Here is a 57,671-nt window from a genome sequence, read left to right as displayed (position 1 = left end):
TGCGTCGACGTCCGCTCCGCCGAGGTGTCCCCGTTCACCGCCTGCGTCACCAGCGACGGTGTGCTCGGCAGTTTCACCGGCGCGGTCGACGGCAAGCCGACCGAGCTGGCGCTGAGCAGCATCCGCGACTCCGTCGACGGCGCCGCCTTCGACCTGCCGCCCGGCGCGGGCGTGGTCGACCGCCGCCCCGCCAAGAGCTGACCCCGCGCCGCCAAGAGCCGACGCCGTCCCGCCGGGGCTCGATGTCGGGTGGCTGCAGGGGACCCCTGTTCGACAAAAAGCGGTAGGAAGGGCCCCCTGCAACCACCTCGGCGGTACGGCGTGCGCCTCACACCCCGAGCAGGGTGCGCAGGTGGCGCGGGGGCGGGCAGTCGTGGGCGAGCATCGCGTCGTGCCACCGCCGTACCGGCCCCTGCGCCGGACGGGCCGCGCCGATCTCCGCGATCTCGGCGTAGCCGACGAAGTACGTCGAGAGCTGCGTCGAGGTGAGCAGCGCCCGCCGCCACTTGCCGGCCGCCTCCCCTTCCTCCTGGAAGCCCCGGCCGGTCATCAGCGCCATCGCCTCGGCCTCGGGCAGTTCCTCGCAGTGTGTCAACTGGTCGAGCAGCGCGTTGATGGTCATCCGCAGCTGCATCTTGAGCTGCTGCAGGCGCACCGGCAGGCCACCGAAGCCGGCGGTGGCCATCAGCTCCTCGGCGTAGACCGCCCAGCCCTCGACGAACGGCCCGGAGCGGGCCAGTGCCCTTACCCGGGTGGTGCCGGCGTACCGCCGCGCGTGGGCGAGCTGGAGGAAGTGTCCGGGCATCGCCTCGTGCACGGTCAGGTTGCGGATCATGTGGTCGTTGTACTCGCGGTAGAACGACGCCACCCGGTGCGCCGGCCAGTCCGCCGGGGTCGGCGCGATGCAGTAGAACGTGGGCAGGTCCGCTGTCTCCAGCCCGCCGGGCGAGTCGCAGTACGCCACCGCCACGCCCCGGGCGAACTCGGGCATCTCCTGGATCACGCACGGGTCGTCGACCAGGGAGACCAGGTCGTGCGCCCGGACGAAGTCGGTGGCCTCGTCGAGGGTGACCGAGGCCAGGTCGACGATGGTGTGGTCGTCCGGGTGCTCGGCGGCGAGCAGGTCCAGCGCCCGGCGTACCGTCTCGTCGTCGGCCGGACCGCCGACCAGCTCGACGGCCGCCGCGCGGATCTCCTCGGTCACCCGCTCCAGGTTGGCCCAGGCACGGCGCAGCACCTCGGCGGCGGGCAGCTCGGTGTCCAGGGTGTGCCAGAGCCGGGCCTCCCAGCGACGGCGGCCGAGCCGGGGGTCCGGGCCGGGTCCGTCGTCGGCGGCCAGCCCGGCCCGCAGCCAGTCGGCGAACTCCTCCAGCGCGGCGACCGCCGCCCGCGCCGCCGGCTCCACCCGGTCGCCGAGCGCCGGGGCCTGCGCCAGCAGCGCGGGCACCTCGTGGCGCACCAGCGCCGCCGTACCGGTGAACTGCCCGACCGCCGTCTCGGCGTGGATGCGCGGCATGTCGCGCAGCGTGGCGCGCGCGGTAGCCAGGGCGTCGGGTACGGCCGCCAGCCGCCCGGCCAGGTGGGTCAGCCGCACCTCGACCGGGGCGTACGGGCGGGACAGCAGGGCGTGCAGCAGCAGGCCGGGGTTGTGCCGCAGCGGGTCCCACTCGTGCGTCCGGATCTCGGTCGACTCGAAGAGTTCCCGGTCGACCAGGGCGGTGAGCAGGGCGTGGTCGACCGACTCCTCGACCGGGAGGGAGTCCGCGTCCACCTCGGCGAGCGCGTGCGCCGCCTCCCGCAGCATCGCCCGGTCGGCGGCGACGGCGTCGGCGGACCAGTCGGGCAGCCGGTCGTCGTAGCGGTGGTCCCCCGCTGCGGAGGCCAGCTCCGGACGACTCTCCAGCAACGCGTCGACGATCCGTTCGGCCCGCTCGGTGAACATCCCCCGACCCTAGCCGCCCCACCACCCGGCCGCTGCCGCACGTGGTGTCGCCCGGGGGCCTCGGGGATGGTGCCGGTCAGGAAGCGGGGGGTTCGGCGGCGCGGATGGTGGCGGCGTGGGCGAGGGTGGCGCGGCGGAGGGCGGCCTCCGGGTCCAGGCCGGCGGCGCGGGCCTCGGCGACGATCCGCAGCAGCTCCGCGCCGAGGCGGGTCTCCGGGTCGGCGTTCTCGGCCGGCTCGCCGGGCGGCACGGCCAGGCCGATCCGGCCGGCGCGCTCCAGGATCTTGGCGGCCAGGGCGAGGGCCGGCTGGCTCATGGCGATGCCGTCCAGCACCGAGTCCCGGGCCTTCTCGGCCCGCTTGATCCGCTCCCAGCTGGCGGTGATCTCCTCCAGGGTGCCCGCCTCGGCCCCGGCGAAGACGTGCGGGTTGCGGCGGATCATCTTGTCGACCAGGCCACCGGCCACGTCGTCGATGCTCCACCGCTCGCCGTCGGGCAGTTCCTCCGCGAGCCGGGCGTGCAGCACCACCTGGAGCAGCACGTCACCCAGTTCCTCGCGGAGCGCGTCGGTGTCCCCCGCGACGATCGCGTCGTACGCCTCGTAGCACTCCTCCAGCAGGAAGCCGGAGAGGCTGCGGTGGGTCTGCGCCCGCTTCCACGGGTCCCCGCCGGGCGAGGCGAGCCGGTCCATCACCTCGACCGCGTCCAGCAGCCGCGCGCCCGGCGGGTCCCACGAGCCGTACATCAGCTCCAACTCGGCCAGGCCCGGCTCCCGGGCCAGGCGCAGGCCCAACTCGCGGGCGAGCGTCTCGTCGCCGGCCGGGCCGGCCAGCCAGACCACCGTGCCGTGCCGGGCCGCCGCGTCGAGCAGCGCCGGGGTGGCCGCCGCGTCGACCACGGTGACCTCGGCGCCCGCCGTCCGCAGCGCCGTGGTCGCCTCGCTCTCCGCCCCGGTCAGGACCGGATGCGCGCGTACGACGTCCCAGGCCGCGGCGGTCAACAGCCCGGCCGGCAGCCGGGGCGAGGTGACCAGCAGCACGATCCGCCCGGTCATCGGCTGCTCCGGGCGGTCGAGCGCGTTACGGCGGTCGTGCGCGTTACGGCGGTCGTGCGCGTTACGGCGGTCGTGCGCGTTGCGACGGTCATGCTCAGGCGTCGTCGGTCACCGCGTCGGAGCCGGCCTCACCCAGCGGCACGCTGACCGCCGCCACGTTGCCGGCGAAGCTGAGCACCGGGAAGGCGAGCGGACGGTAACGCGGGTTGACCGTGACGTCGTACCCCTCGACCGCCTCGGCGAGCGCGTTGCGGGTGGCCAGCGCGCTGCGCAGCTGCTGCCCGTCGAGCTGGGTCGCCGCCTGCTCGACGGTCACCTCCTCGGGGATGGCACCGGCCTTCTTGCCCGCCTTGACCAGGTCGACCATCTCCTGCTCGGTCGGCGCGACCGGCTGCCCGCTCGGCACCCCGGAGAGGCAGGTGTACAGCTCCGCCACCCGCTGCGGGTACGTCGTGTCCGTCGGGTAGCCGAGCTGCTGGCTGACCTGCTCGACCGGCACCTGGTTCTGCGGGCGGTAGCCCTTGTCGGCGGAGAGCCGCTGGCAGACCTGGCCGAGGACCAGGGTGCTGACCACCTCGCTCCGGCCGGGCAGGCGCTGCTCGGGGGCACCCGGCTGACCAGCGGGCTGGTCCGTGGCCGGCCGCTGCGGGGTCGACGCGGCGGCGTCGTCCCGCAGCTCGTCCAGGATGCGGGTCACCGCGTCCTCGGTGATCCGCTGGTCGCCGACATAGGCGGCGACCCCGGGCTCGGAACGACAACCGGAGAGGGCGACGAGGCCGACCGCCACGCTGGCGACGGCGACAAGACGGCGAGCACGCATGACGGTCACTCTCTCACGCCCCGACGCCCTGCCGCGTCCACCCCCGCCCCCACCGGGCTGGCGGAGGCGCCGGCCGGGGGGCCGAGGACGTCAGCGAGGAGCTGGGCGCACCACTCCAGGAGGGCCTGGTCGCGCAGCGGCTCGCCACCAACCCGGCGGGTGCTGGGCCTCGGGACGCTGACCTGGTCGAGGGCGGACTTGTAGACCGAGTCCGGGTGGTACCGCTTGAGCCGCAGCTGCTTGGAGTCGGGCAGCGGCAGCGGGCCGAACCGGATGTGCTTGCCCTGCATGCTGACGTCGGTCAGGCCGTAGCGGCGGGCCAGCAGCCGGAACCTCGCCACCGCGATCAGGTTCTGCACCGGGGCCGGCGGCTCGCCGTACCGGTCGGTCATCTCGGCGGCCACCTCACGCAGCCGCTCGGAGTCGCGCGCCTCGGCGAGCTTGCGGTACATCTCCAGGCGCAACCGCTCCACGCCGACGTAGTCGTGCGGCAGGTGCGCGTCGACCGGCAGGTCGATCTTGACGTCGGTCTCCTCCTCGGGACGCTCGCCCTTGAACGCCTGCACCGCCTCGCCGACCATCCGGACGTACAGGTCGAAGCCGACCCCCTCGATGTGGCCGGACTGCTCGCCGCCGAGCAGGTTGCCCGCGCCCCGGATCTCCAGGTCCTTCATCGCCACGTACATGCCCGCGCCCAGTTCGGTGTGCTGGGCGATGGTGGCCAGCCGCTCGTGGGCGTGCTCGGTCAGCGGCTTGTCCGGCGGGTAGAGGAAGTACGCGTACGCCCGCTCCCGGCCCCGGCCGACCCGGCCCCGGATCTGGTGCAGCTGGGCCAGGCCGAGCAGGTCGGCCCGCTCCACGATCAGCGTGTTCGCGTTCGGGATGTCGATGCCGGACTCCACGATCGTGGTGCAGACCAGGACGTCGAACTCCTTCTCCCAGAAGCCGACCATGACCTTCTCCAGGGCGTCCTCGCCCATCTGGCCGTGTGCCACCGCGACCCGGGCCTCGGGCACCATCTCCCGGATCCGCCGGGCCGCCTTGTCGATCGACTCAACCCGGTTGTGCAGGTAGAACACCTGACCGTCGCGGAGCAGCTCGCGGTGGATGGAGGCGGCCACCTGCCGCTCGTCGAACGCCCCGACGAAGGTGAGCACCGGGTGCCGCTCCTCCGGGGGCGTGGCGATGGTGGACATCTCCCGGATACCGGTGATCGCCATCTCCAGGGTCCGCGGGATCGGGGTGGCCGACATGCTGAGCACGTCCACCGAGGCGCGCAGCGACTTCAGGTGCTCCTTGTGCTCGACGCCGAACCGCTGCTCCTCGTCGACGATCACCAGGCCGAGGGACTTGAACCGGGTCGACGCGGAGAGCAGCCGGTGGGTGCCGATCACGATGTCGGCGCTGCCGGCGGTGACCATCTCCATGGTCCGTTCGGCCTCCTTCGGCGTCTGGAAGCGGGAGAGCTGCCGGATCTCGACCGGGAACTGGCTCATCCGCTCGGCGAAGGTGTTGTAGTGCTGCTGGGCCAGGAGCGTGGTCGGCACCAGTACGGCCACCTGCTTGCCGTCCTGCACCGCCTTGAACGCCGCCCGTACCGCGATCTCGGTCTTGCCGTAGCCGACGTCGCCGCAGATCAGCCGGTCCATCGGGACGGTCTGCTCCATGTCCCGCTTGACCTCCTCGATGGCGGCGAGCTGGTCGGGGGTCTCCTGCCAGGGGAAGGCGTCCTCCAGCTCCCGCTGCCACGGGGTGTCCGGCCCGAACGCGTGCCCCCTGGACGCCTTACGGGCGGCGTAGAGCTGGATGAGCTGCGCGGCGATCTCCTTGACCGCCTTGCGGGCGCGGGCCTTGGACTTCTGCCAGTCCGCGCCACCCATCTTGTGCAGGGCCGGCTGCTCGCCGCCGACGTACCGGGAGAGCTGGTCGAGCTGGTCGGTGGGGACGAAGAGCCGGTCGCCGGGCTGTCCGCGCTTGCTCGGGGCGTACTCGATGACGAGGTACTCCCGGCTCGCGCCGTTGACCGTCCGCTGCACCAGCTCGACGTAGCGGCCGATGCCGTGCTGCTCGTGCACGACGTGGTCGCCGGCCTTCAACTCCAGCGGGTCGATGGTGTTGCGCCGCCTACTGGGCAGCTTGCGCATGTCCCGGGTGGAGGTGCCCCGGCCACCGGTGACGTCGTCGCCGGTGAGCAGGACGAAGCGGGACGCCTCGTCGACGAAGCCCTGGCTGAGCGAGCCGCAGGTGACCAGCAGCTCGCCCGGGGCGGGGGCGGTCGGCACCTCCTCGGTGAGCCGGGCACCCAGGCCGGCGTCGCGGAGCACCTCGACGGCCCGCTGGGCGGGGCCGTGCCCTTCGAAGACCAGCGCGATCGACCAGCCCTCGCCGGCCCAGCGCTTCAGGTCGTCGACCAGCCGGGGCGTCTCGCCGTGGTAGAGCGGGGCCGGCTGCGCGGCCAGGGTCACCGCGATGGCGTCGTCGGGGGTGACGTCGGCCTCGGCCGGCTCGTCCTCCCAGGGCTGGCGCGCCGGGGCGCCGTCGGACTCGACCAGGCCGAACGGCGACAGCGTCCACCAGGGCTGGCCCAGCGCGGCGGCGGCCGAGCGTACCTCGGCCAGGGTCTTGAAGGCGGCGGCGCCGAGGTCGACCGGGGCCCGGCCCCCGACGGCGGCCGCGGCCCAGCTGGCCTGGAGGAACTCGTCGGAGGTACGCACCAGGTCGTGCGCGCGGGTGCGGATCCGCTCCGGGTCGCAGAGCAGGACGTGCGTGCCGGCCGGCATGCAGTGCAGCAGCAGTTCCATCGAGTCGGACCCGACCAGCTCCGGCGCGAGCGACTCCATCCCCTCGACCGGCATGCCCTCGGCCAGCTTGTCGAGGATCTCGGCCAGCTCGGGATGCTCGACCGCCAGGGCGGCGGCCCGCTTCCGCACCGCCGGGGTGAGCAGCAGCTCCCGGCAGGGCGGGGCCCACAGTCGCGGGGACGCCTCGATGGTGCGCTGGTCGGCGACGGCGAAGGTACGGATCTCCTCCACCTCGTCGCCCCAGAACTCGACCCGGGACGGGTGCTCGTCGGTGGGTGGGAAGACGTCGAGGATGCCACCGCGTACGGCGAACTCGCCCCGCTTGGTGACCAGGTCGACCCGCGCGTACGCCATGTCGGCGAGCCGCCGGGCGACGCCCTCCAGGTCGGCCTCCCCGCCGGGGGCGAGCTGCACCGGTTCCAGGTCGCCGAGGCCCTTGAGCTGCGGTTGCAGCAGCGACCGGACGGGCGCGACGACCACCCGCAACGGCCCGCTGCGACCGTGCGCGTCGACGGCGTCCGGGTGGGCGAGCCGGCGCAGCACCGCCAGCCGCCGGCCGACCGTGTCGGAACGGGGCGAGAGCCGCTCGTGCGGCAGCGTCTCCCAGGAGGGGAAGACCGCCACCTGGGCGGACGGGAGGAGGCTGCCCAGCGCGGCGGCCAGGTCGTCGGCCTCCCGGGTGGTGGCGGTGACGGCGAGCACCGGGCGCCCGGCCCCACCCTGCGGCCCGGCCGCGTCGGCGGCCACCGCGGCCACCGCGAACGGGCGCAGGGCCGGCGGGGCGGTGAGGTCGAGTCCGTCGGCCTGCGCGGCCCCGGAGCGCGCCAGGTCACGTGCCCGGGCCAGTCCGGGGTCGGCCAGGGCGGCGGAGAAGAGACCGGTGAGCATGTGAACCACTTCCAGTGAGTGTCGCCGGAGGAGCACGCCCGGTGGGGCTGCTGGCACACGAACAGGTACCCCGCGCCCGGCCGGACGGGGGGTGTACGGATGTCAGCCTATCTCGCGGGGACGGACAATCCGACCGGTGCCAGCGGTACCGGGTCACGGGGAGGATCGATGCCGCAGACGTTCGACGACGACCCGCGCCAGCGGACGTCACACAGCCGTTGGCGCGGGCTGGGCCTGCCGGACGGCATGACGATGTACGAGGTCGAGTGCCTCCTGGACGCGCCCGGCTGGATCGGGCCGGTGCCGGACCTCGGCTACCGTGTGTACCTGCAACGTTCCGGCGCGTTCCTCCGCCGGGTCAACGGCCGGGTCACCTTCGTCGACCCCACGTCGGTGCTGCTCACCCGCCCCGGCGACGAGATGTCCGTGGCCCACCCGCTCGGCTGCGGTGACGTCTACACCTGCCTGGAGATCCCGGCCGAGGTGCTCGGGGAACGCCCGGACGCGCGGATGTGGTTCGACCGGCTCGGCTGGGACGGCCTCCTGGACGGCCGGCTCGACCTGGAGCACCGGCAGTTGGTCGCCCGCGCCCGTCGGGGCGTCGACCGCTTCGAACTCACCGAACGGGTGCACCGGTTCCTGGCCGGCGTGCTGACCGCGAGCCCGCTGCGGACCGGCGACCCGGGCGCGGATCTGGACCGGGCCGTCGCCCAGCGGCCGGCCACCCTGGCCGCGCACCGCCGCCTGGCCGACCAGGCCCGGCAGGTGCTCGCCGCGTCCGGGTTCGCCCTGGGGCTCACCGACGTGGCCCGGCAGGTCGGCTGCTCGCCGCACCACCTGAGCCGGGTGTTCCAGCGGGTCACCGGCCGCAGCCTCACCAGCTACCGCAACGACCTGCGGGTGCGGGCGGTGCTGCACACGCTGGCCAGCGGGGACGCACCGCCGCTGCGGGAGATGGCCGCCGAGTACGGCTTCGCCGACCAGGCCCATCTGACCCGGACGGTCCGCGCCCAGGTGGGTGAGCCGCCGGCCCGACTGCGCCGGCTCCTCGCCCCCGACCCGGCCCGGACCACCTCGGGCATGCCCTCCCGCGGCTCACCCCCGGCGGGCTGACCGACTGCGGGTGGGGCCTCCGCCGCCGGCCGACCGACTCCGGGCTGCCGGCCGGTCAACCGAGCAACGATGTTCAAGAGTCCGCATCCGCCGTCGACGGAGGATGACATCCGGGTCCGGTCGCCGGTCGGCCGGGGCCGGTCGGCAGGGCCATCGGGACCGGTCGTGACCGGCCGAGGCTGGCCGTGCGGGGTGCGCGGACCTGTTCGGGGAGGCCCGCAGCCCCGGCCCGACCGCCGCCGGCCCGTACCAGGCCGGCGGCAGCGTCGGACGGAGGTGCCGTGCGTGCGTACGGCGCCCCGTCCGGCGCCCGTCTCCCGTACGCGTGGTCGCGCCGCCCCCGGCGGGCGGACCCGTCGTACGCTGGGCGCCCGTGTCCTGCCGAAACGTTGGAGTACCCCGTTGACCACCCCTCCTCCGCCCGGCCACCCGCCGCAGCCCCCGTACGGCCACCCGCCGTACGGCAACGTGCCACAACCGCCGTACGGCAACGTGCCGCCGGGATACCCGCAGCCCGGGGCTCCGGTGCCCGGTTTCCCGGCGGGTCATCCGGGCTATCCGCCCCCGCCGGCCCCGACGGCCAAGCGCATCCCGGAGGACCAACCCTTCGTGGTACGCCCGAGCGCCGCCAAACGGGGCCTGACCATGGGCGCGGTGGTGCTGGTCCTGCTCAGCCCGATCGTCTGCCTCGCCGGCATCGGCATGGCGAACTCCACCGACCCGGACACCCGGGCCAACGCCGTCCTCGGCATCGCCGGCATCCTGGTCTGCCTGCTCATGGCGATCGCCCTGCCGCTCGGGATCCAACTGTGGATGATCGCCTCGGGTGGCCCGGTGCTGGCCCTGAGCCCTGCCGGGCTGTGGATCCGGACCCGGCCGACCCGTGGTCAGGCGGTCTGGGTGCCCTGGGAGGCGGTCGCGCAGGTCCGTCGCCGCCGGTGGAGCCTGGAGAAGATGCTGGTCGTCCAGCTCCGCGATCCGCGCATGTTGCAGAACCTCGGGGCGTACACCGCCCTGGACAGCAGCATGCTGAACGCCTTCTACGGCTCCGGTCTGGTGTCGACGCTGAACTTCGCGGACCGCTCCGAGCAGGAGATCGTGGCGGCGGTGACCCACTACAGCGCCGGCCGCTGCCCCATCGCCCTCTGACCCGCCCGCGACCGGGGTGCTCTCAGTAGCGGACCGTGATCCGACGGGTCACACCGTCGACCCGGACCGTGCCGCCGTACGGGACGATCAGCTGCGGGTCGGTGTGGCCGAGGTCGACGTCGAAGACCACCACCGCCTCCGGGGCGTACTCGCGCAACGCCCGGCTGACCGCGTCCCGCTGTGCGTCGGCGTACTCGCGGCGCTGCGCCTCGGTGTGCGGCCGGGCGAAGTCCCAGGCCTTGGCCCGGCCGACCAGGACGGCGGGGAAGCCGGCGAGCAGCCCCCGCTCCCCCAGGTTGCGCAGCATCCGGTACACCTCGACGGCCGACGGCAGCTCCTCCGAGGTCTCCGCCAGGAACACCGAGCCGGCCAGTTCGGCGGCCGGGGCGATCCGGTCGGCGGCGGCCAACCAGTGCAGGATCTCCAGGTTGCCGCCCCAGGCCGGCCCCTCGACGGTGCGCTGCGGCCCGCCCCACGTCCAGCCGGTGCCCGGGAGCATCGGCGGCTCGGTGTCCAGCGTCGACGGGTCGTTCCAGTCGCCCGGCTGGTCACCCCACTGCCGGGCCGGACGCAGCTCGTACCAGTCGCTGGTGAACAGCGCGGCACGCAGCGACTCCATGGTCAGCGGGTGCGCCGCGCCGGGCCGGCCGAGGTGCACCAGCACCGACCCGCCGTGGTACGCGACGATGCCGAGCCGGTGCAGGTGGTTGAGCAGGTTGGTGTTGTCCGAGTAGCCGAAGTACGGCTTCGGGTTGGCCCGCAGCACCGCGTCGTCCAGGTGCGGGACGACGGTGATCTGGTCGTCGCCGCCGACGGTGGCGAGCACCGCCGTGACCGACGGGTCGGCGAAGGCGGCGGTGAGGTCCCGGGCCCGGTCCCGGGGGTCGGCGTCCATGACCCGGGTGGTCGGGTACTCGACCGGTTCCAGCCCGAGATCCTCCCGGAGCCGGCGCAGACCGAGTTCGTACACGTGCGGGAAGACCGCCGGCAGGCCGGCGGACGGGGAGACCACCGCGACCCGGTCCCCGGGGCGTGGTTTGGGCGGGTACGTGTGGCTGACCATGGTCCGACGCTATCGGGGCGTCCCAACCGGTTTTCCGTCGTCGTCCCCGCACACCTGGGGATTCCCACGCAATGAGCCACATCTCAGGGCCGCACCCCCCGCGCGGGGACGACGCGGATACGATCCAGGGAGTCGGACAGCGCTGTCCTTCGTCCTCACGTAAGGAGCGCATCCCGTGACCGACCAGCACGACCACGACGGGCCGGACGCCGCGCTGCGCGCCGACATCCGCCGACTGGGGACCCTGCTCGGGCAGACCCTGGCCCGGCAGGAGGGGCGCCCGCTGCTCGACCTGGTCGAGGAGATCCGCGCCCTGGTCCGCACCGACGCGGAGGCCGCCGCGCACCGCCTCGGCGGCCTCGACGTGACCACCGGCACCAAGCTGGCGCGGGCCTTCTCCACCTACTTCCACCTGGCCAACATCACCGAGCAGGTGCACCGGGCGCGGGACCTGCGCCGTCGCCGCGCCGTGCAGGGCGGCTGGCTGGACCAGGCCGCCACGATGATCTCCGAGCGGGGCGTGCCGGCGGAGGAGATCGCCGGGGCGGCCCGCCGCCTCGCGGTCCGGCCGGTCTTCACCGCCCACCCGACCGAGGCGGCCCGCCGCTCGATCCTGTCCAAGCTCCGGGCCATCGCCGACGAACTGGACACCGAGACGGCCAACGCGATCCTCTACGGCGCGAGCGACGAGGGGCCGGCGAACCGCCGCCTCGCCGAACTGCTCGACCTGATGTGGCAGACCGACGAGCTGCGGCTGGACCGGCCGGATCCGACCGACGAGGCGCGTAACGCCATCTACTACCTGCGCGACCTCTACGCCGAGGCCGCGCCGCAGGTCCTCGACGACCTGGCCGACACGCTGCGCACCCTCGGGGTGGAGACCTCGCCGACCGCCCGGCCGCTGACCTTCGGCACGTGGATCGGCGGCGACCGGGACGGCAACCCGTTCGTCACCGCGGCGGTGACCCGCGAGGTGCTGGTCATCCAGCACGAGCACGGCATCGCCGCCACCGAGCGGGCGATGGACCACCTGATCAACGAGGTGTCGGTCTCCCGCCGGCTGCGTGGCGTCTCGCTCGACCTGTCGGCGAGCCTCGCCACCGACCTCGACGCGCTGCCCGAGGTGGCCCCCCGGTTCCGCCGGGTCAACGCCGAGGAGCCGTACCGGCTCAAGGCCCGGTGTGTGAAGGCGAAGCTGGCCAACACCCGGCAGCGGCTGCGCCAGGGCACTCCGCACGTGCCGGGGCGGGACTACCGGGGCTCCGCCGAGCTGGTCGCCGACCTGGAGCTGCTGCGCGCCTCACTGGCCCGCAACTCCGGGCAGCTCACCGCCGTGGGGCGGCTCGCCTCGACGATCCGGACCGTCTCGGCGTTCGGCCTGCACCTGGCGACGATGGACATCCGCGAGCACGCCGAGGCGCACCACGCCGTGCTCGCCCAGCTCTACAAGGCCGTCGGCGAGGTGGACGACTACCCGTCGCTGACCCGGCTGGAGCGGACGAAGCTCCTCGCCGACGAGCTGACCGGCCGCCGGCCGCTCTCCACGGCGGACACCCCGCTGACCGAGGCGGCCCGGAAGACCTTCGACGTCTTCGGCGCGGTCCGGGAGGCACAGGACCGGTTCGGCACCGAGGTCATCGAGTCGTACATCGTCTCGATGACCCTCGGCGTGGACGACGTGCTCGCCGCCGTGGTGCTGGCCCGCGAGGCGGGTCTGGTCGACGTGCACAGCGGGCGGGCGCGGATCGGCTTCGTACCGCTGCTGGAGACCCCGGCCGAGCTGAACGCCGGCGGTGAACTGCTCGACGAGCTGCTGTCGCTGCCCGCGTACCGGCAGCTGGTGGCGGCCCGCGACGACGTGCAGGAGGTGATGCTCGGCTACTCCGACTCCAACAAGGAGGCCGGCATCACCACCAGCCAGTGGTCGATCCACCGGGCGCAGCGGGCGCTGCGGGACGTGGCCGCCCGGCACGGCGTGCACCTGCGGCTGTTCCACGGCCGGGGCGGCACGGTCGGCCGGGGCGGCGGCCCCACCCACGAGGCGATCCTGGCCCAGCCGTACGGCACGCTGGACGGCGCGATCAAGGTCACCGAGCAGGGCGAGGTCATCTCCGACAAGTACACCCTGCCCTCGCTGGCCCGGGAGAACCTGGAGCTGACCCTGGCCGCCGTGCTCCAGGCGACGCTGCTGCACACCGCTCCCCGGCAGCCGGCCGAGATGCTGGAACGCTGGGACGCGGCGATGGACGTGGTCTCCGGGTCGGCCTACCGCCGCTACCGGTCCCTCGTGGAGGACCCGGACCTGCCGGCGTACTTCTGGGCGTCGACCCCGACCGAGCTGCTCGGGGCGTTGAACATCGGCTCCCGGCCAGCGAAGCGGCCGAACACCGGCGCGGGCCTGGCCGGACTGCGGGCGATCCCCTGGGTGTTCGGCTGGACGCAGACCCGGCAGATCGTTCCCGGCTGGTTCGGGGTCGGCTCCGGGCTGGCCGCCGCCCGCGAGGCGGGGCTGTCCGACGTGCTCGCCGAGATGCACCGCAACTGGCACTTCTTCCGCACGTTCCTGTCGAACGTCGAGATGATGCTGACCAAGACCGACCTGACCATCGCCCGCCGGTACGTGGAGACCCTGGTCCCGGAGCCACTGCACCCGATCTTCCACAAGATCGAGCAGGAGTACGAGTTGACCCGGCAGGAGGTGCTGGGGGTGACCGGCTCGCCCGCCCTGCTGGAGAACTCCCCGGTGCTCCAGCGCACCCTGGCGGTTCGGGACACCTACCTCGAACCGCTGCACCACCTCCAGGTGGCGCTGCTGCGGCAGTACCGCGACTCCGGGGCGGCCGGTCGGGCGGTGGCCACCGCGCCGGGCGGGCGGCGGGCACCCAGCGACGGTACGGCCCTGGAGCGCGCCCTGCTCACCACGGTGAACGGCATCGCCGCCGGGATGCGCAACACCGGCTGACGGGTGGTCGTACCAGCACGGCCGGGTTGGTAGCAGGGGACCCTTCCTACCGCTTTTTGGTGAGGAGGGGTCCCCTGCTACCACTGCCGCGCACCGTCGGCGGCCTGCCCCGGTCCGGGGTCGAGGCCGAGCGCCGTCCGCGCGGCCCGGACGTGGGCGAGCCCTTCCAGGGCGGTCTCCCGGGCGAGCTGGTACTGCCGGACCGTACGGGCCTGCTCCAACTGACCGCCGGCCGCGTTGTACCGCTCGGCGGCGTCGACCAGCGCCTGACGGACCACCGGAACGTCGCCGTGCAGGTTCATCACCTGGGCGCCGAGGCGCTCGTACCACACACGCGCCTCGGCGCGGGCGTCGCCGATCTCCCGGGCCCGGTTCCGGGCGCTGTTCCACTGCCACCAGACGAACCCGGCCACGTGCAGCGCGGCGAGGACGCCGAGAAAGACCAGCGTGTCCATGGCCCGAACGTACCCCTGCTCGTCACGCCGTACCCGTTTTGGCAAGCTCGGGGGATGGACTTCTCGACGCTGGCCGTGGTGGTGGTCTGCCTCGGTGCCGGCGGCGCGGTCGGCTGGTTCGCGGCGCGGGCCCGCGCGGCGGCGGAGATCGCCCGACTGGACGCCACCCTGACCGCCGCCCGGGAGGGCGAGGGCCGGCTGGAGCAGTCGATGCGGGCGTTGAACTACGAGGCGACCGCCCAGTCGCAGGAGGCGGTGGCCCGGGCGGTCGCGCCGCTGCACGAGACCCTGCGCCGCTACGAGTCCCGGGTGACCGAACTGGAACGGGACCGGGTCGACGCCTACGCCGAGCTGCGCGAGCAGGTGCGCGCCATGGGCGTGGTCTCCGGTGAGCTGCGTACCGAGACCAAGCAGCTGGTGGCGGCGCTGCGCGCGCCCCAGGTGCGCGGGCGGTGGGGCGAGCACCAGCTCCGCCGGATCGTCGAGGCCGCCGGCATGCTGGAGCACTGCGACTTCGCCGAACAGGTCACCACCACCAGTGACGACCGGCAGGTCCGCCCCGACCTGGTGGTCCGGTTGCACGGTGGGCGGTCGGTGGTGGTGGACGCCAAGGCCCCCTTCGACGCGTACCTGACCGCGATGGAGGCACGGGACGACCGGGAGCGCAACGCGCGTCTGCGGGCGCACGCGAAGCACCTCCGGGCGCACGTGGACGCGTTGGCGGCCAAGTCCTACTGGACGGCGTTCGACGACACTCCGGAGTTCGTGGTGCTGTTCGTGCCGGCCGATCCGTTCCTGGACGTGGCGTTGCAGCACGACCCGACGCTGCTGGAGCACGCGTTCGGGCGCAACGTGGTGCTGGCGACCCCGGCCACCCTGGTGGCGCTGCTGCGGACGGTGGCGTACTCGTGGCGGCAGGAGGCGTTGGCCCGCAACGCGGTGGCGGTGCACGCCCTGGCCCGGGAGCTGTACGGCCGGCTGTCCACGCTGGGCGACCACGTCGGCCGGCTCGGCAATTCGCTGGGCGCGGCGGTGACCGCGTACAACCGGGCGGTCGGCTCGCTGGAGGCGCGGGTGCTGGTCAGTGCCCGCAAGCTGGCCGAGCTGGGGGTCTCCGACCGGGAGATACCGACGCCCGCCCAGGTGGAGCTGGCACCCCGCCAGCCGCAGGCCCCGGAGCTGGTCGAATCCGCCGGTTCGGCGTCCACTTCGCCCGTTCGGCCCACCACCATCGACGACTAGCACTTTTCCCGTGACGGGGTGGACCGAATCACGTCACGAGGTGGTCACAACCTACTTCGGAGTAGTGACATCGACTCCAACCACCACGAAAGATCACGCTCACGAGTGCTCTGCATCGCAGAGCCCTGTTCTCTGGAGGAAAGAGAACGTGAGTAAACCCCGCAACCTGAGCCGGCGTACCTCCGCCGCGCTCTTCGCGTCCGTCGTGGCGGCCGGCGCCATGACCGGGGCGGGTGGTGCAGCCACCGCGAGTGCCACTCCCTCCGCGCCCGACGCCGCTCCGGCTACCGCCACCGAGACGCTGGGCTCGCACGACGCCAAGCTCCTGGCCGAGGCCGAGGCCAAGAAGGCCCCCACCGTCACCATGATCGTCGCCACCGACAAGGGTGAGGCGAAGAAGGTCGCCGACGGCGTGGAGAAGCTGGGCGGCGCGGTCAGCCAGCGCTTCGACAGCATCGGCTACGTCCTGGCCAAGGTCCCCACCGACAAGGCGCTCAAGGCGGCCCGGCTGCCCGGTGTCGCCGCGGTGGATCTCGACGAGACCATCCCGCTGCCCGACCCGACCCCCGAGGCGGCCCCGGCCGGCAGCCGATCCGCCGTCCAGGGGACGACCCTCAGCGGCCCCGGCGCGGGCACCGGCGCGGTCAACCCGTACATGCCGACCAACGAGACCGGCGCCGAGAACTTCAAGGCCAGCAACCCGCAGTGGGACGGCCGTGGCGTCACCATCGGCATCATGGACTCCGGTGTGGACCTCGACCACCCGGCGCTCCAGCAGACCACCACCGGCGAGCGCAAGATCGTCGACTGGGTGACCGCGACCGACCCGCTGGAGGACGCCAGCTGGCGGGCCATGCTCACCGAGGTGACCGGCCCGACGTTCACCGTCGGCACCGCCACCTTCAAGGCCCCGGCCGGCACCTACCGGTTCAACCGGTTCAGCGAGTCGATCACCCGGACCAGCGACCCGGCGGGTGACATCAACCGCGACGGCGACACCACCGACACCTTCGGCATCCTGTACGACCCGGTGACCCACAACATCTGGGTGGACGCCGACCAGGACAACGACTTCACCGACGAGGCCCTGATGCGGCCGTACAAGGAGAAGTTCGACGTCGGCCGCTTCGGCACCGACAACCCGGCGACCCCGGTCCGCGAGCAGATCCCGTTCGTGGTCGAGTACCGCGAGGACGTCGACACCACTCCGGTGGGCGGCCCCGGCCTGGTCGACTACGTCAGCATCGGCATCGTCGAGAGCACCCACGGCACGCACGTCGCCGGCATCACCGCCGCCAACGACATGCTCGGCAACACCGCCTTCGACGGCGCGGCCCCCGGCGCCAAGCTGGTCTCCGCCCGCGCCTGCTCGTGGGGTGGCGGCTGCACCTTCGCCGCCCTGACCACCGGCATGGCCGACCTGGTGATCAACCGCAAGGTCGACGTGGTCAACATGTCGATCGGTGGCCTGCCGGCCCTGAACGACGGCTCGAACGCCCGCGCGGTGCTCTACAACCAGCTGATCGAGGTCTACGGCGTCCAGCTCGTCATCTCGGCCGGCAACTCCGGACCGGGCGTGAACACGGTCGGCGACCCGTCGGTGGCCACCAACGTGATCAGCACCGCGGCCAGCATCAGCAAGGACACCTGGCTGGCCAACTACGGCTCGGTGGTGCGGAAGAAGAACGCCCTGTTCAACTTCTCGTCCCGTGGCCCGCGTGAGGACGGCGGCCTCAAGCCGCAGGTCGCCGCGCCGGGCTCGGCCATCTCCACCGCGCCGACCTGGCAGGCCGGCAGCCCGGTCGCCGAGGCCGGCTACCCGCTGCCCCCGGGCTACGCGATGCTGAACGGCACCTCGATGGCGGCCCCGCAGGCCGCCGGTGCCACCGCGCTGCTGCTGTCCGCCGCCAAGGCGACCGGCACCGGTGTCACTCCGGCCGCGCTGCGCCGCGCGCTGTACACCTCGGCCAAGCCGATCGCGGACGTCCCGACGTACGCGCAGGGCTACGGCATGGTCAACGTGCCGGGTGCGTGGAGCCTGCTCCGCAAGGGTGTGGAGACCCGCTCCTACACCTCCGAGGCGGCGGTCTGCACCGAGCTGTCGGACTTCCTGACGAAGTACGACGCCGCGCTGGGCCAGTTCGTGCCGAACCCGGACCAGGGCGTCGGTGTCTTCAACCGGTGCGCCTCGAACCAGGGCGGTCAGAAGGTCGGGCAGAGCCGGACCTACCCGGTCAAGATCACCCGTGCCAGCGGCCCGGCCGGTTCGATCCGGCACACCATCGAGCTGCGCGGTAACGACGGCACCTTCAAGGCGCCGACGTCCGTCTCGCTGCCGCTGAACAAGACCGTCACGGTCAACGTCACCGCCAAGGCGACCACCGCCGGGGCGCACGGCGCGATCATGACGATCGACGACCCGGCGACCAGTGTCGTCGACTTCGAGGTCTCCACCGTGGTGGTCGCCTCGAACGACGTGACGGCCCCGGACTTCGCCTACTCGGCCGAGGGCTCCGTGGACCGGAACGGCTTCACCTCGTACTTCGTGACCGTTCCCCCGGGCACGGGTGCGCTCCAGGTGAACCTCTCCGGTATCGCCACCGGTTCGCAGACCCGGTTCATCGCCTTCAACCCGTACGGTGTGCCGGTCGACAGCACCTCCAGCCTCGGCTGCTACACCAACTTCTCCGACGCCGCCGCCTGCAAGCCGCAGGAGCGGGACTACCAGAACCCGATCGCCGGGGTCTGGGAGATCGAGGTGGAGTCGCGGCGGACCTCGCCGACCCTGAACAACCCGTTCAAGCTCGACGTGCGGGTCCAGGGCGTCAAGGTGGAGCCGGCCGTCGTCGAGCTGCCGTCGGTCACCGCCGGCCAGCCGACCCAGGTGACCTGGTCGCTGACCAACACCTTCGGCCCGGTCTCGGTCTCCGGCCGGGGTGGCCCGCTCTCCAGCGTCAACGCCGCGCGGCCGACGATCGGTGAGGGTGCCGCGCAGGAGTACACCGTCGAGGTGCCGGCCGGTGCGACCACCTTCACCGCCCGGATCGGCAACACGGCCGAGGTCGGCGCCGACCTCGACCTGTACGTCTTCCGTGGGGCCACCGAGGTCGGCCGGGCGGCCGACGGTGACTCCGAGGAGGCGGTGACCATCGCCAACCCGCCGGCGGGCACCTACCGGGTGGTCGTCGAGGGCTACGCGGTGAACGGCCCCGACTCCAGCACCGCGTACGACTACCGGGACTCGTTCTCGGCGGCGGCGCTGGGCACCCTGTCCGCCCCGACCACGGCGACCCCGATGCCGCACGGTGCCACCGCCAGCCTCACCGGCACGGTGACCGCGGCGTCGACCCCGCAGGCGGGCCGGTCGCTCTTCGGTGAGCTGGCCGTGGTGACCAGTGAGGGCGCGGTCGTCGGCCGTGGCTCGGTCTCCATCGGCGCGGTGAACTGATCCGTCCCTGAGCACCACCGGAGCCCGTCCCCGCCTCGCGGGGACGGGCTCCACCCGTTGTGGCGTTCCGTCCGACCGGCCGCTGCGGGCGACCCGGCGCTGCATGCCACCCGGCGGGTCAGGCCCGCCTGACGCTGTCCACCAGGAACGGCGTGCCCTGCTGACAGGTGGTCATCAGGTCGGGCTGGACCCGGCCGGTGACGGTGAGCTTGGCACCCGACTTGATCATGTCGCGCGGGCCACCGACGAGGAGGTACTCGCCGAGCAGCAGGCACCCCGGCTCGACCCCGGAGGTGACGGTTCCGGTGATGGTCGCGCCGCCCGGAGCGGAGGACGCGCCGGGGCCACCCGGCGGCCACTCGGTCGGCTGGCGCTCGGTCGGCGGTTTGCCCGCGGGCGGGGGCACGACCGGATCGGCAGTCCCGTCGGGTGGAGTGGTCACCGGCGCTCCCGTCTGGCTCGGGCTGGCGGTGGTGCCGCCATCCTGGTTACCGCTGCCGTCCTGGCCGGCGCAGGCGCCCAGCGCCAGGCAGGCGACCAGGACCGGCAGCGCGATCCGATACGTCTTCATACCGCCTCAGACGCAGCGGGCCCCGGATCCGTTCCGACCCGGTCCGCCACCGGCGCGTCAGCCGCGGGCACCCGCCGCGGCGGCGCGCATGTCCCGCTTCAGCTCCTGCGGGAGGGAGAAGGTCAGCCGCTCGTTGGCGGTGACGACCTCCTCCACCTCGCCGAAACCCCGGACGGCGAGGTGGGCCAGCACGTCCTGCACCAGCTCGTCCGGGACGCTCGCGCCGGAGGTGAGGCCGACCGTACGGGCCTCGGCCAGCCAGGCGTCGTCGATCTCGGAGGCGAAGTCGACGAGGTACCCGGCGCGGGCCCCCGCGTCCACCGCGACCTCGACCAGACGGACCGAGTTCGAGGAGTTGCGCGAGCCGACGACGATCACCACGTCGCACTGCGGCGCGATCTCCTTGACCACCTGCTGGCGGTTGGAGGTGGCGTAGCAGATGTCGTCGCTCGGCGGGGACTGGAGCATCGGCAGCCGCTTGCGCAGGCGGGCCACCGTCTCCATCGTCTCGTCCACCGACAGCGTGGTCTGGGAGAGCCAGACGACCTTGTTCGGGTCGCGCACGGTCACCCGGTCGGCGTCCTCGGGGCCGTCCACGAGCTGGATGTGGGCGGGCGCCTCACCGGTGGTGCCGACGACCTCCTCGTGCCCCTCGTGCCCGATCAGCAGGATGTCGTAGTCCTCGGCGGCGAACCGCTTCGCCTCGTGGTGGACCTTGGTGACCAGGGGGCAGGTCGCGTCGATGGCCTTGAGCGACCGGGCCCGGGCCTGCTCGTGCACCTCGGGGGCGACGCCGTGCGCGGAGAAGATGACGGTCGCCCCCTCGGGGACCTCCTCGTTCTCCTCCACGAAGATCGCGCCCTTGGCCTCCAACGTCCGGACCACGTGCTTGTTGTGCACGATCTGCTTGCGTACGTAGATCGGCGCACCGTAGAGCTTGAGCGCCTCCTCGACGGTCTGCACCGCGCGGTCGACGCCGGCGCAGTAGCCACGGGGCTTCGCCAGGAGCACGCGCTTGCCGGTCTGGGGGGTCGCCTGAGCCTCGGTCACCCGCCCATCGTACGTGCCCCCGGCAGGGGCGCACCCCGTGCGGCGGCCGTCGCGGGCACACCCGGCCGGCGTGGGCGCCGACGGTGGGTGGGGTGGGGCTTAGGGTGGGTGCGTGAGTGGTGGGAGTGCCGGGAACGGGAGCGGCGAGGGTGGCGGGCCGCCCCGGAGCACCGCCGAGGAGCCGTGGCCGGTCCGGGTGGTCAGCCAGAAGGTCGGGGCCTGGATCGCGCGGCTCGGCTGGGTCTGGGTCGACGGACAGGTGGCGCAGATCAGCCGACGGCCGGGGGCCTCCACCGTCTTCCTCACCCTGCGTGACCCGTCGGCCGACCTGAGCCTCACCGTCACCACAAACCGGGACGTGCTCGACGCGGGTGCGCCGGAGCTGCGCGAGGGCGCCCGGGTGGTGCTGCACGCCAAGCCGGAGTTCTACGCCGCCCGGGGGACGCTCAGCCTCCGCGCCGACGAGATCCGCCAGGTCGGCCTGGGCGAGCTGCTGGCCCGACTGGAGAAGCTCAAGAAGCTGCTCGCCGCCGAAGGGCTCTTCGACCGGGCGCGCAAGCGCCGGCTGCCGTTCCTGCCCGGCCGGATCGGGCTGATCACCGGCCGGGCGTCGGCCGCGGAACGCGACGTGCTCACGAACGCCCGCCGCCGGTGGCCGGCGGTGGACTTCCGTACGGTGAACGTCGCGGTGCAGGGGCCGGGCGCGGTGCCACAGATCGTGGACGCGCTGAAGGTGCTCGACACCGACCCGTCCGTCGACGTGATCGTCATCGCCCGGGGCGGCGGCAGCATCGAGGACCTGCTGCCCTTCTCCGACGAGGCGCTCTGCCGGGCGGTCTTCGCCTGCCGTACGCCGGTGGTCAGCGCGATCGGCCACGAGACCGACGCCCCGCTGCTGGACTACGTCGCCGACGTGCGGGCCTCCACCCCGACCGACGCCGCCAAGCGGGTGGTTCCCGACCTGGCCGAGGAGGTACGCCTCATCCGGCAGGCCCGGCACCGGCTGGAACGCGCGGTGCGCAACCTGGTCGACCGGGAGTCGCACCGGCTCGACCTGCTCCGCTCCCGCCCGGTGCTGGCCCGTCCGCAGGTCATGGTCGACCAGCGGGCCGCCGACCTGGCCGCCCTGCGCGCCCGGACCGGCCGCTGTCTGGACCACCGGCTCGGCACCGCCGAGAACGACCTGCGGCACACCCTGGCCCGGCTGCGGGCCCTCTCCCCCGCCGCCACCCTGGACCGCGGCTACGCGATCGTGCAGCGTGCGGACGGGCACGTCGTCCGGGCGGCGGCCGAGGTGGCCCCCGGCGACCCGCTGCGGGTACGGCTCGCCGCCGGTGAACTCGCCGCGACGGTGGACGGCTGAGCCGCGTGTGGTGGGATGGCAGGCGATGACTGCGGAGAAGAACCCCGAGAAGCTCAGCTACGAGCAGGCCCGCGCCGAACTGGCCTCGGTGGTGGAACGGCTGGAGGCCGGCGGCACCTCGCTGGAGGAGTCGCTGGCGCTCTGGGAGCGGGGCGAGCGGCTCGCCGAGATCTGCCAGCACTGGCTGGACGGCGCCCGCGCGCGCATCGACGCCGCCCGGCAGGACGCCGACGCCTGAAACGGGTGCGGGGCGGACCACGTCCGCCCCGCACCCGAGTGTGGACTACTTGAACATCTTGTACACGTCCTCGGACGCCTCGACGACCTGGTCCGCCGGCGGCTTCTGCACCGCGGTGGTCGTGCCGTAGTCGGCGTAGGTGACGACCAGGTTCTGCGCCGGGGCGCTCCCGGCGGCCGGCACCTCCAGGCCCAGCTCGACCAGGCGGCCCTGGGCGTCGAGCTTGGCGGTGAACGGCAGCGCCGAGGCCTGGCCGGCGAGGGCCTTCAGCGCGTCGGCGTCGAGGATGTCGGAGTCGGTGGCCTTGGTGGCGTCGATGGTGCCCGCGTACAGTCCGTCGCCGGTCTTGCGGACCTCGGTGATCGCCTTGGTCAGCGCCGCGCTGCCGGCCGGGTCGACGTCGTTGAAGTCGAACTCCAACTGGTCGATGCCCTTGATCCGGGAACGGTCGAGGTGCTGGTACTTGCCGGAGGTGGCCTGCTTCGGCATGGCGGTGGCCATCGAACCGCCGAACTGGACCATGACCCAGGTGTCGGTGTCGATGAAGACCAGGTGCATCTCCATGGTCAGGTCGGCCGAGGCGGCGTCGCCGCCGGTCATCGACATCTCGGCGCTCTTGGTCGGCGCGTGCACCTTGCCGGTGCCGTTCAGCTCGCCACCGTTGATGGTGAAGCTGAAGTTGCCCTTGCTGATCTCCTTGGTCGAGGCGAGCAGCGCCTCCTTCGCGTCCGAGGGGATCGCCGAGGTGGCCGCGGAGTTGCTGGCGGTCGGCGCGGCCGACTCGGTGCCGTCGGACTTGCAGGCGGTGAGGCCGGGTACGAGCAGGGAGGCGGCGAGGACGCCGGCGCTCCACCGTCGAATCTTCACGTGGACGTCTCCAGTTGTCGTCCGGCGCGACCCGGCGCCGGAATGGGGGGATACCGGGAAACGGGATGCCCGTCTGGGCGTTGTGTACCCAGTCCGGCGCGCACCCTACCGTACGGAGTCGGCCAGCTCGCGTAGTTCGTTCTCGGTCGCGTCCCCCACCACGATCACCGTCCGGGCCGGTTCCAGGAGCACCAGGGCACGTTCGTTGCCCCGGGCGGTGTAGCGCTGCCAGCTCCGGCCGTCCAGGTCGAGCGCGCCCTGCGGCTGGCTACGGTCGGTGAGTTCCTGGGGCAGGAGCCGTTCCACCGGCACGTTGCTCTGCACGAGCTGGACCCCGCGCCCCTCCGGCGTCAGGTAGCCCAGGCGCAGGCTCGCTCCCTGGTCGGTCTGCTGGAACCGGGCCGTGGTGGTCCGCCAGCCGGAGCCGAGACCGGCCGGCTCGGCCACCGGGAAGACGTTCGCCGACCGGGCCTGCTCGACGGCGGGGGCCGGGTCGACGACGGTCGGCTCCTCGCCGCCGAGGAAACCCCGGTAGAAGGCGAGCAGCAGGGCGATCGGCACGAGCAGCACCAGCAGCGAGATCGCCATGTCCTTCGGGGAACGCTCCGAACGCCCCGCCCGCCCGCTCGCGGGCACCGGGGGCACCGGGGGCTGTCCCTGCGGTGGCGTCGTCGTCCCGGGTGGGGTCAGCGGCGGCTGGCCCTCCGGCGGGGTCGAATCGGCGGGTACGCGCTCTGCGGGCTCCACCCCCCTATCTTCGCAGCCGCCGGGTTGGTCGGATCCAGGCCACCTCCGACCGGCTACGGCGTTAGGTTGACCACCGGCGAGGACGTTTCGCTGGCCACCGTGTGAGGATCAGTGACAAAGCCGGCGGCGGCGACGGCCGCATCCCGCCGGTCCACCCCGCACCGTCGCGAGGAGGAGAGCCGTCATGACGAACACCAGGACGCGGATCCCCCAGGATCTCGACCGCAACCTCGCCCTCGATCTGGTCCGCGTCACCGAGGCGGCGGCGATGGCCGCCGGGCGGTGGGTCGGACGGGGCGACAAGGAGGGCGGGGACGGGGCAGCCGTCGACGCCATGCGCAAACTGATCAACTCGATCCCGATGCGGGGCGTCGTGGTGATCGGCGAGGGTGAGAAGGACAACGCCCCGATGCTCTTCAACGGCGAGGAGGTCGGTGACGGCAGCGGCCCCGAGGTGGACGTGGCGGTCGACCCGATCGACGGCACCACGCTGATGAGCAAGGGCATGCCGAACGCCCTGGCGGTGCTGGCGGTGGCCGAGCGGGGCGCGATGTTCGACCCGAGCGCCGTCTTCTACATGGAGAAGCTCGCCGTCGGGCCGGCGTACGCGGACGTCGTCGACATCAACGCCGGGGTCGCCGAGAACCTGCGCCGGATCGCCCGGGTGAAGGGCACCGACGTCTCCGAGGTGACGGTCTGCGTACTGGACCGCCCCCGTCACGACGACCTGGTCGGGCAGATCCGCCGGACCGGGGCGGGCATCCGGTTCATCTCCGACGGTGACATCGCCGGTGCCATCGCGGCCGCCCGGGGCGAGTCCGACGTCGACGTGCTGATGGGCATCGGCGGCACCCCGGAGGGGATCACCGCCGCCTGCGCGCTGAAGTGCATGGGCGGCATGATGCAGGCCAAGCTCTGGCCCCGGGACGACGCCGAGCGGGCCAAGGCCCTCGACGCCGGCCACGACCTGGACCGGGTCCTCACCACCGACGACCTGGTCACCGGGGACAACTGCTTCTTCGTGGCCACCGGCGTCACCTCGGGCGACCTGCTGCGCGGGGTCAGCTACCGGGCCGGTGGGGCGTACACCCAGTCGATCGTGATGCGCTCCAAGAGCGGCACGATCCGGGTGATCGACTCCTACCACCGCCTGGAGAAGCTGGCGCTCTACTCGGCCATCGACTTCGATGGCCGTCCGCTGGCCGAGCAGGAGTGACCGGCACCCGGGAGGCCGACACGGTCCCGTCCACGGCCGTGCGGCTCACCGGGGTCGGGCTCGCCGTGTTCTCCGGCACCACCGTGGCCCTCCAGGCGCGGATCAACGGCGAACTGGGCGTACGCCTCGGCGACGGGATCGCCGCCGCGGTGGTCTCCTTCGGGGTGGGGCTGCTGATCCTGCTGGTGCTGGTCCCCGCCACCCCGACCGGGCGGCGGGGGCTGCGCCGGCTCCGCGCCACCCTCCGGGACGGGTCGCTGCGGCCGTGGCACTGCCTCGGCGGGGCCTGCGGCGCGTTCTTCGTGGCCGCGCAGGGGCTCACCATCGGCACGCTCGGCGTCGCGGTCTTCACCGTGGCGGTGGTGGCCGGGCAGACCAGCAGCAGCCTCGTCGTGGACCGGGCCGGCGTCGGCCCGACCGGGCGGCAGCCGGTGACCCCCAACCGGCTGGCCGGCGCGTCACTGGCCGTGCTGGCGGTCCTCGTCGCCGTCGGCGACCGGCTGGGCGAGCCCGGCATGCTGGCGCTGGCCCTGCTGCCGCTGCTCGCCGGGATCAGCATCGCCTGGCAGCAGGCGGTCAACGGCCAGGTGCGGGCGGCCTCGGGCAGCGCGCTCACCGCCACGCTGGTCAACTTCGCCGTCGGCACGGTGGCGCTGCTCGCCACGTTCGCCGTCGACCTGCTGGTACGCGGCCTACCGGCCGGCGGCTTACCCACCGAACCGTGGCTCTACCTGGGCGGCCCGATCGGCATCCTGTTCATCGCGATCGCGGCGGCGATCGTCCGGTTCACCGGGGTGCTCCTGCTCGGTCTGGCGTCCATCGCCGGTCAGATCGTCGGGGCCGTGCTGCTGGACGTGGGGCTGCCCACCGCGGCTCCGCGTCCCGGACCGGCGACCCTCGTCGGAGCCGCCCTCACCCTGGTCGCCGTGGTGATCGCCGCGGTCGGCCCGCCGGTGCGCCGCTGAGCTGGTGGCAGGTGCGCGCACGCCGCTGAGGTGGTAGCAGGGGTCCCCTGTTACCGCATTTTGTCGAGCAAGGGCCCCCTGCATCCACCCCACCCCACCCCGCCCCACCGGTGCGGGGAGCGTGCCTCAGCGGACGGGGGTGGTCGGGCCGGCGGCGGTCGGGGCGGCCAGGCTCTCGGCCAGCACCTCGTCCAGCGGGGTGCAGGTGAGCCCGAACGTTTCGGTGACGGCGGTCGAGTCGAACACGAACGGCCGGTAGAACTGGTAGGCGATCTCCCGGATCTCACGTACCTCGCGGCTGACCAGCCCGCCGAGGGTGAGCACCGGCGCGGGCAGCCGGGTGATCCGGGGCGGTCGGGCACCGGCGAGGGCAGCCACCCGTACGGCGAGACCGCGTACCGAGAGCGGCGGCGGGCTCGGCGCATGCCAGGCCCGGCCCCAGGCACGCTCGTCGGTGGCGACCGTGACGAGGGTACGGGCCATGTCGCCGACGTACGTCCAGCTGTGTGGGGCGTCCGGGTCGGCCGGTACGACGATCCGCCGGCCGGTCGCCGCCCGGGGCAGCACGAGCGTGGTGGCTGCGGAGTGCGCACCGGCCCCGAGGTAGTCCGACCCGCGCACCTCGGTGACCCGGACCCGTCCGGCGTGGTCGGCGGCCAGCGCCTCGGTCCACATCCGCACGCGTACCGCGCCCTTGACGCTGTTCGGCCGCAGCGGCGTCCGCTCGGTCATCGGCCCGGTGACCGGGCCGTAGCCGTAGAGGTTGCCGGCGGTGACCAGCACCGCGCCGGTGCGCTCGGCGGCGACCAGCAGCGCCGCCGCGATCGGGGGCCAGTCGGTCGGCCAGCGGTGGTACGCCGGGTTGGCGCAGTTGTAGAGGGCGGCCGCTCCCTGCGCCAGGGCGGTCAGCCGATCGGCGTCGGTGGCGTCGGCGGCGATCCGCTCGATGGCCGGGTGCTCCGGTCCCCGGCCGCGTCGGCTGACCAGTCGCACCCGGCAGCCCTGGTCGGCGAGGAGCCGGGCGGTGGCGACACCGACCGGACCGGCACCGACGATCACGTGAGTGGACACAGCAGCCGCCTTTCGTTACAGCGATTCAAACAGAGAGCACTGTTCTCTTTCGCTGTCTCCATCCTGCATCTGACCAGCACATTCCGTCAAGAGCAGTGCTCTCTGTTTTGGTTGCCGCTCTCGCCATGGCAGAGTGAGTCCATGCCCGCACCCTCGATCCGCGCCCGGGTACGCGCCGAGATGATCGCCGAGATCAAGGCCGTCGCCCGTCGACACCTCGCCACCGACGGCGCCAACCTGTCGCTGCGTGCGGTGGCCCGGGAGATGGGCATGGTCTCCTCGGCGGTCTACCGCTACTTCCCCAGCCGGGACGAACTGCTCACCACGCTGATCGTCGAGGCGTACGACGCGCTGGGCGCGGTCGTGGAGGCGGCCGACGCCGACCGGGACCCGACCGACCTACGCGGACGCTGGACGGCCTGCTGCCGGGCGGCCCGGCGCTGGGCGCTGGAGCGCCCAGCCGAGTACGCACTGCTCTACGGCAGCCCGGTGCCCGGGTACTCCGCCCCCGCCGACACCGTCGGACCGGCCCAGCGCCCGCCGGCCACCCTGGTCGGCATCCTGCACGACGGGCTCGCCAGCGGGCGACTGACCGCGCCCCCGGACGGGTTGCCCGAGCCGTTGCGGACGGACCTCGCCGAGGTCGGCACGGCCCTGCGTACCGATGTGCCGGAGGCGCTGCTGGCCCGGGGCATGGCCGGCTGGACCCAGCTCTTCGGGCTGATCAGCTTCGAGGTCTTCGGCCGGATCAACAACGCCCTGCCCCACCGGGACGCCTACTTCGACCACCAGGTCACCCTGATGGCCGACCTGATCGGCCTCCCCTGACCGACCCCGGACGGCCGGGGGTGCTGGTCAGGTGCCGTCGGAGGAGTGCCCGGGGAAGAGGTGCGCCGCCGGGTCGATCGCCACCGCCGCGTTGTTCACCGCCGTGGCCGCCTCGCCGAAGCCGGTGGCGATCAGCCGGACCTTGCCCGGGTACTCGGTGATGTCCCCGGCGGCGTAGACCCGGGGGAGGTTGGTCGCCATCGCGCTGTCGACGACGATGTGCCGCCGGTCCAGGTGCAGACCCCAGTCGGCCAGCGGGCCCAGGTCGGCGGTGAAGCCGAGTGCGGCGATCACCGCGTCCGTCGGCAGGGTCTCCGCCGTTCCGCCGCGTACGGCGACGTCTGCGCCGGTCACCACGGTGTCCCCGTGCAGCTTGGTCACCTCGGCGTTGACGACGATCCGCACCGGCATCTCGCGGACCCGGGCCACGGTGGCCGCGTGTGCGCGGAACCGCTCCCGCCGGTGCACCAGGGTCACCGACCGGGCCAGGGGGGCCAGTGCCGCAGCCCAGTCGAACGCGGAGTCGCCGCCGCCGACGATGAGCACGTCCCGACCGGCCAGCGCGGCCGGTTGCGGGACGAAGTAGACCAGCCCGGTGCCGGCGAAGCCCACGGCGGCCGGCAGCGGACGCGGGGTGAAGCTGCCCAGCCCACCCGTGACGATCACCGCGCCGCAGTGCAGGCGCTCGCCACCGCCGAGGCCGAGCACCGGCCGGCCGTCCTGGTACTCCAGCCGCTCGGCGCGGACGCCGAGCAGGTACTCGGGCGACGCGGTCGCGGCCTGGGCGACCAGGTTCGCGACCAGGTCCCGCCCCTTGATCACGGGGAAGCCGGCGATGTCGTAGATCATCTTCTCCGGGTACATCGCGGCGATCTGCCCGCCCGGCTCGGGCAGGGCGTCGACGACGGCCACCGAGAGCCCCCGGAACCCGGCGTAGTAGGCGGCGTAGAGGCCGGACGGGCCGGCCCCGATTATGGCGACATCGACCTCACGCATCCGCGTACCGTCACTCTCCGCTCAAGGATCAACACATGTTGATTCCGACGGTAGGGGTGTCGATCGTCCCGGGCAAGCACGTCCCATCGAGAAACGCTCAGGGCGTGGTGAGCGGGTACCCCGCCTCCACCCCGGGTCGGCGGCGGAACAGCACCGCGGCGAGCACCCCGCCGACCAGCCCGAACAGGTGCCCCTGCCAGGAGATGCGCTCGTCGGTGGGGAGGATGCCGACCAGCTGCCAGCCGTAGAGGAGGCCGACCAGGAGCACGACCGCGAAGTTCCACCATGTGCGCTCCACCACACCTCGGGTGAGCAGCAGACCGAGGTACCCGAAGATGACCCCGCTGGCGCCGACCACGATCGAGTTGGACGACCCGGTGAACCAGACGCCGAAGCCGCTGACCAGGATGATCACCAGCGTGGACCAGAGGTAGCGCCGGACCCCGGCGGCGAGCACGAAGGTGCCGAGCAGGATCAGCGGGATGCTGTTGCTGTAGAGGTGGTCGAAGCCGTGGTGCAGGAAGGGCGAGAAGAAGACCCCGTCCAGCCCGTCGATCCGCTTGGGGATGATCCCGGCGGCCGGGTCGAAGCCGGCGTCCAGCCAGACGTCCAGTGCCTCGACGAGGAAGAGCACCGGGACCACCGCACACATGGCGACGAAGGCCCGACCCAGCGAGGCGTAGAACGCCTCGGTGCCGAACCGGTTGGCATCGCCCGACGGGCCGCCGTCGAAAGTCACCCACAAGTAGCTATCAGCTCTGGCGGCCAACCGCCACCCGACCGCCCCGCCGGGCTGCGGTTTCACCCCGGGCGGAGACGACGGCGGGGGTGGGCGGCATCGCCGCCCACCCCCGCCGGTCAGGTCCGCCGGATCAGTACCAGCCAGTGTCCTGGGAGTGCGCCCAGGCCTTGCACGGGGTGCCGTACCGGCCCTTGATGTAGCCGAGCCCCCACTCGATCTGGGTGGCCGGGTTGGTCTGCCAGTCGTCGCCGGCCGAGCCCATCTTGCTGCCCGGCAGCGCCTGCGGGATTCCGTACGCGCCGGAGGAGGGGTTGCTGGCCCGGTGGTTCCAGCCGCTCTCCTTGTTCCAGAGCCGGTCCAGGCAGGGCATCTGGTCCATGCCGAAGCCGGCGTCGACCAGCATGGCGCAGCCGATCTTCCGGTTGCCGCTGTACTCGCTGCACGAGGCGGGGATCGGGCCGTCGTACGGCTTGGAGGCCTTCTCCGCCGCCTCCCGGGCGGCCTCCTCGGCCGCCGCCTTGGCCTTCGCCTCGGCCTCGCGCTTCTTGCGGGCCGCGCGCTCGGCGGCCGCCTTGCGGGCGGCCAGCTCGGCGGCGGCCTCGGCCCGCTGCGCGGACCGCAGCTCGATCTGGTATCTCGCGGACTCGACGACGTGCTCGGTCTGCGCGTACCGCGACTGCTCGATCTCGACCCGGCCGACCTGCGCGGTCGCGTCCGATGGCCGGGTCTGGCGGTCTTCGCCCAGGTAGAAGCCGCCGGCGACGCCCACGGAGAGCAACGCGACAGCGGCGGTTCGGGCACCCAACCGGCTCCACAGCCGACTCACGAAGAGGTCCCTTCGTCGGGGGCAAGGACACGGCGCGGCCGATCCCGGTCAGCACCGGGCGGACCCGCGCCGTGAGCGCCCCGACCGTGCCGGTCACCGCCGGCACCGTGGGCCGGTGATCCCCGGCCCGTGTGACGAATGATCACCAACGATCTTCCTGGTGCGCGGGCGCTCGTGGGACACCATCGCGCACCGTGGGGCCGTTGGGAAACCACACGCCGCAAATGTGATCTGCGCCACTACGCAAATAGTGACAAATTAGGTTTTAGCCGGCAGTCAGCTCGGGATGTCCTCCAACAGGTCCGTCACCATCGCCGCGATCGGTGACCGCTCCGAACGGCTGAGCGTGACGTGCGCGAACAGGGGATGCCCCTTCAGCGCCTCGATCACGGCGGTCACCCCGTCGTGCCGCCCCACCCGGAGGTTGTCCCGCTGGGCGACGTCGTGCGTGAGCACCACCCGGGAGCCCTGGCCGATCCGGGAGAGGACGGTGAGCAGCACCCCCCGCTCCAGCGACTGCGCCTCGTCCACGATGACGAACGCGTCGTGCAGGCTCCGCCCCCGGATGTGGGTCAGCGGCAGCACCTCCAACATGCCCCGGGAGGTGACCTCCTCCAGCACGTTCTCGTGCACCACCGCGCCCAGGGTGTCGAAGACCGCCTGCGCCCAGGGCGACATCTTCTCCGCCTCCGAGCCCGGCAGGTAGCCCAGCTCCTGGCCGCCCACGGCGTAGAGCGGCCGGAACACGACCACCTTCTTGTGCCGGCGGCGTTCCATCACCGCCTCCAGGCCCGCGCAGAGGGCCAGGGCGGACTTCCCGGTGCCCGCCCGGCCACCGAGCGAGACGATCCCCACCGACTCGTCGAGGAGCAGGTCCAGGGCGATCCGCTGCTCCGCGGAGCGCCCGCGCAGGCCGAACGCGTCCCGGTCACCCCGGACCAGCCGTACGGTCTTGTCCGGCAGGACCCGGCCCAGGGCCGAGCCGTTGCCCGAGTGCAGCACCAGACCGGTGTGGCAGGGCAGTCCGGCCGCTTCGTCCAGGTCGAGCGTCTCACCGCCGTACAGCTGGCCGATCTGCTCCTCGGCGACCTCCAGTTCGGCCATTCCCGTCCAGGTCGGGTCGCTCGCCTGGCCGTGCCGGTACTCGTCGGCCCGCAGCCCGACGGCGGCGGCCTTGACCCGCAGCGGCATGTCCTTGCTGACCAGCGTCACCCGCCGCCCCTCGGCGGCCAGGTTGAGCGCCACGGCGAGGATCCGGGCGTCGTTGGACTCGGTCCGGAAGCCGGGTGGGAGGACGGTGTCATCGGTGTGGTTGAGCTCGACCCGCAGCGTGCCGCCCTGGTCGTTGGCGGACACCGGGTGGTCCAACCGGCCGTGGGTGATCCGCAGCTCGTCGAGCATGCGGAGGGACTGCCGGGCGAACCAGCCGAGTTCCGGATGGTGCCGCTTGCCCTCCAACTCGGAGATCACCACGAGGGGGAGGACCACCTCGTGTTCGGCGAACCGGTGGAACGCCGCAGGGTCGGAGAGCAGGACCGAGGTGTCCAGGACGAAGACCTCTGGTCGGGGCTCCCCGGGCTCGGCGGCGCCCGTCGCCGCACGGCGGCTCCGGGTCGTCCGGCGGGTGTTCGTGGTCGCGGCCGGGGTCTGATCGCCACCGGCGGGGGTACGACGAGTCGTCACAGGCCTGCTCCGACGGATGGGCACCCGCCACCCGCGTTCCGCCTCCTCCGGTGCCCGGGGACACGGGGTCGGATGCGGGCCCCGTGCGCGAGGTCGCAGATCCGGGCTGGCCGGCTGGCCCGGGAGAACCCCGCGCCATGACTAGACGCTAGCGTCGCCGCGCCCGTTCCGGCTAGAGGCGAAGATGGATCTCAATCGAGCAGTGGACGAACTTCCTGGTCGGCGACCGGTTCGATGGCCCTGGTCGCCGCCAGGAGGGGGTCGGACGCGGACCCGGTGGGGCCCGGATGGGCGGCCCGGAGCGCAGTCGGCTGCGGGCACGGCGTCCGGGGACGCCGGCCGGGATGTGTGCCCCCTGCGCGCACCCCGGCCGGCCCCGGCCCCGCGTCCGGTGGGACGCGGGTCCACGGCGCGTCGCGGGCGACGCGCCGGGTCCGCCGGGCGGCGGTCGTCGTCGGCTCAACCGTGCCGGCTGGCCAGTGTCCCGGTCGGGTACCGTCCGCCGACGGTCACGGTCGACTGGCCCGCGCCGACGGTCACGGTGGGACGGCCGACGCCGACCGCCGCGCCCGGCTGACGTCCTCCGGGGTACGACCCGGCCGCAGCCCCCCGGGTGGTTCCGGCCGGCGCGAACGCCGATCCGGTGTACGTGGTGCCCGCCCGGGTGACCGGGGCGCCGGCCCAGACGGCGGGACCGGGCGGGACGGCCAGCGCCGAGGCGAGGGCCGCCTGCGCCTCCCGACGCCTCCGGTTCCACGCTCCCCGGTCCCCGTCGAAGTAGCCCTGGCGATAGCCGAACCGGTACCCGATCCGGTAGCTGAGCTGGCCGTGCAGCCGTCCGGCCGCATAGCTGGTCGAGCCGAGCAGCAGGACCAGGAACACCGCGAAGAAGGGGCTCATCCGGCGGCTCCGGCGGGGCTCGGGCCGGGACGGGCCATCATCGCTCCTCCGGGCCGGGCGGGGCGGGATCGACGACGAGCAGCCGGTCCAGGTCGTCGGTGCTGACCTCCTCGACCAGTTCGACGCTGATCCGGCAGCCGTCCACGAGCACCTCCGCCACCGAGGCACGCCGGATCTCGCCCCCGGCGTCGTAGACCCGGACGCTCAGCTCCGGGCAGCCGAGATGGGCACGCCAGGCGTCCCACTCGGTGCGGTCCGCGACGTTCAGCGAGACGTGCCGGCACCCCCGGGCGAGGTAGAGGCGCCACGGGGCACTCAGACCCGCGGCCACCCCCTCCGCCACCAGGCCGAACGCCTGGGCGCGGGTTGCGAGTTCGGTCACCACACCCCCCTCGTAGCTGGTGTGGCGGCGTGGCCGGGACGGGTCGCCTCGGACACGCGACACACCGCAAGTTGTCCCATGGGCGTGACAGTAGCAGCTTCCGATGTGTTTGGGACCACACTCGATATCACGACTCCCGCCCATGTCACGGAGGCAGCGCCGGGATCCACCCGCCGGGGTCGAATGCGAAGACAGTGTCACATCTACGTGACAAGAGCGCGTCTCACGACGACGTGACGGACGGCCGGCCGTACCGTCGTCGGGTGACCGACCACGCCCACGCGCGCAAGATCGAATTCGCCGCCTTCGTGCGCCGGGCGCTCGACGACGCGCGGGCGACCCGGGCCTGGAGCGGCACCGAGGTGTCCCGCCGGACCGGCGTCTCCCGGCAGACCATCAACCGGTGGGTCCGCGGCGACTGGAGCAGCGACCCCGAGGCCGCGCGGGTGGTGTCCTTCTGCGAGGGGCTCGGGCTGGATCCGGCGGCGGCCTTCGCCGCGCTCGGCTGGGACCGGACGGGCCCGTCCCGCCGCCGGCCGGACACCCCGCCGATGGACCCGGACATCGAGGCGCTGTTGCGCCGCCTGGTCGACCCCGGAGTCTCCGACCTCGAGAAGTTCCACATCCGGGAGACCGTCCGGTATCTCGCCTACCGTCCGCCGCTGCCGGGGAGCGCCCGGAATACGGACAAACGGGCCGGCTAGTTCTCCAGATGGTGAAAAGAACCCCGACCGGGAAATCGCCGTTCCGCATCGGGCGGCAGGTTCGCGCGCTAGCGTCCCCCTAACTGCTTGGGCTCGTCGTCGGCGGGGGGACGGGACAAGGCCGAACCCAGCCCTGCGGGACAGAAGGAGGGGTCTGTCCATGACCCTGAAGTGGTTGGCAGTCCTGGTCGCGACGGTGTCCGTGACACTGTCGGTGACCGGCAACGTGGTGATCGGCGCGATCGACGGCGGGCAGCTCCCTCTGCTCGTGAACCTCTTCGCGCTGACCACGGCCGGCACGGCGGTCGTCCTGGCCGTCCTCGCCGACCTCTACGACCGGCTCAACGACCGGCTCACCGCGCTCACCGAGTTCCTGGTGGCCCGGCTCAACGAGATCGAGGCGCACACCGGCGACCGGAACGCCGGTTTCGTCGAGGGCTACCTGCTCAGCCACGACCGGGAGGCCGCGGTGGTGCCGTTCGGGCGGCGGGGACGCGGAGCCGCCGAACGCTGAGCACCGCCGGTGGACGCGCTTCTCGCGACCGCGAATGCACCGCCCTCCTGGGGGTACGCTGACGCGCGTGCCGCCGTTGAATCTGGGCAACCAGGAGCCACCGACGCCGCTCGACGCCGCCCGTGCCTGGGCGGTGACCGCCGAGCGGGCCGGCGACTACGTGTTCTTCTTCGACTTCGACGGCACTCTCGCGCCGGTCGACGAGGATCCCACCGCGGTCCAGCCCGCCCCGAAGGTCCTCGCCGCGCTCGAGGCGCTCGCGCCCGTCGTTCGCCGGGTCGCGATCGTCTCCGCCCGCCCGGTCGAGTTCCTGCGCGACCACTTCGGCGGGCTCGTCGGCATCGACCTCTACGGCCTCTACGGGTTGGAGCACAGCCACTCCGGCGGCGAGACGGTCACCGAGCCGGCCGCCCTGCCCTGGGTGCCCACCATGGCCGAACTGGCCGAACTGGCCCGTGGTGAACTGCCCCCGGGCACCCTGGTGGAGTTCAAGCGCCTCTCGGTGGCCCTGCACTACCGCACCGCGCCGCACCTGGCCGAGGCGGTGGAGAGCTGGGGCCGGGCCCAGGCCGACCGACTGGGGCTGCGGGTGCAGGCCGGCCGGATGGTGCTGGAGATCAAGCCCCCGGTCGACCGGGACAAGGGCATGGTGATCGACGAGGCGGTCCGCTCGGCCGCCGGAGCCTGGTACTTCGGCGACGACGTCTCCGACATCAAGGCGTTCACCGCGCTGCGCGCCCGCGCGGCCGCGGATCCCGACTTCGTCGGGGTCTGCGTGGCGGTGGCCAACCCGGAGACCGGGCAGGAGGTCGCCCGCGCCGCCGACCTGACCATCGACTCTCCCGCCGCCCTCGGCGACTTCCTCAGCGACGCCGTCACCCGGCTGCGCTGACCCGTCCTCCGGTCACCGGCGCGGGCCGCGCCGGCGCTCCCCTGGTGGACCGGAGGGGATCCCCCGCCCCTGGGGTGGGCGGAGGATCCCCGGTCAGGTGGTCCCGTCGACGGTCAGGCCGGCAGGGTCCACTTCTGGTTCGCCCCGGCGCCGCACGTCCACAGGTGGACGAGGGTGCCGTCGGCGGAGTTGTTGTCGGCCACGGTCAGGCACTTGCCGGACTGCGGGCTGCGCAGGGTGCCGTCGGGGTACGGCTGCCACTGCTGGTGGACGAGTCCGTGACAGGGCCACAGGATCACCGGGGTGCCGTCCGCGGAACCGCCGCCACTGACGTCCAGGCACTGGCCCATCGACATGACGGTGCGGTTCGGCATCAGCGCCCAGCCCTGTGGGCCGGAGTTGTCGCAGGTCGCGATCTCGGTCGCCGCGCCGTCGGCGTGCGGGGCCCGGGAGTCCAGGCACTTGCCGGCCAGCCCGGTCACCGCGCCGACCCGGGCCGTGGCACCGGTCGGCCCGTTCTTCGCCACCGTCTCGGCGATCCGGATGCCCTGCATCAGGTCGTCCACCGCCGGGATGCCCTCGGTGAGGGTCACCTGGTCGGCGATCCGCTCGCTGGCCAGTTCGAGCCGCTGCTGGAGCTGACTCGACCGGTGGACGACCGCCCAGGTGAGGCAGCGCTCGACCGGGTCCCACCGCTCCGCCCAGTTGCAGGGCAGCAGGTACGGGTCCGGAGTGGTGTCCGGCGGGTCCGTCAGCGGGTTCGGCTCCGGTACGCCGTCCGTCTGCGGCTTCACCACGCACCGCTCTTCCACGACCGCCTTGCAGTAGTTCCTGAAGGCCCTCTCGAAGCCGGCGGTCACCCGCTTCGCCGGGGTGATGCCACCGGAGTGGCCCTCCCGGCCGTTGACCACGTTGGCCTCCAACTGCCCCTGGTCGAACGGGATGCGGGTCTGCCCGAAGAGGTGGATGCCGATGGTCTGGTCCTGCTCCAGCGAACGGGCGAACCCGAGCCTGGTGTACGACTGGAGCAGCAGCGCCGCCCGGGTGAGCTGCTTGTTCAGCTCGTACAGCTCGGTACCCGGCTTGTTCAGGTCCCGGACCACCTCGTAGTAGTACTGCCCCGCCTGGCCGTAGAGCCAGTCACGCACCTTCGTCCGGATCGCCGCCTCGTCGACCCGGGTGCGGCCCACGGTCTGCTCGAAGTCCGCCTTGACCCCGCCCCACTTCTCCGACATGGCCTGGCTGAGGGTGCGCCGCCAGCCCTGCCGGGGGTCGTCCGGCGGGTAGTACTGCTGGATCTTGCCGTACGGGTAGACCTTGCTCCACGTGGACGCGGTGAGCCACTGGCCGTCCCACCGCTGCCGCAGCTTGAAGGTGATCTCCAGGTCGGCGTAGACCGCGTACGGCTTGTCCCCGTCCGGGTCCGGCGGCTCGGACTCGTTCGCCCAGGCCGGCTCGTAGCAGACCTGCGCGGGGGTGTCGGGACGCCCGTAGTCGGCCAGCCAGATCTCCTTGACGTCCTTGCTGACCACGTTGCTCGGCCGGCTCGCCTGGTAGGTGACGGTGGTGGAACACGGCGGGACGGACGTCGGTTCGGCAGTGCTGGCGCCCTCCACGTCCTGGGTGGGCAGGCCGAACATCGTGTAGCCCAGGCGGTGGTTCTGGATCGTGTCCCGCTTCAGGTGCAGCTTGCCGAACAGCGTCTCACCCTTCGTCCGATAGTCGCTGATCAGCTTGATGAACATCGGGTTGAGCTGGTCGTTCCCGGCCCAGCTCTGCGGGGCGCTGAACCGGCGGACGGCCGCCTGGATGGCCCGGCCGGACGCGAGGATCTCGTCGGTGGTCAGGTTGACCTGCGCGGCATAGTTCGGGTTCTGCGCCACCATGTGCTTGTAACCCTCGGCGGCGAGCATCCAGTGCTCCACCGCCGGCACCGGCGGAGCCTGCACCCGCACGCCGCCGCTCTCGAGGTACGGCAGGTGCAGGTTGTTCTCGGCGTAGTCGGTCAGGTAGCGGATCGAGCCGTGGAAGCCGAACGCGCCGAGGTTGTTCTCCGGGTACTGGTCGCCCAGGCCCGCGGTGAACGGCGCCGCCTTGCTCTGCACGCTCGCCGCCGTGTTCAGCGCCTCCACCGTCGCCTTGTACTCGTCCCAGGTCAACGGGGTCTCGGGATACCGGGCGGAGTGGCTGACCCGCTGGTTGATCAGGCCCTTGAGCTGGGACACCTGGGTCTCCTGAAGGGACCGGAGGATCGAGCTGCCCCAGAAGTCGACCTGCTGGGTGACCAGCGCGAGCTGCGAGACGACCTTCTTCAGCTCGTCCTGGACCAGCCAGACCTCGGTGAGCAGCCGGTTGAACTGCTCGTCCATCTGGTCGTAGATCTGCACCAGGGCCAACTCGATCCGGTCGAACCGCTCCTTCATCTCGTCGCGGAAGTCCCGGAGCTCCATGCGGAGTTCCTTGAGCTCGTCGAGGATCTGCTGGTCGATGGTCGGACCGGTGCCGCCGAAGAGGGGCACCAGCGACTGGATGGCACCGAGCACCGCGCCGGCCATGCCGATCCCGCTCGCCGAGAAGAGCGCCGCCTTCAGGCCGTTGGCGGCGAGCGTCGGGAGCCAGTCACTGACCGCGGTGGCGATCTGGACGGCGGCCCGACCGGTGCCCATCACGATGGCGCCCACCTTGGGGTCGGCGAGCCCGACCAGCTTGCCGAACAGGTCGATCGCACCGGCGGCACCCTCGAGCCACTTCTTGCGCTCCTCGGCCTTCGCCTTCGCCTGCTCCAGTTCGGCCGGGGTCGCCTGCCGCCCGTCCACCGGCAGGGCCGCGTTCATCGCCTCCACGTCCGCGTTGGCGGCGTGGGTCCGTACGTTGATCTCGTTGAGCAGCGCGGTGATCTGCCGGTTGCCCTCGTCCAGGTAGTTCTGGAGGTTGTTGGTGTGCGCCAGCAGGGCCTCGACGTTGACGTACGTCGCGATCAGCGGGTCGGCCATCAGCTGGTCCGATGTCGCGTTCGCCACGATGTTGTACTTCGCGCCGAAGTAGCCGTTCCACGCCTCGGTGAAGGTCGAGTCGATCGCGCCCCGACCGGCCACCTCACCCCAGATCTTGTTCTGGTGCTCGAAGACCTGGTTGATCACCGAGTTGTGCCGCTGCGCGGCGTGGATGTCGTCGAGTGTCTCGCCGAGCGCCTTGATCTCTTTGCCCAGCGTCGACTCGGCCAGCTCCTTGAAGATCGGTGCGGCCACCGCGCCGGACGGGTGCAGCGCCGACAGCTCCAGCAGCTTCACCATGAGCTGGTACGTCGGCCGGGCCAGGTCGTCGGCGCCGAGCTGGCTGGTGTACCACTGGTTCATCGACGCCGTGTGCTGCACCAGCTGTTGCGACGTGGCACCGGGGTGCTGCTGCCGGTAGCCGACCATCGCCGCGCTGAGGAACATCTGCCGCAGTCCCTCGGCCCCGGTGGCCCTGGAGCGCATGTACGCCGCGAACAGTCCCCGCCGCTGCGTGTCCTGGTCGACGACGACCGGACCCGACGCGTACGCCGACGGCGACACGACGACGTTGCCCACGGCGGCGACCATCACCACCGCCGCGACGGCGCAGAGTCTCCCCCACCGACCGGCGAACACGCGTCGCCGTCTCTTTGTCGGTCCTCTTCGGATCATTACTACCCCTCCCGGTGCCGCCCACAGGCGGACGACGCAGAGGAGGGTGGCCGGAGGATCGTCCCGGCCGGAAGGGACAGGTGTCCCGGGTGGCCGGGCATGGTCGGAACGCCGACAGTTCGGCGGTGCGGTTCGTCGACAGTTGTCCTAGGACAACGACCCGGGACGAGGAATCAGATGCCGTAGCGGCGTTGCCGGCTCGCGTACGAGCGCAGCGCCCGGAGGAAGTCCACCCGACGGAAGTCGGGCCAGTTCAGCTCGCAGAAGTAGAACTCCGAGTGCGCCGACTGCCAGAGCATGAAGCCGGAGAGCCGCTGCTCCCCGCTGGTGCGGATGACCAGGTCCGGATCGGGCTGGCCCCGGGTGTAGAGGTGCTCGGCGATGTGCTCGACGTCCAGCACCTCGGCCAGTTCCTCCAGGGTGCCGCCGGACGCCGCGTGTTCCAGCAGCAGCGAGCGGACCGCGTCGGTGATCTCACGCCGGCCGCCGTACCCGACCGCGATGTTGACCTGAGCCCCGCCGCAGCGATCCCGGGTGCGCTCCTCGGCGGCCTTGAGCGCGGCGGCGGTCTGCGCCGGGAGCAGGTCGAGCGCGCCCACCATGCGCAACCGCCACGGGTTGCCCTCCTCGGCCAACTCGACCACGAGGTCCTCGATGATCTGCAACAGCGGGTCGAGTTCCCGGGCCGGACGACGCAGGTTGTCGGTGGCCAGCAGATAGAGGGTGACGTGCCCGATGCCGGCCTGGTCGCACCAGCCGAGCACATCCTTGATCTTGGCGGCGCCGACCCGGTGGCCGTCGTTGGGGTCGACGAAGCCCATCTCCTTGGCCCACCTGCGGTTGCCGTCGCACATCACGCCGACGTGCCGGGGCACCGGCTTGCCCGCGAGGCTCGCCGTCAGTCGACGCTCGTACACCGAATAGAGCAGGTTCCGCAGAGTCATCACCATGCAGCGTAGCGACCCGGGCCAGGAACGAGCACGTCCCACCTCAAACCCGTCCGGCCAGTCCCCACCCGATCATCGTCAGGGTCCGTGCGTCCAGCCGGCCGTCGCCGAGCCCCAGCTCCACCACGGTACGGAAGACCCGGTCGTCGCGGCGGGCCGCGCGGACGGCCCCGTCCACCACCCGTCGCCGCCGGGCCAGCCAGGCCGCCGCCGAGCTGTGGCGCAGGTGGGTGCCGAGACGGCGGCGCAGGGTGGCGGCGTACCGGTCGGCGGCCCGGTCCGGGCTGCGGGCCGCCGCCGTCCCGGCCAGCGCGCCGGAGAGCAGCGCGTAGAAGATGCCCTCCCCGGTGAACGGGTTGATCAGCGACAGCGCGTCGCCGGCCAGCGTGACCCGCCCCCGCCCGGCCGGCGGTCGGTAGGTCGACAGCGGCAGGTGGTGGGCACGCAGGTCGGTCACCGTGGCCGCGTCGGTGCCCGGCAGCAGGGCGGCGAGGCGGTCGAGCAGGTGCGACCGGCTCAACGGCTCGCCGCGCAGCACCTCCCCGTACCCGACGTTCGCCCGGCCGTCCCCGATCGGGAACGACCACGCGTACGCCGGCCACCGCGCGGCCGAGGTGACGATGAGCTGCTCCGGAGGGCCGGACCGGGCCGGGGCGTAGCCCCGGATGGCGAGCGCGAGGTGGCGTTCCGGGTTGATCGGGTGGCCGAGGCCGCGCCGCACCACCGAGCCGGCCCCGTCCGCACCGACCACCGCCCGAGCGGTGAACGCGTCGTCCAGCAGCACCCGGTCGCCCCGGTCGACGACCCGGCGGACGGTGTGCCGGCGCAGTTCCACCCCGGCCGCCACGGCCGCCGCGACCAGTCGGGCGTCGAACACCGTGCGGGGGACCGTGTACGCCGGCCGGGGCAGCACCCGGGCCACCGTGTCGCCACCCGGGGCGACCAGGCGCAACGCGGGCAGCGGAGGGTAGCCGGCCACCGCGTCGGCGACGCCGAGCCGGGCGAGCACGTCCAGCGCGTGCGCGGCGATCCCGTCGCCGCACGCCTTGTCCCGGGGGAAGTCGGCCCGGTCCAGCAGCAGCACCCGCGTCCCGGCCCGGCGGGCGGCCAGCGCGGCGGCGGCCCCCGCCGGACCGGCTCCCACCACCGCGACGTCGTACGTCTCACTCACGCGGCACCTCCGCTCCCGTTCCGACCGGCACCACGGCGACGTCCGCCTCGCTCACGCCGCGGCACCGGTCCCGGTCCGACCGCTCCGCCACAGACCGTAGAGGGCGAGGGCACCCGCGGTCACCAGTGGCGCGCCGTCCCGGACCAGACCGTCGACGCCGAGCAGCCACCAGCACAGTGGCAGGTCCACGGCGAGCACGCCGAGGGTCACCACCACCAGCAGTCCGCGCGCCCAGCGCCTGCCCCGCAGGAGGAAGAAGGTGCAGAACAGCACCGCGTAGCTGGTGGCGAAGGCGAAACCGCACCAGGCCAGCACCACGGGTCCGGCGGCGAGCCGGCCGTCCAGGATCGTGCCGGCCGCCACGAGCGCGGGGACGAGCATGAGCGGCGTGTACGTGAACGCGGCGACCCGGGCGGTGAGCAGCCAGCCGGCGACCGGCGGGCGGCGCGGCGGGGTCTCCCGCCAGGAGATGCCCTGCCGGTCGATGACCAGCCGGCCCCGGTGCCGGGTGAGGTGCCCGGCGACCGCCGGGGAGCGGTACAGCAGCCAGAGCACCGCCAGGCAGAGCAGCATCAGCAGGGCGAAGCCGAGGATCCCGGGCAGCGGGGGCACTCCCTGCCGGGGCACGACCAGCCGCCCGACCGCGAAGACGGTCGTGACGACGAGGATCAGCCCCAACGGCCGGGCCAGTGTCCGCCCGCTACGGACGTGTCCGGCCAGCAGCACGAAGCCGAACGCGCGCAGCAGCGCCCAGCCGGTCCGCACGGCCAGGCCGAAGCCCCGCTCCGGGGCGTACCACCAGTTGAGCAGGTCGACCGCGACGGTGGCCGCCGCGGTCACCGCCAGCAGGACGGTGAGCGCGCGGACGGCGGACGGCCGCCGGACCTCGGTCGCGGCGGCCGTCCTCATGACTGCTGATGATGCCCGCCGCAGCCGCCCCGCACACCTACCCCGGCCGGTTCGCGCCCCGCCGCGGCGGTGGTTGGGGTGGCTGGGGGTGGTTGCAGGGGTCCCCTGCTCTGCACGAGGCGGTAGCAGGGGTCCCCTGCTACCACCTCGGCGCGCGGTCAGCGCCCCGGCGCGGCGTCCAGGCGGGCGCGCAGGGCGTCCAGCTCGGACCAGAGCACGCCCGGCAGCTTGTCACCGAACTTCTCGAACCACTCGTTGATCAGCGGCAGCTCGGCCCGCCACTCCTCCGGGTCGACCTTGAGCGCGATCCGGACGTCCTCCGAGGTCATGTCGAGCCCCTCGACGTCCAGCGCGTCCTGGGCCGGGACCATGCCGATCGGGGTCTCGACCGCGTCGGCCCGCCCCTCGATCCGCTCGACGATCCACTTGAGCACACGGGAGTTCTCGCCGAAGCCGGGCCAGAGGAAGCTGCCGTCGGCGTCCTTGCGGAACCAGTTGACGTAGTAGACCTTGGGCAGCTTCGAGGCGTCGCCGTCGGCACCCTTGCCCATCTCGATCCAGTGCCGGAAGTAGTCCCCGGCGTGGTAGCCGATGAACGGCAGCATCGCCATCGGGTCACGGCGGACGACGCCGACCGCGCCGGAGGCGGCGGCGGTGGTCTCCGAGGAGAGCGTGGCGCCCAGGTAGACCCCGTGCACCCAGTCCCGCGCCTCGGTGACCAGCGGGATGGTGTCCTTGCGCCGACCACCGAAGAGGATCGCGTCGATCGGCACGCCGTTGGGGTCGTAGTAGTCCTCGGCCAGGATCGGGCACTGCGTGATCGGCGTGCAGAACCGGCTGTTCGGGTGGGAGGACGGGGTGTCGCTCTGCGGCGTCCAGTCGTTGCCCTTCCAGTCGGTCAGGTGGGCCGGCGGCTCACCCATCCCCTCCCACCAGATGTCCCCGTCGTCGGTCAGCGCGACGTTGGTGAAGACGGAGTTGCCCCGGTCCAGGGTGCGCATCGCGTTGGCGTTGGTCTTCCAGTCGGTGCCGGGCGCGACGCCGAACAGGCCGTACTCGGGGTTGACCGCGTAGAGGCGACCGTCCGGACCGAACCGCATCCAGGCGATGTCGTCGCCGATCGTCTCGACCTTCCAGCCCGGGATCGTCGGCTCCAGCATGGCCAGGTTGGTCTTGCCGCAGGCGGACGGGAACGCGCCCGCGATGTGGTAGACCTTCCCCTCCGGCGAGGTGATCTTGAGGATCAGCATGTGCTCGGCCAGCCAGCCCTCGTCCCGCCCCATCACGCTGGCGATCCGCAGGGAGTAGCACTTCTTGCCGAGCAGCGAGTTGCCGCCGTAGCCGGAGCCGTAGGACCAGATCTCCCGGGTCTCCGGGAAGTGCGAGATGTACTTGGTCTCGTTGCACGGCCACGGCACGTCCTGCTGGCCGGGCGCGAGCGGCGCGCCGATCGAGTGCAGCGCCTGCACGAAGTCGGCGTCGTCCCCCATCGCCTCGAGGATCTTCGCGCCCATCCGGGTCATGATGCGCATCGAGGCGACCACGTACGGACTGTCCGTGACCTCCACACCGAACATGGGCTGCTCGGCCTCGACCGGACCCATGCAGAACGGGATGACGTACATCGTCCGGCCGCGCATGCACCCGCGGTAGAGGTCGGTCATCACCCGCTTCATCTCGGCCGGCGCCATCCAGTTGTTGGTGGGGCCCGCGTCCGCCTCGTCGACGGAGCAGATGAAGGTGCGCTCCTCGACCCGGGCGACGTCGCCGGGATCGGTGCGCGCGTAGAAGGAGTTCGGTTTCTTCTCCGGGTTGAGCCGGATCAAGGTGCCCGCCTCGACCAGTTCGTCGGTGAGGCGACGCCACTCCTCGTCGGAACCGTCCACCCAGACCACACGGTCGGGAGTGGTCAGTTCCGCGACTTCCCGGACCCAGGCGAGTAGTTTGGCGTGGGACGTCGGGGCCTGATCGATACCCCGAACAACAGCCGGAGCAACCATGACACATCTCCTTGTGGTCGACGCTGACCGATCTATGGGATGCACGAGTCGTGGCGGGCGCCAAGCGCGTCGCCGTCGTGGAAACCTGGGATTCCGCTCAGCGTAAACCGGGCGGCCCCGAGCGGCAGTGGGACTGGTTGTGAAGAAATGCACAAAGTACGGCTAACCTGCGGCTTCACGAGCTGATACCCGCTTTCCCGCGCAGTTTCACGCACATTCCCCGGATGACCTTCAACGCACTACGGCAAGCCGGACCCGGCTGCGCGCGGGCGTACGGACACGCCACCACACCACCTCCACCGATCACGATCCGTCATCTCGTCGTCGACATCACCCTCCGTCACCGTCGGGACCTGTTTACCCGCTGTCGACGTTGCTACCCGTCCGGGAAGCGGCCAGCCGGTACGCTTCCCCCGTGGCTGCGACCGTGACCGGGGACCAACCGGGTACCCCGCATGCTCGCCCGGGTCTGGTGCGGTCGCTGCTCGACCGGTTCGGCCACCTCCTGCGCGAGCTGAGCAAGTTCGCCACGGTCGGCGGGATCGCCTTCCTCATCGACCTGGCGCTCTTCAACTTCTTCACCACCGGCCGGGGGATGGAGCCGGTCACCGCGAAGACGATCTCCACCGTGATCGCGGCCACCATCGCCTTCCTCGGCAACCGGTTCTGGACCTGGCGGCACCGCGAGCGCTCCAACCCGGTCCGCGAGTACGCCCTGTTCTTCCTGTTCAACGGGGTGGGGCTGGGCATCGCGGTGGCCTGCCTCGCCATCAGCCGTTACGGGCTGGGCAGCATCTGGCCGGAGGTCTTCCAGACCACGCTGGCCGACAACATCGCCAGCTTCCTCGTCGGCACGGGCCTCGGCACACTGTTCCGGTTCTGGTCGTACCGACGGTTCGTCTTCGTCGAAGCGGGAACCCGACGGGTTCCACGAGGACCCGACCCAGATTCCCAGGCGTGACCTGGGGCCCATCCCGTCCGGCCGACAGGCCGGGAAGCCACGACCGACCTTAAGGTGTTCCGCATGCGTCTTGTCCGCCTCCTGCCCGAGCGCTGGCAGAAGTTCGTCCACGAGGCGCTCAAATTCGGCATTGTCGGTGGCATCAACACCGTCATCAATTACGCCGTGTTCAACGCACTGGCACTGACCGTATTCACCGACGGGCAACTGAAGGCCGCGGTCGTCGCGACGATCGTCGCCACCATCACGTCGTACCTGATGAATCGGCACTGGACGTACCGCGACCGGCCGAGATCAGCGATGCGTCGGGAATATGCCCTTTTCTTCCTGTTCAACGCGACCGGGCTGCTCATCGAACTCGGCGTCCTCGCCGCCGCGAAGTACGGCCTCGGCATGACCAGCCTGCTCGCGCTCAACGTGGCGAAGACCGGCGGTGTCGTGCTCGCCACCCTGTTCCGCTTCTGGTCGTACCGGACCTTCGTCTTCCAGCCCGCCCCGGTCACCGAGCCCGCCTCGAAGCGGGACGACCACGAGGCGGTCGCCGGAATGGACCCGGTGGCCGAACTCGCCGAGTCGGTCACCGAACTCGAGGAGGCCCAGCCGGAGCCGACGTCGCCGCCCGAGGTCCGGCCACGGCCGGCGCTGCGGCCCCGCTCCCGGGTCACGCCGGGCCCGACCGCGGGCCCCGGTCGGGCGGCCAAGCCACGTCCGGCGGGCGTCGGCGACGCGACCACGCCCCGTACGGCGACCGGGGCGAACGCCCGACCCGGTCCCTCCCCGTTCGACCGGCTCAAGCCGCTCGACCCGGGGCTCGTCGCGATCGACAGCGAACTGGAAGCCGAACTCGCCGCCGAGCTGCACGCCGCCTCCCGGCGTGCTCCGCGCCGGTGAGCGCCGAGACGGTCCGCTCCGGGACCGGGGCCTCGGCCGAGCTGTTCTTCGAGGACCTGACCCCGGGCCGGTGGTTCGACCTGGGCGTGGTCACCGTCGACGGGGACGAGATGGTCGCCTTCGCCCGGCGGTTCGACCCGCAGTGGTACCACGTCGACGAGGAGCTGGCCGGGCAGAGCCACCACGGCGGCCTGATCGCCAGCGGGTTCTTCACGGTCAGCCTCTTCATGCGGGCGTACGTCGACCACGTGCTCTCCCGCGCGGCGGCCGACGCCTCCCCCGGCCTGGAGGAGCTGCGCTGGCTGGCCCCGGTGCGGGCCGGTGACCGCCTGGCGGTGCGCCTCGACGTCATGGGAAGCAAGCCGTCCACCGCCCGGCCGGGGCTCGGCACCGTCACCCTGACCGGCACGATGCTCCGCCTCGACGCGGACGGACGCCCGGAGTGCGAGGTGCTCCGCACCCGCTTCCGTGGCTGGTTCACCCTCCGTGTCCAGCCCGAGCCCGTCGACGCCACCGAACCCGACGGTGCCGTCGACGGGGACGAGCCGCTGCCCGACCGGCCGGATCCGGCCGCCGCCGGTGTCGGTGCCGGTGCCGGTGCCGGTGCCGGTGCCGGTGCCGGTGCGGATCCGAGCACCGAGGCCGCTCCGGACGCCGTGCCCGGACCTGCCCCGGCCGCCCACCCCAGCGTGGCCCCGACCGGACCGGCCGGCCCGACCGGACCGCCCCCGACGACCGGCCCGGCCCCGGCCGCCCACCCCACCGGGCCCCAGACCGGCCCGGTCCCGGTCCCGGCAACCGAAACCGCGCCGGTGCCGGTGCCGGTGGCCACCGTGCCAGTGCCGGCGGTCGAGCCCGGGCTGGCACCGGTGGCCGGCGTCGGGCCGTCCGGGTCGCCGGTCTCCGCGCCTCCCGCTCCGGCCGGCGTGCCCGTCTCCGCGCCGCCGGTCCGCCCGCCCGCTCCGGTCGGCGTCACCGCCGGCCCGACAGCGCCGCCGGTCAACTCGCTGGATGCCCCCACGGCCGTCCTGCCCGGCCCGGTGGTGTCCGCCCCGCCGGCACCCGCGCCGGCCGGGCCGACGGGCCGGTACGGCCCGGACACCCCCACCGCCGTCATCCCGGCCGCCCGCGACCCCCACGGTCCGCCCGAGCCGTCGTACCGGCACCATCCGACCGAGGCCACCTGACGAGGCCCGACCCCGACCGGGTCGACGGCGTCGAAGAGCGCACCGCCGCCTGTGACGTGGGCGGCGGGGTCACGACCGCGTGAGAGACTTGCGGGGATGAGCGAGCAATCCGCGACCGACGAGTCGCCCCGGGTCGCCGGTGACGCACCGATCGCCGCGCCCCGGGTGCAACGGTGGACGCGCCGCGCCCCCTGGCTGGCGGGTGGCACGGCACTCGTCGTGGTCGTCACCGATCAGCTCTCCAAGCTCTGGGCCGAGCGCAGCCTCACCCGGGGCGAGCGCATCCCGGTGCTCGGTGACGCGTTGGGCGTCCAGCTCATCTACAACCCGGGCGCGGCCCTGTCGATCGGCGCGGGCTCGACGTGGATCTTCACGATCGCCACGGCCATCGGCGTGGTCGCCGGCCTCTGGTACGCGTGGCGGGTGCGGTCCCGCGCCTGGGCCCTGGCCCTCGGGCTCATCCTCGGCGGGGCGGTCACGCACCTCGGCGACCGGCTCCTGCGCGAGCCGTCGTTCGGGCAGGGCCACGTGGTCGACTTCATCGCGTACTTCGACTGGTTCATCGGGAACGTGGCCGACATCGCGATCGTCGTCGGCGCGGGCACGTTCCTCGTCCTCACCGCGCGGGGCACCACGATGCGACCGGAGGACACCGTCGCGGCGGAGCCGACCGTCGTACCCGGCGTCGAACGCTGACCGGCCCGGACCGACACCGGCGTGGCGGACGGCCGGTCGTTGCCGATGGATGTCCGGTAGTGCTCCAGGACGGCCGCACCGGGGGCACGGTCAGGCCGTGGGGTCGCGCAGCGGCCGGCCGTCCCGCATGTCGGCCATGATGTCCCGCATCTCGCCGTCGCCCAACGAGTGCCGGTCGTGGTGCGCCTCGGCCAGCTCGTAGAGCCGGGTCTGCACCTGCTCGACCCGGGGCACGTCGACCAGCACCGACTGCCCGCGTTCCCCGGCCGACTCGATGGTCAGCGTCCCGCAGCCGAAGAGCCGCTCGACGAACCGCTGGTTCATCGAGTGGTCGTTGATCCGGCCCAGCGGGATGTCCCGGCGGTCCCGGGAGAGGATGCCCTGTTGCAGCAGCACCCGTTCGGTGGTGAAGAGGTAGTGCGTGCTGCGCCAGGTCAGGTACGGCACCAGCGCGAACACCACGGCCAGCACCAGGACGAGCCCGGCGACCAAGTAGAAACCGATCCGGCCGGCCTCACCGTCCGGCAGGAGGATCCCGGCGGCCACCACCGCCGCCACACCCAGCACCAGCACCAGTACCGGCCGGACCAGGGCCTTCCCGTGCGGGTGCAGGTGGAGCACGACCTCCTCGTCCTCGGTGAGGACGTCATCGGGGAACGCCACACGAACCTCCTCGCAGGTACATCGACGCGCTGACGGTAGCCTGCCGCCGCCCGTACGCGCCGCAACCCACGGTCCGCGCGGGGCGGGTGTCCATACGGAGCGGTTCAGCGCAGGTGCAGGACGTCCCCGGCGGCGAGGCTCCGCTCACCCCGCCCGGTGTCGACCAGGAGCTGCCCGTCGGCGTCGATGCCGGTGGCCGTGCCGGTCAGCTCGTCGCCTGCGGGCAGGAGCACCCGGACCGGACGGCCGACCGTGCCGCAGGCGGCCAGGTACGCCTCGCGCAGTCCACTGGCGACCGCGTCGCCCCGGGCGGACCGCCAGCGGTCGTACCAGTCGGCGATCGCGCGGAGCAGGGCACGCAGCAACGGGTCGCGGTCGGTGGCGGCGGCCCCGGCGAGTTGCAGCGAGGTGGCGGGCAGGCCGGTCGGGTTCTCCGGCAGCTCGTCGGCGCGGAGCGTCACGTTGAGACCGACGCCGAGCACGACCGCGGACGGCTGGGCGAGCGTGCCACCGGGCACCGTCTCGGCGAGCACCCCGGCGCACTTGGCGTCGCCGAGCAGCAGGTCGTTGGGCCACTTCAGCCGGGCGTCCAGCTCGGCGAGCCGGGTCACCGCCTCGACCAGGGCGACCCCGGCGAGCAGCGGCAGCCAGCCGTACCCGGTGGTGGGGACGGGTGACCAGTCACGCTCCGGGACGGCCTCCCCGGGCCGGAGCAGGACGCTGGTCGCGATGCCCGCCCGGGGCGGCGACTGCCAGACCCGGCCGCGCCGGCCGCGTCCGGTGGTCTGGCGCTCGGCGACCACCACCAGGCCCTCCGGCTCGCCGGCCCGCGCGGCCTCGGCCACGTCCGCGTTTGTGGAACCGGTCTCCGCGCGCAGCTCCAGTCGCCGCCACGGCCCGTGCGGGGCAACCAGCGCGCGCCGCAGCCGGGCCGCGCTCAGCGGCGGTCGATCCAGGTCGGTGTACGGGGAGCCCGGCATCCCGCCAGCCTACGGCTCCGGCACCGGCGCGCCGGTGAGCGCGGCCCGACTGCGACGCGCGCCGGTGAGCGGACGCGGACGACCGTGCGTGAGGCGAAGTGCACACCGACGCAGCACCTGAACCATCGTTATATTCCCTGGGTGACTACCGAGACCGGGATCAACATCCACACCACCGCCGGCAAGCTGGCGGACCTGGAGCGACGGGTCGACGAGGCGGTGCACGCGGGTTCGGCACGCGCCGTGGAGAAGCAGCACGCCCGGGGCAAGAAGACCGCCCGGGAGCGGATCGAGCTGCTGCTCGACGAGGGTTCCTTCGTCGAGTTGGACGAGCTGGCCCGGCACCGCTCGACCAACTTCGGCCTCGACCGTACCCGTCCGTACGGCGACGGGGTGATCACCGGGTACGGCACCATCGACGGCCGGCAGGTCTGCGTCTTCGCGCAGGACTTCACGGTCTTCGGTGGGTCCCTCGGCGAGGTCTTCGGTCAGAAGATCGTCAAGGTGATGGACCTGGCCATGAAGATCGGCTGCCCGGTCATCGGCATCAACGACTCCGGGGGCGCGCGGATCCAGGAGGGCGTGGTCAGCCTCGGCCTCTACGCCGACATCTTCTTCCGTAACGCCCGCGCGTCCGGGGTGATCCCGCAGATCTCGCTGGTGATGGGGCCGTGCGCGGGCGGTGCGGTCTACTCCCCGGCGCTCACCGACTTCATCGTGATGGTCGACCAGACCTCGCACATGTTCATCACCGGCCCCGACGTGATCAAGACGGTGACCGGCGAGGACGTGGCGATGGAGGAGCTGGGCGGGGCACGCACCCACAACACCCGCAGCGGCAACGCGCACTACCTCGCCACCGACGAGGACGACGCGCTCGACTACGTCAAGGCGCTGCTGTCGTACCTGCCGGCGAACAACCTGGACGAGCCGCCGGCCTTCCCCGTCGACGCCGACCTGACCGTCACCGACGCCGACCGGGAACTCGACACGCTGATCCCCGACTCGGCGAACCAGCCGTACGACATCCACCGGGTGATCGAGCACGTCCTCGACGACGGGGAGTTCCTGGAGGTCCAGTCCCTCTACGCGCAGAACATCGTGGTCGGCTTCGGTCGGGTCGAGGGGCGTCCGGTCGGCGTGGTCGCCAACCAGCCGATGCACTTCGCCGGCTGCCTGGACATCGCCGCCTCGGAGAAGGCGGCCCGGTTCGTGCGCACCTGCGACGCGTTCAACATCCCGGTGCTGACGTTCGTGGACGTACCCGGCTTCCTGCCCGGCACCGACCAGGAGTGGGACGGCATCATCCGCCGGGGCGCCAAGCTGCTCTACGCGTACGCCGAGGCGACCGTCCCGAAGGTCACCGTGATCACCCGCAAGGCGTACGGCGGGGCGTACGACGTCATGGGCTCCAAGCACCTCGGCGCGGACCTGAACTTCGCCTGGCCGACTGCGCAAATCGCGGTGATGGGGGCGCAGGGCGCGGTGAACATCCTCTACCGCTCGGAGCTGGCCGCCGCCGAGGACCCGGCCGCCGTCCGCGCCGAGAAGATCGCCGAGTACGAGGACACCCTGGCCAACCCGTACATCGCCGCCGAGCGGGGCTACGTCGACGCGGTGATCCCGCCGCGCGAGACGCGTACCCAGATCGTCCGGGGGCTGCGGATGCTGCGCACCAAGCGGGAGACCCTCCCGCCGAAGAAGCACGGCAACATCCCGCTGTAGTGGCGGCTGTACTGCGCTGGGGTGGTAGCAGGGGTCCCCTGTTACCGCTTTTTGAGGAGCAGGGGTCCCCTGCTACCACCCCAGCCCACACCCAGCCCCCGCGCCCAGCCCGCGCGCGACCCGACCGGTTGCCCGACCGGGGCGCCGGTCAGCAGGACGGGTTGGCGGCGCGGCACAGCCGGGTGGCGGCGACGCGGGCGAGCCGGCGCACCTCGTCGTCCGACATGGACCTCCCGGGCATGATCACGGTCACCAGGTCGCCCACCCGGACGATCGCCAGGCTCGTCGGCCGGGGCACCCCGCCGAGCGGCTCGCCGGTGGCCCGGTCGCGGGGTTGGGACACCGAGTGGCGCAGCAGGGCCGCCTCGTCGCCGGCGAAATCGCGGTCCACCAGCGCCCACCGGTGCACCGTCTCCCCGTTGATCGTCCGGCCCTGCCATTCCGTCGGGCCGACCGAACGCCAGTTGGCGCACGGGACGACGAGCCCTTCCAGGCCGCGGAAGAAGTTCCCGGCCACCTCCGGCGTGACCCGGTGGACGTCCTGGGTGAACAACACGTCGCTGGGCGGATGGTCGTAACCGTCCGGACGGTCCCGCAGGATCGCCTGCGAACGGGACCAGAGCGAGGTCTCCCACCGGGTCGACAGGCCCTGTGCCGCGCGGCAGGCCTCGAGGCGGTCGTCGAGGCGGATCGACTCGCCGAGGCCCGACGCGGTCAGCGGCAGGTCGGACTGCTCCCGCAGGTCGGCCGGCCGCAACAGCACCTCCGGCGGGATCTCGCCGCGCACCGCCGGGTCCACCATCGGGGTGACCACCAGCGGCGGTACGGCCACCGGGGGCGGTGCGGCTCCGTCCGCCGGACGGAGCACGGCGGCGACTCCACCCGTCACCAGCACCAGGGCGACCGCCGCGCCGACCATCTGCCGCCGGGCCCGCCGACGGGCACGAGCGCGGATCTCCGCCGGCTCCGGCCAGCGTACGGTGGCCAGGTCGACCGCGATCCGGTCGGCCAGGGTGGGCTCGTGCTCACGCATCGGCGGCCTCCTCCAACTCCGGGACGGCGAGCAGTCCGGCGAGCGCGGTACGCCCCCGGGAGAGCCGGGCCTTGACCGTGCCGACCGGGGCATTGGTCTCCCGGGCGACCTCGGCGACCGGCATGCCGAGCAGGTAGTACAGGGCGAGGGCGGTGCGCTGTTCCTCGGGGAGCCGGCGCAGCGCGGCCACCACCTCGACGGTGTCGGTGTTCGGGGCGGGGGCGGTCTCGGTGACCCCGTGCCGCAGGTACGCCCGGGCGCGGCTACGCAGGCTGCGCCAGCGGCTCACCGCGATCCGGCTGGCGACCACCCGTACCCACGCCTCCGGGTCGTCGTACCGGCCCACGGTCGACCAGCGCTGCCACGCGCGCACGTACGCCTCCTGGACGGCGTCCTGGGCCTCGGCGAGGTCGCCGGTGAGCGCGTAGACGAACCCGAGCAACCGTTGTCGGCTGCCCCGGTAGAACTCGTCGAACCCGTCGACGTCCGACACCTGCTACCTCCCCGTGGCCGCTCGCAGGTGACACGCGCCCGGGCACCGACGCGGTTGCCGTCGACGCCGAAAAATGACCTGCGCCCGTCGGGGCGCACCGGCACGATGCCGAGCATGCCGACCGCACGCGTGATCCGCCCGTACCGTCCGGACGACTGGACGGCGCTCGCCCGGATCCACGACGCCGCCCGCCTCGACGAACTCCGCCCCACCGTCGGGGTGGCCGCGTTCCTCTCCCTGGCCGACACCGCCGAGGGCGAGGGACTCTTCGACGGGGACGTCTGGGTGGCCGAGCAGTCGGGCGAGGTCGTCGGTTTCGTGGCGTTCGCCGACGACGAGGTCACCTGGCTGTACGTGGACCCGGCCCGGTACCGGCAGGGGCACGGCCGCGCGTTGCTGCGGCACGCCCTGGCGGCGGCGGGAGACCGGCCGGTCGAGACGACCGTCCTGGTCGGCAACGACGGCGCGCTCGCGCTCTACCTCGCCGAGGGGTTCCGGATCGAGGAGACGAAGACCGGCCGCCTCGCGGGCAACGAGGCGTTCGCCGCGACCGGGCACATCATGGTGCGGCCGGGTCCGGCCTGAGTGCCTTCACCGACAGTCGGGGCAACCGGTTCGGCCACCGCTCATGGCGTCCCGCCGACGTCGGTGAGCGTCCCGCCGACGTCGGCGAGCACCGGGCCGGCGAGCAGTGCCGCCCCGACCACCAGGGTGAGCAGGTTGGCCAGGGCGAAGAAGGTCACCCAGAGGAACGCCGGGAACGGGGTCAGCCCGGCGAGCTGGTCGGCGTCGGAGGCGGGCATCCGGCCCCGGCCGCGCAGCCGTTGCAGCTCGACCACCGGGCGCACCCCGCCGAGCAGCAGGAACCACACCCCGGTGTAGGCGAACGCCGCCTGCACCTGCGGCGGGGCGTACCAGGAGACGGCGAGCACCAGCCCGCCGGTGACCACCAGCGACACCACGCCGAACGCGTTGCGCACCATCACCAGCATGGCCAGCAGCAGCGCCACCGCGACCCAGAGCAGCAGGGTGATCCGGTTGCCGCCGAGCAGCCACGCCCCGGCGAGCCCGATCAGCGGCGGGGCGACGTAGCCGGCGAGCAGGGTGAGGATCATCCCCGGGCCGGTGGGTCGCCCGGCCGAGAGGGTGAGGCCGGAGGTGTCCGAATGCAGCCGGATGCCGTGCAGCCGGCGGCCGGTCAGCAGGGCGGCCAGCGCGTGCCCGCCCTCGTGGGCGATGGTGATCGCGTTCCGGGCGATCCGCCAGGGCAGCCGGGTCGACACCACGACCAGCGCGACGGCGGCGGTGGCGAGGACGAGCAACGGTGGCGGGTCGGGCTGCGCGCCGAGGAGCCGGTCCCACAGGCTGCCCAGGCCGTCGATCGGCGTCATGGGCCGGCAGCCTACCGTCCCGGCGCACCCCCGCCGCTTCCCGTTCCCGCGCCAGGGGGCATGGGAAGCCGGCCCGGCGGCCCTGCGCTGAACTCCGCTTCCTCGGGGCCGGGTGCCGGACACCGAGCACCCTCCGGCAATTCTTTTAACAGGTATTGCGATCTCAGGCGGATTCCTTCAATGATGTTCGTCAATAGACGAACACCCCCGGAGGGAAGCCTCATGTCGCGTACCCGCCTCACCCTGCGCCGGTTGGTCGCCACCAGCCTGGCCGCACTCGCCACCGCCGCCGTCGGCCTGATCGCCACCACGACCCCGGCCTCCGCCGCGACCGTGGCCGGCGTCGACGTCTCGCACTGGCAGGGCTCGATCAACTGGACCAGCGTCCGCAACTCCGGCATCGAATTCGCCTACATCAAGGCGACCGAGGGAACGAGCTACAAGGACCCGCAGTTCAACGCCAACTACACGAACTCCTACTACGCGGGCGTGATCCGGGGGGCGTACCACTTCGCCCGGCCGAACATCTCCTCCGGCGCGGTCCAGGCCAACTACCTCGCCAGCAACGGCGGCGCATGGTCCGCCGACAGCCGCACCCTGCCCGCCGCCCTCGACGTCGAAGGCAACCCGTACAGCGGCGGATACTGCTACGGCCTGAGCACCACCGGCATGCGCAACTGGATCCAGGACTTCCTCAACACCTACCGCTCCCGCACCGGCCGCTACGCCGTCATCTACACCACCACCAGCTGGTGGAACCAGTGCACCGGCAGCTGGACCGGCCCCTGGGGCAACCACCCCCTCTGGATCGCCCGCTGGTCCAGCAGCCCCGGCACCCTCCCCGCCGGCGCCCCCTTCTGGAGCTTCTGGCAGTACACCGACTCCGGCACCGTCTCCGGCATCAGCGGCGGCGTCGACCGCAACTACTGGAACGGCGACCGCAGCCGCCTGATCGCCCTGGCCAACAACACCTGATCCGCACCGCGCCCGGCCGGGCGGTGCCGCACCTCGCGGCCCGCCCGGCCGCGTTATTTCCCGATCGGGTACGCCGACGCGGTAGCCGGGCAGGGATCGTGGTGGCAACTGGCCCCCAGGAGGGCCGAAAGCCACCACGATCCGTCGGCGCCCGCAGCTCGGCAGCACGACGTGGCCGCCCTCACCCGGCGCAACAGCCGCTGACCGTCGTGACCGGGCCGGGAGGCAACGGAGGTGGGATTCGTCGGCCACCCAGTCCGAACACGGGTGGCGGCAGCGGGATCGGCTGTCACCCGGGAGGGTGGACAACTGGTCCGGCTGCCGCCAGCATGGTGATTCCGGCTCGTCAGGCTTCCCGCGTCACGCCTCCTGTCGCCGGGTGACCGGCACGGTCACCGGGACACCATCCGTGGCGGGCACGCTGTCCGGTGCGGACGCGCTCCGGCGCAGCATCAGTCGACCGGCCACCACGGCGGCGGTGATGGTCACGACGCTGACCAGGGCGACCAGCGCCGAGATGCCGACACTCGCGAGGAGCAGGACGGCGTCGCCGAGGGCGACGAGCATCCACAGTGCCACCGAGGACTTCGTGGTCTTCCGTCGGTAACCCATCGGTCGTACCTCCCTTCCGTCGTCACGGATGAGGTACCCCGATCGACGGGAGGTCATGCGAGCGAATGTCGCATCGGACCGAAATCCCAAGCTCAGCGAGCTGATCAGTCCTGCCGGTCGGGCACGAAACCCTTCGCGATCAGGTCGAACTCGTCGAGGTTCTGCTCCCACTCACTGGCGGCGACCTCCCAGCGGATGGCGTAGCCCCGGTTGCTGGCGGTCACGAACCCCCGGTTCCGGACGTGGATCCGGGTGCCGTCCCGGGTCTCCAGCCACTCCCAGTCCGCGCAGGTCTTCCAGTAGCCCTCGCACTCCTTGATGCCGAGGAACTGGTAGTTGTTCACCCGCCCGGCCCGGGCCGGCTCGATGTCCCGCCAGGCCTTCGCCGCGTCGGAGCCCGGCCGGTCGGTCCGGTCGATGACCACCTCACGGACGCCGTTCGGCTCCCGGAACGTCACGTAGGTGGGGCCCTGGCTCCGAGTCCAGCCGACCGGCAGGGGCATGGCGAACCCGGTCGGATCCTTGTGCATCTTCCAGCCGGCCGGCAGCGTCACCGCTCCCGAGGCGCTGGGGCTGGGCGTGGGGCTGGCCGGAGCCGTGGTCGGCGACGCCGGTGCGGACGCGCTGGTCGGCGCGGCGGACGACTGGCCGGTGGGGACCGTCGTACCACCGGTCTGCGGACCGGGCGCGTCGTCGTCGCCGTTGTCGAGGAGCATCGGCACGACGAGCACCGCCGCGAGCAGCAGCACCGCCACCAGCGCACCGATCACCAGGTTGCGACGACGGTTGTCCGGCGGCGTCGTGGACGGCGGCGGCACGACGGCCCGCCCGGACATCGGCGCGGACGGGCTCACCGGGGCGGGCATCACCGCAGTCGGATTCTGCGCGGGTGGCGTCACCCGGGTCGGCGGCCCCGCGTCCCTGGCCGGGTCGGCCGGCACCACGGCGGTGGGTGCGGCGTCCGACGTGGACGCGGCGTTCCCCGGCGCGGCGACCTTCGCCGTCGCGTCGTCACCGGAGCCGGTCACGTCGGAGGCGGTGGCCTTCGCCGTGGCGTCGTCGTCGGCGGCAGCCAGGGCGGCGGCACCCGCTGCGGCCACGGCCGTCGGGGGCACCGAGCGGTCACCGCTCGTCTCTCCCGACCGTGGACCGGGCACCACCGGGGGACGCGGCTCGCGCGGGCCGTTCGGCCCCGGCCGGCGTACCCCGTCGAGCAGCGAGATGCCCCGGCTGCGCTTGCCGCCCGCGCGGCGCAGCATACGCTCGGCCACCTCGGCGTCGATGCGCTCGGCCGGGTCCTTGCGGAGCAGTCCGTTGAGGACCGGCTTCAGCGGCCCGGCGTTCTTCGGCGGCGGCATCGGCTCGGTGGCCAGCGCCGCCAGGGTGGCGATCGCCGACGGCCGGGCGTACGGTGACTTGCCCTCCACGGCCGCGTAGAGCGTCGCGCCCAGCGACCACAGGTCGGCCTCCGGGCCGGCCGTGCCGTCCCGGGCGCGCTCCGGCGCGATGTACGCGGGCGAGCCGAGCACCATGCCGGTCCGGGTGACGTTCGGGTCGCCGGGAATGGTGGCCAGGCCGAAGTCGGTCAGCACCACCCGGCCGTCGTCGCCGAGCAGCACGTTGCCGGGTTTCACGTCCCGGTGCATCACGCCGGCCTTGTGCGCCGCGTTGAGCGCACCGAGCACCCCGAGGCCGATCTCGACGGTACGGGCCACCGACACCGGACCGTCCTCGGCGAGAGTGTCCTGAAGTGACTTCGAGGGGACGTACTCCATGACGATCCACGGGTCGCCGTCGGTACGCAGCACGTCGAAGATGCGCACGACGTTGATGTGGTTCAGTCGGGCGATGGCCCGCGCCTCCCGCAGCGAACGTTC

49 protein-coding genes and 1 pseudogene (2 of these 50 cut by a window edge) are annotated in these 57,671 nt (G+C 72.7%); 21 read left to right on the top strand and 29 right to left on the bottom strand.

Going from position 1 to position 57,671, the window contains the following annotated elements; all coding sequences use genetic code 11:
- Positions 1–201: the 3' end of a hypothetical protein gene (locus IGA62_RS17215; protein WP_145819921.1), read on the top strand. Its footprint begins 492 nt before the window's first position; 201 of the gene's 693 nt are visible here — the last part of the coding sequence; its start codon lies off the left edge, out of view; the stop codon is at positions 199–201.
- 127 nt (positions 202–328) lie between these two features.
- Here the strand turns inward: IGA62_RS17215 and IGA62_RS17210 are convergent, their stop codons facing one another.
- The 4 genes from IGA62_RS17210 to mfd form a co-directional block, all read right to left on the bottom strand.
- Positions 329–1,942, bottom strand: a complete 1,614-nt coding sequence (locus IGA62_RS17210; protein WP_145819923.1) for a DUF885 domain-containing protein — start codon at positions 1,940–1,942, stop codon at positions 329–331.
- Between the two features lie 76 nt (positions 1,943–2,018).
- Complete coding sequence (locus tag IGA62_RS17205) at positions 2,019–2,996, bottom strand: nucleoside triphosphate pyrophosphohydrolase (protein WP_091457173.1); 978 nt, start codon at positions 2,994–2,996, stop codon at positions 2,019–2,021.
- A gap of 94 nt (positions 2,997–3,090) precedes the next feature.
- Positions 3,091–3,816 (bottom strand): hypothetical protein, encoded by a 726-nt coding sequence (locus tag IGA62_RS17200; RefSeq protein ID WP_145819925.1) that lies wholly within the window; start codon positions 3,814–3,816, stop codon positions 3,091–3,093.
- 5 nt (positions 3,817–3,821) lie between these two features.
- Positions 3,822–7,505 (bottom strand): transcription-repair coupling factor, encoded by a 3,684-nt coding sequence (gene mfd / locus IGA62_RS17195; RefSeq protein ID WP_145819927.1) that lies wholly within the window; start codon positions 7,503–7,505, stop codon positions 3,822–3,824.
- 168 nt (positions 7,506–7,673) lie between these two features.
- Here mfd and IGA62_RS30590 point away from each other — a divergent pair, with 168 nt between their 5' ends.
- Together IGA62_RS30590 and IGA62_RS17185 are read left to right on the top strand one after the other, a co-directional pair.
- Positions 7,674–8,618 carry a helix-turn-helix domain-containing protein gene (locus IGA62_RS30590; protein ID WP_145819929.1) on the top strand — a complete coding sequence of 315 codons (945 nt, stop codon included), beginning with the start codon at positions 7,674–7,676 and terminating at the stop codon, positions 8,616–8,618.
- Between the two features lie 402 nt (positions 8,619–9,020).
- Complete coding sequence (locus IGA62_RS17185; protein ID WP_145819931.1) at positions 9,021–9,767, top strand: hypothetical protein; 747 nt, start codon at positions 9,021–9,023, stop codon at positions 9,765–9,767.
- Between the two features lie 22 nt (positions 9,768–9,789).
- Here the strand turns inward: IGA62_RS17185 and IGA62_RS17180 are convergent, their stop codons facing one another.
- Complete coding sequence (locus tag IGA62_RS17180) at positions 9,790–10,830, bottom strand: S66 family peptidase (protein ID WP_145819933.1); 1,041 nt, start codon at positions 10,828–10,830, stop codon at positions 9,790–9,792.
- Between the two features lie 175 nt (positions 10,831–11,005).
- Between IGA62_RS17180 and ppc the strand changes: the two genes are divergently transcribed.
- Positions 11,006–13,792 (top strand): phosphoenolpyruvate carboxylase, encoded by a 2,787-nt coding sequence (gene ppc / locus IGA62_RS17175; RefSeq protein WP_145819935.1) that lies wholly within the window; start codon positions 11,006–11,008, stop codon positions 13,790–13,792.
- A gap of 110 nt (positions 13,793–13,902) precedes the next feature.
- On the opposite strand, the pseudogene IGA62_RS17170 reads toward ppc, so the two are convergent.
- Positions 13,903–14,247, bottom strand: a pseudogene (locus tag IGA62_RS17170) (hypothetical protein); the annotation flags it as partial.
- Positions 14,248–14,301: 54 nt separating this feature from the next.
- Between IGA62_RS17170 and IGA62_RS17165 the strand changes: the two are divergent.
- Positions 14,302–15,489, top strand: coding sequence for a DNA recombination protein RmuC (locus tag IGA62_RS17165; protein ID WP_145819937.1), 1,188 nt, complete (start codon positions 14,302–14,304; stop codon positions 15,487–15,489).
- Positions 15,490–15,637: 148 nt separating this feature from the next.
- Positions 15,638–18,937 carry a S8 family serine peptidase gene (locus tag IGA62_RS17160; RefSeq protein WP_145819939.1) on the top strand — a complete coding sequence of 1,100 codons (3,300 nt, stop codon included), beginning with the start codon at positions 15,638–15,640 and terminating at the stop codon, positions 18,935–18,937.
- A 118-nt stretch (positions 18,938–19,055) separates the two neighbouring features.
- Here IGA62_RS17160 and IGA62_RS17155 read toward each other — a convergent pair whose 3' ends face one another.
- The gene (locus IGA62_RS17155) at positions 19,056–19,508 is read right to left on the bottom strand and encodes a hypothetical protein (protein WP_145819941.1); all 453 of its coding nucleotides are present in this window, start codon (positions 19,506–19,508) and stop codon (positions 19,056–19,058) included.
- 57 nt (positions 19,509–19,565) lie between these two features.
- Positions 19,566–20,558 (bottom strand): 4-hydroxy-3-methylbut-2-enyl diphosphate reductase, encoded by a 993-nt coding sequence (locus IGA62_RS17150; protein ID WP_145819943.1) that lies wholly within the window; start codon positions 20,556–20,558, stop codon positions 19,566–19,568.
- Between the two features lie 112 nt (positions 20,559–20,670).
- Between IGA62_RS17150 and xseA the strand changes: the two genes are divergently transcribed.
- Both xseA and IGA62_RS17140 read left to right on the top strand, forming a co-directional pair.
- Positions 20,671–21,921 (top strand): exodeoxyribonuclease VII large subunit, encoded by a 1,251-nt coding sequence (xseA, locus tag IGA62_RS17145; protein WP_145819945.1) that lies wholly within the window; start codon positions 20,671–20,673, stop codon positions 21,919–21,921.
- A gap of 25 nt (positions 21,922–21,946) precedes the next feature.
- Positions 21,947–22,159, top strand: a complete 213-nt coding sequence (locus IGA62_RS17140; protein WP_091457137.1) for an exodeoxyribonuclease VII small subunit — start codon at positions 21,947–21,949, stop codon at positions 22,157–22,159.
- A 45-nt stretch (positions 22,160–22,204) separates the two neighbouring features.
- On the opposite strand, the gene IGA62_RS17135 is transcribed toward IGA62_RS17140, so the two are convergent.
- The gene (locus IGA62_RS17135; protein WP_145819947.1) at positions 22,205–23,026 is read right to left on the bottom strand and encodes a hypothetical protein; all 822 of its coding nucleotides are present in this window, start codon (positions 23,024–23,026) and stop codon (positions 22,205–22,207) included.
- A 105-nt stretch (positions 23,027–23,131) separates the two neighbouring features.
- On the bottom strand, positions 23,132–23,773 hold the full coding sequence (locus IGA62_RS17130; protein WP_145819949.1) for a DUF4245 domain-containing protein: 642 nt from the start codon (positions 23,771–23,773) through the stop codon (positions 23,132–23,134).
- Positions 23,774–23,957: 184 nt separating this feature from the next.
- Between IGA62_RS17130 and glpX the strand changes: the two genes are divergently transcribed.
- Both glpX and IGA62_RS17120 read left to right on the top strand, forming a co-directional pair.
- Positions 23,958–24,989, top strand: coding sequence for a class II fructose-bisphosphatase (glpX, locus tag IGA62_RS17125; protein ID WP_145819951.1), 1,032 nt, complete (start codon positions 23,958–23,960; stop codon positions 24,987–24,989).
- Positions 24,986–25,954 (top strand): DMT family transporter, encoded by a 969-nt coding sequence (locus IGA62_RS17120; protein WP_232624675.1) that lies wholly within the window; start codon positions 24,986–24,988, stop codon positions 25,952–25,954. Before glpX ends, IGA62_RS17120 begins: the two co-directional genes overlap by 4 nt.
- Positions 25,955–26,080: 126 nt before the next feature.
- On the opposite strand, the gene IGA62_RS17115 is transcribed toward IGA62_RS17120, so the two are convergent.
- Positions 26,081–27,025, bottom strand: coding sequence for an NAD-dependent epimerase/dehydratase family protein (locus tag IGA62_RS17115; protein ID WP_145819953.1), 945 nt, complete (start codon positions 27,023–27,025; stop codon positions 26,081–26,083).
- A 141-nt stretch (positions 27,026–27,166) separates the two neighbouring features.
- Between IGA62_RS17115 and IGA62_RS17110 the strand changes: the two genes are divergently transcribed.
- Positions 27,167–27,853 carry a TetR/AcrR family transcriptional regulator gene (locus tag IGA62_RS17110; protein ID WP_145819955.1) on the top strand — a complete coding sequence of 229 codons (687 nt, stop codon included), beginning with the start codon at positions 27,167–27,169 and terminating at the stop codon, positions 27,851–27,853.
- Positions 27,854–27,880: 27 nt separating this feature from the next.
- Here IGA62_RS17110 and IGA62_RS17105 read toward each other — a convergent pair whose 3' ends face one another.
- From IGA62_RS17105 to IGA62_RS17080, 6 genes are all read right to left on the bottom strand, one after another.
- Complete coding sequence (locus tag IGA62_RS17105; RefSeq protein WP_145819957.1) at positions 27,881–28,849, bottom strand: NAD(P)/FAD-dependent oxidoreductase; 969 nt, start codon at positions 28,847–28,849, stop codon at positions 27,881–27,883.
- A 97-nt stretch (positions 28,850–28,946) separates the two neighbouring features.
- The gene (locus tag IGA62_RS17100; protein WP_091457110.1) at positions 28,947–29,588 is read right to left on the bottom strand and encodes a rhomboid family intramembrane serine protease; all 642 of its coding nucleotides are present in this window, start codon (positions 29,586–29,588) and stop codon (positions 28,947–28,949) included.
- Positions 29,589–29,721: 133 nt separating this feature from the next.
- Positions 29,722–30,417 (bottom strand): aggregation-promoting factor C-terminal-like domain-containing protein, encoded by a 696-nt coding sequence (locus IGA62_RS17095; protein WP_145819959.1) that lies wholly within the window; start codon positions 30,415–30,417, stop codon positions 29,722–29,724.
- 276 nt (positions 30,418–30,693) lie between these two features.
- A complete protein-coding gene (locus IGA62_RS17090; RefSeq protein ID WP_145819961.1) occupies positions 30,694–32,100 on the bottom strand; it encodes a PhoH family protein in 1,407 nt (468 codons plus the stop codon).
- A gap of 459 nt (positions 32,101–32,559) precedes the next feature.
- Positions 32,560–33,000: a hypothetical protein gene (locus IGA62_RS17085; protein WP_145819963.1), complete on the bottom strand. Its 441-nt coding sequence runs from the start codon at positions 32,998–33,000 to the stop codon at positions 32,560–32,562.
- A gap of 37 nt (positions 33,001–33,037) precedes the next feature.
- The gene (locus tag IGA62_RS17080) at positions 33,038–33,382 is read right to left on the bottom strand and encodes a hypothetical protein (protein ID WP_145819965.1); all 345 of its coding nucleotides are present in this window, start codon (positions 33,380–33,382) and stop codon (positions 33,038–33,040) included.
- Positions 33,383–33,645: 263 nt separating this feature from the next.
- Between IGA62_RS17080 and IGA62_RS17075 the strand changes: the two genes are divergently transcribed.
- From IGA62_RS17075 to otsB, 3 genes are all read left to right on the top strand, one after another.
- Entirely contained in the window at positions 33,646–34,086 is a 441-nt protein-coding gene (locus IGA62_RS17075) for a helix-turn-helix domain-containing protein (RefSeq protein ID WP_145819967.1), read from the top strand.
- A gap of 160 nt (positions 34,087–34,246) precedes the next feature.
- Positions 34,247–34,600, top strand: a complete 354-nt coding sequence (locus tag IGA62_RS17070) for a hypothetical protein (protein ID WP_145819969.1) — start codon at positions 34,247–34,249, stop codon at positions 34,598–34,600.
- A gap of 67 nt (positions 34,601–34,667) precedes the next feature.
- Positions 34,668–35,492, top strand: coding sequence for a trehalose-phosphatase (gene otsB / locus IGA62_RS17065; protein WP_145819971.1), 825 nt, complete (start codon positions 34,668–34,670; stop codon positions 35,490–35,492).
- A gap of 113 nt (positions 35,493–35,605) precedes the next feature.
- On the opposite strand, the gene IGA62_RS29660 is transcribed toward otsB, so the two are convergent.
- The 5 genes from IGA62_RS29660 to IGA62_RS17040 all read right to left on the bottom strand — a co-directional run bounded on the left by IGA62_RS29660 (position 35,606) and on the right by IGA62_RS17040 (position 44,187).
- On the bottom strand, positions 35,606–39,124 hold the full coding sequence (locus tag IGA62_RS29660; protein WP_198501077.1) for an RICIN domain-containing protein: 3,519 nt from the start codon (positions 39,122–39,124) through the stop codon (positions 35,606–35,608).
- 209 nt (positions 39,125–39,333) lie between these two features.
- Entirely contained in the window at positions 39,334–40,104 is a 771-nt protein-coding gene (locus tag IGA62_RS17055; protein WP_145819973.1) for an isoprenyl transferase, read from the bottom strand.
- A gap of 46 nt (positions 40,105–40,150) precedes the next feature.
- Positions 40,151–41,278, bottom strand: coding sequence for a geranylgeranyl reductase family protein (locus tag IGA62_RS17050; RefSeq protein WP_145819975.1), 1,128 nt, complete (start codon positions 41,276–41,278; stop codon positions 40,151–40,153).
- A gap of 51 nt (positions 41,279–41,329) precedes the next feature.
- Complete coding sequence (locus IGA62_RS17045; protein ID WP_145819977.1) at positions 41,330–42,187, bottom strand: hypothetical protein; 858 nt, start codon at positions 42,185–42,187, stop codon at positions 41,330–41,332.
- A 158-nt stretch (positions 42,188–42,345) separates the two neighbouring features.
- Entirely contained in the window at positions 42,346–44,187 is a 1,842-nt protein-coding gene (locus IGA62_RS17040) for a phosphoenolpyruvate carboxykinase (GTP) (RefSeq protein WP_145819979.1), read from the bottom strand.
- 373 nt (positions 44,188–44,560) lie between these two features.
- Between IGA62_RS17040 and IGA62_RS17035 the strand changes: the two genes are divergently transcribed.
- The 4 genes from IGA62_RS17035 to IGA62_RS17020 all read left to right on the top strand — a co-directional run bounded on the left by IGA62_RS17035 (position 44,561) and on the right by IGA62_RS17020 (position 47,922).
- Positions 44,561–45,148: a GtrA family protein gene (locus IGA62_RS17035; protein WP_186500039.1), complete on the top strand. Its 588-nt coding sequence runs from the start codon at positions 44,561–44,563 to the stop codon at positions 45,146–45,148.
- A 63-nt stretch (positions 45,149–45,211) separates the two neighbouring features.
- A complete protein-coding gene (locus IGA62_RS17030; protein WP_145819981.1) occupies positions 45,212–46,039 on the top strand; it encodes a GtrA family protein in 828 nt (275 codons plus the stop codon).
- Positions 46,036–47,226 (top strand): MaoC/PaaZ C-terminal domain-containing protein, encoded by a 1,191-nt coding sequence (locus IGA62_RS30585; protein ID WP_198501076.1) that lies wholly within the window; start codon positions 46,036–46,038, stop codon positions 47,224–47,226. Before IGA62_RS17030 ends, IGA62_RS30585 begins: the two co-directional genes overlap by 4 nt.
- A gap of 96 nt (positions 47,227–47,322) precedes the next feature.
- Positions 47,323–47,922, top strand: a complete 600-nt coding sequence (locus IGA62_RS17020) for a signal peptidase II (RefSeq protein ID WP_145819983.1) — start codon at positions 47,323–47,325, stop codon at positions 47,920–47,922.
- Positions 47,923–48,012: 90 nt separating this feature from the next.
- Here the strand turns inward: IGA62_RS17020 and IGA62_RS17015 are convergent, their stop codons facing one another.
- Positions 48,013–48,585: a PH domain-containing protein gene (locus IGA62_RS17015; RefSeq protein ID WP_145819985.1), complete on the bottom strand. Its 573-nt coding sequence runs from the start codon at positions 48,583–48,585 to the stop codon at positions 48,013–48,015.
- A gap of 104 nt (positions 48,586–48,689) precedes the next feature.
- Positions 48,690–49,565 carry a biotin--[acetyl-CoA-carboxylase] ligase gene (locus IGA62_RS17010; RefSeq protein WP_145819988.1) on the bottom strand — a complete coding sequence of 292 codons (876 nt, stop codon included), beginning with the start codon at positions 49,563–49,565 and terminating at the stop codon, positions 48,690–48,692.
- A gap of 141 nt (positions 49,566–49,706) precedes the next feature.
- Between IGA62_RS17010 and IGA62_RS17005 the strand changes: the two genes are divergently transcribed.
- Complete coding sequence (locus IGA62_RS17005) at positions 49,707–51,290, top strand: acyl-CoA carboxylase subunit beta (RefSeq protein WP_145819991.1); 1,584 nt, start codon at positions 49,707–49,709, stop codon at positions 51,288–51,290.
- Positions 51,291–51,438: 148 nt separating this feature from the next.
- Here IGA62_RS17005 and IGA62_RS17000 read toward each other — a convergent pair whose 3' ends face one another.
- A complete protein-coding gene (locus IGA62_RS17000; RefSeq protein ID WP_145819993.1) occupies positions 51,439–52,323 on the bottom strand; it encodes a hypothetical protein in 885 nt (294 codons plus the stop codon).
- Positions 52,316–52,816 (bottom strand): SigE family RNA polymerase sigma factor, encoded by a 501-nt coding sequence (locus tag IGA62_RS16995; protein ID WP_145819995.1) that lies wholly within the window; start codon positions 52,814–52,816, stop codon positions 52,316–52,318. Before IGA62_RS16995 ends, IGA62_RS17000 begins: the two co-directional genes overlap by 8 nt.
- 114 nt (positions 52,817–52,930) lie before the next feature.
- Between IGA62_RS16995 and IGA62_RS16990 the strand changes: the two genes are divergently transcribed.
- Positions 52,931–53,401 carry a GNAT family N-acetyltransferase gene (locus IGA62_RS16990; protein WP_145819997.1) on the top strand — a complete coding sequence of 157 codons (471 nt, stop codon included), beginning with the start codon at positions 52,931–52,933 and terminating at the stop codon, positions 53,399–53,401.
- Between the two features lie 41 nt (positions 53,402–53,442).
- On the opposite strand, the gene IGA62_RS16985 is transcribed toward IGA62_RS16990, so the two are convergent.
- Positions 53,443–54,207 (bottom strand): M50 family metallopeptidase, encoded by a 765-nt coding sequence (locus IGA62_RS16985; protein WP_145819999.1) that lies wholly within the window; start codon positions 54,205–54,207, stop codon positions 53,443–53,445.
- 222 nt (positions 54,208–54,429) lie between these two features.
- Between IGA62_RS16985 and IGA62_RS16980 the strand changes: the two genes are divergently transcribed.
- Positions 54,430–55,182, top strand: coding sequence for a GH25 family lysozyme (locus IGA62_RS16980; protein WP_145820001.1), 753 nt, complete (start codon positions 54,430–54,432; stop codon positions 55,180–55,182).
- A 360-nt stretch (positions 55,183–55,542) separates the two neighbouring features.
- Here IGA62_RS16980 and IGA62_RS16975 read toward each other — a convergent pair whose 3' ends face one another.
- Together IGA62_RS16975 and IGA62_RS16970 are read right to left on the bottom strand one after the other, a co-directional pair.
- The gene (locus IGA62_RS16975) at positions 55,543–55,794 is read right to left on the bottom strand and encodes a hypothetical protein (protein WP_145820003.1); all 252 of its coding nucleotides are present in this window, start codon (positions 55,792–55,794) and stop codon (positions 55,543–55,545) included.
- A 104-nt stretch (positions 55,795–55,898) separates the two neighbouring features.
- On the bottom strand, positions 55,899–57,671 hold the 3' portion of the coding sequence (locus IGA62_RS16970) for a serine/threonine-protein kinase (protein WP_145820005.1). Its footprint extends 177 nt past the window's final position; only the last 1,773 of its 1,950 coding nucleotides appear in the window; its start codon lies beyond the right edge, outside the window; its stop codon occupies positions 55,899–55,901.

Origin of the sequence: Micromonospora sagamiensis (assembly GCF_014680085.1) — a bacterium.
In the GTDB taxonomy this organism is placed as follows: domain Bacteria; phylum Actinomycetota; class Actinomycetes; order Mycobacteriales; family Micromonosporaceae; genus Micromonospora; species Micromonospora inyonensis.
This window is presented reverse-complemented; position numbering and strand designations above follow the sequence as displayed.

Excerpts from the sequence above, each read along its gene's own strand:
- IGA62_RS17210 (WP_145819923.1), bottom strand. The coding sequence starts at position 1,942 with ATGTTCACCGAGCGGGCCGAACGGATCGTCGACGCGTTGCTGGAGAGT.
- IGA62_RS17205 (WP_091457173.1), bottom strand. The coding sequence starts at position 2,996 with ATGACCGGGCGGATCGTGCTGCTGGTCACCTCGCCCCGGCTGCCGGCC.
- IGA62_RS17200 (WP_145819925.1), bottom strand. The coding sequence starts at position 3,816 with ATGCGTGCTCGCCGTCTTGTCGCCGTCGCCAGCGTGGCGGTCGGCCTC.
- mfd (WP_145819927.1), bottom strand. The coding sequence starts at position 7,505 with ATGCTCACCGGTCTCTTCTCCGCCGCCCTGGCCGACCCCGGACTGGCC.
- IGA62_RS30590 (WP_145819929.1), top strand. The coding sequence starts at position 7,674 with ATGCCGCAGACGTTCGACGACGACCCGCGCCAGCGGACGTCACACAGC.
- IGA62_RS17180 (WP_145819933.1), bottom strand. The coding sequence starts at position 10,830 with ATGGTCAGCCACACGTACCCGCCCAAACCACGCCCCGGGGACCGGGTC.
- IGA62_RS17165 (WP_145819937.1), top strand. The coding sequence starts at position 14,302 with ATGGACTTCTCGACGCTGGCCGTGGTGGTGGTCTGCCTCGGTGCCGGC.
- IGA62_RS17155 (WP_145819941.1), bottom strand. The coding sequence starts at position 19,508 with ATGAAGACGTATCGGATCGCGCTGCCGGTCCTGGTCGCCTGCCTGGCG.
- IGA62_RS17140 (WP_091457137.1), top strand. The coding sequence starts at position 21,947 with ATGACTGCGGAGAAGAACCCCGAGAAGCTCAGCTACGAGCAGGCCCGC.
- glpX (WP_145819951.1), top strand. The coding sequence starts at position 23,958 with ATGACGAACACCAGGACGCGGATCCCCCAGGATCTCGACCGCAACCTC.
- IGA62_RS17110 (WP_145819955.1), top strand. The coding sequence starts at position 27,167 with ATGCCCGCACCCTCGATCCGCGCCCGGGTACGCGCCGAGATGATCGCC.
- IGA62_RS17105 (WP_145819957.1), bottom strand. The coding sequence starts at position 28,849 with ATGCGTGAGGTCGATGTCGCCATAATCGGGGCCGGCCCGTCCGGCCTC.
- IGA62_RS17085 (WP_145819963.1), bottom strand. The coding sequence starts at position 33,000 with ATGAGCCCCTTCTTCGCGGTGTTCCTGGTCCTGCTGCTCGGCTCGACC.
- IGA62_RS17070 (WP_145819969.1), top strand. The coding sequence starts at position 34,247 with ATGACCCTGAAGTGGTTGGCAGTCCTGGTCGCGACGGTGTCCGTGACA.
- IGA62_RS17055 (WP_145819973.1), bottom strand. The coding sequence starts at position 40,104 with ATGACTCTGCGGAACCTGCTCTATTCGGTGTACGAGCGTCGACTGACG.
- IGA62_RS17045 (WP_145819977.1), bottom strand. The coding sequence starts at position 42,187 with ATGAGGACGGCCGCCGCGACCGAGGTCCGGCGGCCGTCCGCCGTCCGC.
- IGA62_RS17040 (WP_145819979.1), bottom strand. The coding sequence starts at position 44,187 with ATGGTTGCTCCGGCTGTTGTTCGGGGTATCGATCAGGCCCCGACGTCC.
- IGA62_RS17030 (WP_145819981.1), top strand. The coding sequence starts at position 45,212 with ATGCGTCTTGTCCGCCTCCTGCCCGAGCGCTGGCAGAAGTTCGTCCAC.
- IGA62_RS17020 (WP_145819983.1), top strand. The coding sequence starts at position 47,323 with ATGAGCGAGCAATCCGCGACCGACGAGTCGCCCCGGGTCGCCGGTGAC.
- IGA62_RS17010 (WP_145819988.1), bottom strand. The coding sequence starts at position 49,565 with ATGCCGGGCTCCCCGTACACCGACCTGGATCGACCGCCGCTGAGCGCG.
- IGA62_RS17000 (WP_145819993.1), bottom strand. The coding sequence starts at position 52,323 with ATGCGTGAGCACGAGCCCACCCTGGCCGACCGGATCGCGGTCGACCTG.
- IGA62_RS16990 (WP_145819997.1), top strand. The coding sequence starts at position 52,931 with ATGCCGACCGCACGCGTGATCCGCCCGTACCGTCCGGACGACTGGACG.
- IGA62_RS16985 (WP_145819999.1), bottom strand. The coding sequence starts at position 54,207 with ATGACGCCGATCGACGGCCTGGGCAGCCTGTGGGACCGGCTCCTCGGC.
- IGA62_RS16980 (WP_145820001.1), top strand. The coding sequence starts at position 54,430 with ATGTCGCGTACCCGCCTCACCCTGCGCCGGTTGGTCGCCACCAGCCTG.
- IGA62_RS16975 (WP_145820003.1), bottom strand. The coding sequence starts at position 55,794 with ATGGGTTACCGACGGAAGACCACGAAGTCCTCGGTGGCACTGTGGATG.